Here is a 53,839-nt window from a genome sequence, read left to right as displayed (position 1 = left end):
GCTCGGGCCCTCGCTCTATTACGAGGACCAGAAGGCGCCGGCGAAGAAGCGCACGGACGAGTTCTGGGGCGAGCGGGTGCCGAAATATCTCGGCTATTTCGAGCAGCTTCTCGCCGCAAACGGCGGCGCCTATGTCACCGGTCGCCGCCCGACCTATGTCGACCTCTCGCTGTTCCAGATCGTCGAGGGGCTGCGCTATGCCTTCCCCAAACGCATGAAGACGTTCGAGAAGGGCGTCCCGGGCCTCGTCGGCCTGCACGAGCGCGTCGCCGCGCGGCCCAACATCAAGGCCTATCTCGCCAGCGAGCGCCGCATTCCCTTCAACGAGCAGGGCATCTTCCGCCGCTATCGCGAGCTGGATCGATAGTCGATGCGGCTGGACACGCCAAAAGCCCGATCGACCGGATCGGGCGCTTCGGCCTCGGGACGCATGATCAGGCGAGCTGGTCGATCCGCGTGCCCTGACCCGGCGGCAGCGGCGCCGGCGGCTGCGGCTTGAAGGTCGGGTCCTCGTCCTTGACCTTGGTCTGATCGTCCTGCGACTTGGTCGTGTCGTAGTTCGGAACCACGATCGCGATCGGCGGGGGCGCAACGGTGGAAACCTTCATCCGCAAATCCTCACATATGGAAACAATCAAGCCTGCCCTGCGAGGAGCGAAATTTCCTTCAAGCCAACCGTTAAAATGCGAGGGAATTGGTGGGGTGGAGGCGGTGTATTTGTCTCATCCGCGCGGTGCAAACGGGCCGACCAGGCCTCTCCCCGTCATTGCGAGGAGCCCTTGCGGCGAAGCAATCCAGACTGTCTCCGCGGAGAGATTTCTGGATTGCTTCGCTTCGCTCGCAATGACGGAGTACGTGGCCAGCTGCGTCGCGCTATATCTGCACCAATATTCGCAGCGAGCGCGGAGCAGAGTCTCCGCCCTATTCGTCCTTGCCGCGCGTGATCGCGATGGACGCTTCCGTCTTGGTGCGGGTGCATTCCATGTTGAGCCGGCGGTAGCGCATGGTGACCTTGTCGCCGCGCAATAGGCCCATCCGCTTCAGGCAGCGCGTCGCGCCCGTCGTGGTGTCGTCCTTGGTCACGGTGAAGACGATCGCCGCCATCGATCCGACCAGCGTGTAGAACTCCGGCTTCGGCTTGCGATCGCCCTTGGCGTAGAGCTCGATCGAATATTTGTCGCCGCGGCAGCCGACCGACAGCTCCTTGGCCGCCGGGTGCGTGAGATAGACGACGTTGGCGGCGCGGAAATTCACCTTGAGACGGTCAACCTGGTTCGCCAGCTCCTTGGTGCTGTCGTCGCAGCGATCGGCACGGGCAGGCGAGGTGAGAGCCACAAGGCCGATGATGGCGGCGGCGACCAGGATCGCGCCGCGGACGTTCAAGTTCAATGTCATGATGAAAAGCCCCTTAGGGCGCGCATTCAAGCGTCGGCCGACGCAAATCGCAAGGGCGAAGCGCGGCAAATACAGCTCGAAGACGTGGGGCGCGGCTTCTCGATCCGGATGCGTGCCGGACGACGCAGGAGGCGTCCGTTGTCAGCCTCCGGCGTCATGCGCCGAGCTCAGTAGCATTTCCCCTGGCTTCGCAGCGAGACACCGGCGGCTCGGCGCTCGCAATCGTTGCCATACGTCTTGCCGTCGCAGCCGCAGACAGGGCGGAACTCCCTGGTGCAGAACCTCGGCTTCTTGGTGCAAACGCCTTCGAGATCGAAGGCACCACAGGTCCCGGGCTTGAACTGGCAGAACAGACCGGCATCACATTGAATGCCGGCAATGGTGCCGCATTGCTTGCCGGGGCCGACCGCGTGCGCGCCCGTGGGTATCGCGATCATCAACGCCGTCATCGCCGAAGCGAGTAGCCGCATGCTCATGATTGCCTCCCATTGTTCGTTCGTCAGAAATGTCGCCGATGAAACAACTTAAGATTACATCTAAAATACATGCGCCGCAATGATTGCCGATATTCGGGTCTCCGTGGGTGAGTTGCTTCCCTTTCCTTTGTGCCAAAAATGCTTAGAAGGACTCTAGATGTCGGGCTGGACCCGACCCCCATACCCTGAGACACGCCCCATGAACGCTCCGACCGCCTTTCCCGACCAGTCCAAGCCCGTTCCGCCCTACAAGCACACCCCGCTGTTCCCGCTGGGCAAGGACGAGACGCCCTACAAGAAGATTTCGTCCGAGGGCGTCAGGGTCGAGAAGGTGCTCGGCAAGGACATGCTGGTGGTGTCGCGCGAGGCGCTGCGGGCGCTGTCGGAGGCGGCCTTCGGCGACATCAACCATTATCTGCGCCCCGGCCATCTGAAGCAGCTCCGCTCGATCCTGGAGGACGGCGAGGCCAGCCCGAACGACAAGTTCGTCGCGCTGGACTTCTTGAAAAACGCCAACATCGCCGCCGGCGGCGTGCTGCCGATGTGCCAGGACACCGGCACCGCGATCATCATGGGCAAGAAGGGCTGCAATGTCATCACCGACGGCGACGACGAGGCCGCGCTGTCCGAAGGCGCGCGCGATGCGTATCTCCGCCGCAATCTGCGCTACTCGCAGGTCGCGCCGCTCTCGATGTACGAGGAGAAGAACACCGCCAACAACATGCCGGCGCAGTGCGAGATCTACGCCGAGGGCCAAGGGGACTTAGCAACCGCCTACAAGTTCATGTTCATGGCGAAGGGCGGCGGCTCTGCCAACAAGAGCTTCCTGTTCCAGGCGACGCCCTCGGTGCTGACCAAGGACCGGCTGCTCGCCTTTCTCAAAGAGAAAATTCTGACGCTCGGCACCGCCGCGTGCCCGCCTTATCACCTCGCCATCGTGATCGGCGGCACCTCGGCCGAGCTGTGCATGAAGACGGTGAAGCTCGCCTCCGCCCGCTATCTCGACGCGTTGCCGACGCACGGCTCGCCCGACGGCAACGCCTTCCGCGACGTCGAGATGGAGAAGGAAATCCACAAGATGACGCAGTCGCTCGGCGTCGGTGCGCAGTTCGGCGGCAAATATTTCTGCCACGACGTGCGCGTGATCCGCATGCCGCGCCACGGCGCTTCGCTCCCCATTGGCCTCGGCGTGTCCTGCTCGGCCGACCGCCAGGTGCTCGGCAAGATCACCAAAGACGGCGTCTATCTCGAGGAGCTCGAGCACAATCCGGCACAATATCTGCCTGAGGTCGAAGAGGCGCTCGGCGGCGAGGTCGTCAAGATCGACCTCAACCAGCCGATGAAGGAGATCCTCGCGACGTTCTCGAAGCACCCGATCAAGACCCGGGTCTCGATGACCGGCACCATGATCGTCGCGCGCGACAGCGCCCATGCCAAGCTGCGCGAGCGGCTGGAGAAGGGCGAGCCGCTGCCGGACTATTTCAAGAACCATCCGGTCTACTACGCCGGTCCGGCCAAGACGCCCGAGGGCTATGCATCAGGCGCGTTCGGCCCGACCACCGCGGGCCGCATGGATTCCTTCGTCGACCAGTTCCAGGCCGCCGGCGGCTCGATGGTGATGGTGGCCAAGGGCAACCGCGCGCCGGCCGTGCGCGAGGCCTGCAAGAAGTATGGCGGCTTCTATCTCGGCTCGATCGGCGGCGCGGCGGCGAACCTCGCCGAGCACTGCATCAAGAAGGTCGAGGTGCTCGAATATCCCGAGCTCGGCATGGAAGCGATCTGGCGCATCGAGGTCGTCGACTTCCCCGCGTTCATCATCATCGACGACAAGGGCAACGACTTCTTCAAGGAGTTGAATCTGGGCTAGTTGCTTCACCCGCACTCGCGCGCGGGGGAAGTGCTCGTGCCGTAACAATGATCGTCATGCCCGGGCTCGTCCCACGGCTGTCCGGTTTAAACTTGGCATAGTCTTAGGCTCATCTGGCGGTCATTTTTGATAATTGGGGGCGGTGGGTCGAGAAGGTGATCGATCCGCCGCCGCTGCATGAGATTTTGAGCGACCAGGCGGGTGAAGATCAGAAGGTTCTCGACGCTTTGTTGTGCTTTGTGGGCCGAACGCAAGAGCAGGAAGGCGATCAGCGCGATGGCGATCTGGATGCGCACGGCATTCTCGGACGTGCCGAAGAAGTGACGGATTTTGAGAGTGTGCTTGACCCAGCGGAAGAACAGCTCGATCTGCCAGCGCCTCTTGTAGAGTTCAGCAATCTCGTCGGCCGGGGCATCGAGATCATTGGTCACGATGCGCAGGATCTTGCCGGTCTCGGTGCGAACCGTGATCTCGCGCACCGGATCCCTGAAGGGGTTTTTGCGGGACTTTGCTTGCCGTGCAGGCAACAGACCTATGCGGTCGGAGAGCGCGCAGGAGCCTTCAGGCAGCTTGTTCTCGATCGTGTCGCTCAGGGGCGTGTTGACCTTGAGCCGTGTCACCAGGCGGCATCCCGCAGCGTCGAGCTCAGCCCACCAGCCATAATCGTAGTAGCCGAGGTCGAAGATATAGGTGGCCCCGGGGCGGATCGGCATGGCCTTGGCGACGGTGATGTCGTTGACGTTGGCGGGCGTCAGTTCGGCGAAGCTCGGAAGCTCACTGTCGGGATTGTAGACGATATGCAGCTTGACCCCATGCACGCCGGAGCAAAACCGCGCCCAATCGGAACTCAGAGAGTTCAGCCGAAAGCCGGTCGAATCGACCAGATACACCGCTTCGGCCAGTTTATCGGCAAGATCACGTTCGCAGCGGCCCATCAGCACCGCCAACAGTTCGGCAAAGACCGCGCTGGACCGCCTGGCGTTGGCGTCAGCCAAGGTCGAGCGCGACAGCTCTTTGGTTCCGAGATGGTAGAGCCGTGCGGCATGGCTCTCGAAGGATGCTTCGATCGATCGGAGGCTCTGGGCGTCCGAAAGCTGCGCGTACAGCATCGCAACAAACTGATCCTGTGTGCTGAGCCGCCGCACCCGCTTATTGGCCTGGTACCTGTCCACAAGCCGGTCCAGAACACCCCACGGCACCAAGTTCAGAATGCCGTGAAATACTGTATTGTGGTGGCGCATGGCGGGACTCTCCTGGCGTGTCTCGAACATTTGGCGATGCTCAAGACCGTAGAAGAATCCACGCCATGCGCCCTGTCCACGAAAATTAAACCGGACAGCCGTGGGCTCGTCCCAGGCATCCGCGTTCTTGGTGCCGCGAAGAAGCCGTGGATGGCCGGACAAGCCCGGCCATGACGAAGCCAATGCTTCAGCGCCTTAACTGCAATTCGTGACCTGGTTGGAGCACAGCGCGCGCCACCAGCCGCGGACGCCGTCGTGGCTCTCGACCAGGCCCCAGAGCCCGCTGCAGGCGAAGATGCGCTTCGGCCCGCCGTCGGTGTCGATCTCGCCGCCGAGCTCGCGCTTGGCCGGCACCCATTCGGCATCGACGAAGGGCGCCTGGAACAGCCCGCCCATGCGTGTGGCGCCATTGGCATAGGCCGCGCCGACCTTGTTCGAGGCGACCCAGCCACGGCCGGCATAGGGCTTTGGCGCGTTGCGCGGATATCGCTTCTCGTCCTCGTAGTCCTTGCCCGGCGGCTTCGCGCCTTCGATCAGGAACCAGCCGTCCCTGAAGCCGATGATGCGGAATTCGGTCAGCCAGCCGCCCTCGGGCGTGTTCTCGGCGCCGCCGAGCTTCAGCCGGTAGGGCGGCGGCAAGGTGCCGAGCACGCGCGCCTTGACCGACGGCTCGGCGCGCACGTTGAGTCCGCCCGGGTCCTTGTCGATGGACCAGGCGCCGAGATCGCAGGGCTCGGTGCCGACAGGCAGCGTCGCGCGCTTGGCGGCGAGCTCGGCGTGCAGCCTGGCGAAATCGTTGTCGTCGTTGTCAGGATCCGGCTCGGCGCGCGGTTTCAGCTCGGCTGACATTGCCCGCGTCGCATTCGCCGTCAGCGTGACGACCAGAGCCTGGCGCGGCGCAAAGGCGCTTGCCGGTCTCTTCGGATCGTTCGATGTCGCAGGGTAGACCGCAAGATAGCCGGTCGAACCTTCGGTTCGATAAGCGGTGCCGGCAACATAGCCTGCCGGCACCAAAGCGAGCGCGCTTGCGCGCCACGCCGGTTCGGTGTCATCCGCGCGCGCGGCCTGTGCTGCGACAGCCAGGACCGCCGCCGCAATGAGTGAGAGCGCACGCATCGATGCCGCGCGCGGCTTACGCCCGCGTGCCCGTGAACGGGAAGCTGCCCATCGGGCCGATTCCCATCTCGCCGCTGATGCTGTCGCCGGAGACCGTGCCGGTGAATTCGAGCGTGAGCGGCATCGGCTTGTCGATCGAGGCCTTCCAGGAGACGTTGTCGCCGGAGGCGGTGCCGTCGAAGATCTCGGTGGTATTACCTTGCGCGCCGAGCGTGCCCGTGAGCGTGGCGCCCGCAGCCTTCAGGCTCAGCGTCGCCTGCTGTTCGCCCATCGGCGTCGTCATGGTCAGATTCCAGTTGCCGTCCACGGCCATTCCCGTCTCCCGAACAATTTGCGGCGGTCCACGACGATCCGCGGGCCGTCCTCGAGCGAGCCTATAGCCCAACTCCCAGGTCCTGACTAACCCTGCGATCGTCCAATCAGGCGCGGGCGGCGGCGCGCCGGCGGCTGGTGACGATGAGCCTGAGGACGACATACTGCACGGCAAAGGCCAGGATCTTGGCGCCGCCGGCGACCACCGTGAGATAGAACGCCCACAGCTTCAGATCGCCCGTGGAGGCGACCACGATCATGCCGCCCCCGATCACGAACATCAGCACCGCCCAGGCATAGCCCGCGGCCGTCACATATTCGGGAACGGTTTCCACGACGAGTGGCGGCATGTAGCGCATCATCCAGCCGCGCTTGAGCATGATGAGGCCGATCGCGAAATGCGCGATCGAAGGCTTCGCCATCATGAAGCGGGGATCATGGGTCAGCAGCGTGATCCCGCCCAGCCCGACGACGAGGGCGAGGCTCGCATAGGTCATGTAGTTGAGTTGCTGTCCCTTGATGCGGGCATGGATCACCTGCGCAACCGCGCCGGCGATCGCCACCGACGTTGCAAGGATGACGTTGTCGGTGACGAGGTAGACGACCAGGAAGAGGATGGCAGAGAAGAGATCGGAGCCGAGACGGGCGAATACGTCCTTCATCGTCAATCCTGTTCAGGGTGCGTCGGCAAATGCGCGGGCGGGCCTACCGTACTTGATCTGGCGATACTCCGGATACCATTTTGTGAAGTTACAGTGTCAAAACGACGTAAGCCACTTCCAGGAGGTGAAGGGCCGCAACGACATGGCCCAATGCCGTATCGGCCAATTCGGCCCAGGGCACGAGCGGCAGTGTGGCGGCGGCCAGCAGACCGAGACAGAGCAGGATGCCGCCGTCGAAGACGGTATGGCAACTTTGCCGCAGCCGGATCACCTGGAACGCGAGCGCCGCGCCGGTCAGGACGAGGAGGACAAGCGCGCCTGCGGTGATCGAGGGCATGTGCATGGAAAACTCCTTGTTCGTCATCCGGGTTCGCGCGAAGCGGCGCGCCCCGGCATGATCAGGGCTACGCCGCGCCGACCCAATTGCCGTGGAAGCCGTCGGGCACGCGATGGCCGAGCTGCACCAAGGCCGCCGGGCCGGCCTCGATGTCGGTGGCATTGAACACGGCGAGGTCGCTGCGGTTCTCGCGGGCGCGCCAGACCACCGCGAGCAGCCAGCCGTCGCCTTCGGCGGCATCCTTGGATCGTTCGACGAAAACGGGCTCGGAGATGGTGTCGCCGGCCGGCAGCAAATATTGGCCGAGCCGCCTGCCGTTGCCGTCGACATGGACGATGCCGGAAAGCGCGCCGAACATCGGTAGCTTCGGATTGGCGCAGGCGTACCAGCCGTGACGGCTCTTCAGCCCGGCGCGGCGGTCGTCGATGCGCGGGAATTCGCCGGTGAGATCGTCGAGATACGTCTGCTGGAAGCGGTCGGTATTGCCCGAGAGATCGAAGGTCCAGCGGCAATGGCGGGCGCGCGACTTCTCGGGATCGGTGGGCCGGCCGTCCGGATGCGGAAACAGCGGCGCCTCCTCGAACTGCATGACGTCGGCGACGATGCGGCCCTCGTCCTCCCACGCATTCATGACGTGGAAGACGTAGCAGGCCTCACTGCGGAACCAGACGATGTCCTTGGCCGTGCCGCTGCGCTTCATCACGCCGACATAGGCGCCCTTGTCCGGCTCCCAGGCATAGGGCGGCTTTCCGCTCATCGCGCGCTCCATGCTGCCGGTGATGGGGAGGATCGGAAACAGCACATGGTTCGCGGTGACGATGAAGTCGTGCACCATGCTGGCATAGGGCGCCTCGAACCGTTCGAAGCGCGTCGCCTGGCCTGTTGCGTCGATCGATCCGTAGGAGAGGGCAGGCGTCAAGGGACCTGCGGCATTGTAGCCGAAGAACACCAGCTCACCGGTGACGGGATCGATCTTCGGATGCGCGGTGAAGCTGCCGGCGATGCGGCCCTGGTAATTGTGATAGCCGCGCGTCGCCAGAGTGCCCGGCTCGATCTCCGTCGGCAGATGCGCTTCTTCCAGCGCCAGCAGCTTGCCGGCGTGGAAGATGATGTTGGTGTTGGCGACGCCGCCGTCGGTCAGGTTTGCCGGCGCATCCGGCAGCTTGCGGCCGAAGCCGCCGAACAGCGCGCGGCCGGCGTCGTGCTCGGCCAGCCATTTCGGCGTGCGGACCCAGCGGTTGCGGTAGCTGGCGCGGCCGTTCTCGAGATGAAAGGCGTGCAGCATGCCGTCTCCGACGAACCAGTGCGCGCCGGGCGAATCGAACTGCGGATTGGGGCCATTGCGATAGAGCACCCCGTTCAGTTCGCGCGGCAGTTCGCCGACGATCTTCAGGAAGGGCGCGTCGGCCTCGAACGGGATCGGCGCGATATTGTTGCGGCGCTCGGCCATGGCATCATTCTGCACGGCGAATCCTCCCCCAATCTTTACATCGTAAAGATTGGATAGACCCGATCGCAGCTTTCGTCAAGTGAAATCTTTACACTGTCAATATTGCGTCATATAGCTTGCAAATGGCCAAGACAGACACCAAGGGCGACGCGGCGCGAAGCCCGCGGACCCCGAAAAAAACCACCTCGACCGCGGCACCGCGCACTTCGCGGCGCGCGAGAAGCGCCAAGACCGAGACGCCGTATCATCACGGCGCGCTCCGCGAAGCGCTGCTCCAGGCCGCCGAACGGGTGCTGGAGCGCGACGGGCTTGCCGGCCTGACCTTGCGCGCGGTGGCGCGCGAGGCCGGCGTCTCGCATGCTGCACCGACCCATCATTTCGGCGACCTGACGGGCCTGCTCAGCGAGCTCGCGGCCGTCGGCTTCCGCCAGTTCAACGTGGTCATGGCCACTTCGTGCGATGCCGCCACCACGCCGCTCGAAGCCGCGCTGGCGCGGCCGAAAGCCTACATCGCCTATGCGCAGGCCCATCCCGGCATGTACGGCATCATGTTCCGCACCGAGCGGCTGGATTATTCCCGGCCGTCGCTGCACGAGGCGGCCGAGGCGTCTTTCGCCGGACTTGCCAATGCGATCGGGATGATGCGGCAGGAGCAGATCAGCGGCGATGCGTTGACGCTGAACCAGGGCGCCGCGATCGCGCGCGCCTGGTCGCTGGTGCACGGCTTCACCATGCTGCTGCTCGACGGACGGCTGAAGGACATTCTCGCGCGGCTGCCGGAGGGAACGACCGCCGAGCGGCTGCTCGAGGCGATGCTGACTTTGCCTGTGACGCCGAGGCTTCCCATCTAGCTGATTATCGCATCGTGGCGAGCTCGACGGCGCGGCCGCGCGCGCCGATGATCTTGACCGCGTCCTTGCCGCAAGCAAAGCCGCGGGCGAGATCGTCGGCGGCCTTGCGCGCGAGCTCGTTGGCGTTCGGGTTGGCGATCCCATCGACATAGGCGACATGGCAGACCGGGCCCGGCGGCAGCCGGGTCACGACCAGCATGGCCTTGGTGTTCGGCCGCCCCTGCTTGTCGGGATCGGCATTGTCGGCGATGTGCCAGCGCTGGATGACCGCAAACGGCTTTGTGCCGGCGGCGCGCCATTCGATGGTGGCCTCGGACGAATTGAACGGCGCGAACCAGACTTTTGCCGCCGGTTCCTCAGCTGCCGCCTTGCGGCTGCGCCCGACCGAGACGATCTCGCGGAGGTCGTCCTCGGCGATCAGCACGATCAGGCCGTCCTTGCCCGGACAAACCCGCGTGCTGCTGCCGTCGAGCGTGCTGGGCTTGCCGATCTGCCGGCAATCTCTTGGTGCCGTCGAGGTGTAGCTGCTGCCCACGGATTGGGCGTCGGCGCGGCTCAGGCCGATGCAGGCCATCAGGACAGCCAGGCCGATGCTGGTCATGCGGTTCATAGGCGGCTTCGATGCAGTGGGAACTCCGTACCATCAGACGTCTTGATTGTGGGCAAGGTTCAAACAGGGACGCGACAGACCTGACAGCGGCGCGGAATCGTTCTAGAAGAGCGGCTTCGCCTCAAGCCGTGCAGCCTCGTTCGCGTTCTCATTCTCCAGATCATGCCAGCCACCTCGAACAAACCTTATCGCGTCGGCCGCTCCAAGACCGGGCTCGGCCTCTTCGCCACCAAGCCGATCAAGAAGGGGACCCGGATCATCCGTTATTACGGACCGATCCTGGACTCGCGGATCCCCGAGCAGGACGAGATCGAGAACAAATATCTGTTCGAGCTCAACGGGCGCTGGACCATCGACGGCTCGGTGCGCAAGAACCTCGCGCGCTACATCAACCATTCCTGCCGCCCCAACGCGGAATCGGACGTCCGGCCGCGCGAGCGCAAGGTCTATATCCGCGCCATCAGGAACATCGAGCCGGGCGACGAGATCAACTACGATTACGGCACCGACTATTTCAAAGCCTATCTGAAGCCGATCGGCTGCAAATGCGATTCCTGCGAGAAGAAGCGCAAGAAGCTGCGTGCCGAGGCGAGGGCCGAACGCGCCAAGGTGAAGGCGCGCGCCGAGCGCAAGGCCCAGAAGGCGGGCGCGAAGACCGCCGCCGCGAGAAAGAAGAAGCTGAACGGCAAGCACTTCCCCGGCAAGGTCGGCCGCGCGAAGGCGTAAGCGCAAAAGACCCTTACGGGCTGCTAGGCCCAGGGATTGATTATCTTCAGACCGGCAGCCTTGAATGCGCTCGCGTCGCGCGATGCCACGGCGAATCCCTGCACCGCGGCGATCGCGGCGATGTAGCCGTCTGGCGTGGGGAAGCCTCTTCCCGCCGCACGCGCCTTCACGGCGAGATCGCCATATCGCCGCGCAGCTGTCGTATCGAAGGGCAGGATGCGGGCCGAGAACAGCTCCAACACGCCGTCGAGCGCAGCTGCCAACCTATCCTTGCGCCTGCCGCGCGGCAGCGCGCCGATGCCGAACGACAGTTCGGCAATCGTGACGCTGGAGAGAAACACGGTCTCGGCCGCCTGGGCGTCGAGCCAGCCGCGAACTGATGGATGCGGTTCGGGCTTCATTGCCTCCGACACCACATTGATATCGAGTAGGATCATTCGAAGCGCATGGGCTGGGCGGGACGCGCGCCGCGGCCATGCTCGAGCGCTTCGACGTCGGCATTGGTAAGGCCGATTTTCCGGCTCATCTCCGAAAGGGTGGTGCCGAGCCTCAGCCGACCCTCCGGACGCACGGCGGCCTCCAGAATGGCGCGCATTTCCGCTTCCGCGCTGCGATTGTGCTGCGCCGCGCGAACTTTCAGCGCGCGATGCGTTTCCTCGGAAAGGTTTCGGATGGTGACCGCGGCCATGATGGCATCCTCCAGAGATCGATGGCGATGATATCAAATACACATTTTGATAGCATTTTTCAAGAGGCCGCGACTTAATGGTCGCTCCCGCTTTTCCTGGAAACGAAAAGCTTGCTCAAATCGCGGCCTACTAGATCGTGAGCCGACAATGAGTGCATGCGCCATGAATCCAAATTTATCTTCCTGCATGCTGTTGATGTTTCTCTATGTCACTGCCGTCCATGCAGGCGAGCAAAAATGCAACGGGTCTCGCCTCCGTGAGGATCTGGCGAAATCTGACGGCAAGTGGTGGTTGGTTGAGGACGATCCTCTGCCGCCCCGCTTGGGGTGTGGTCGGACCAGGTCATACATTATCACCGATGAAGCGCTTGCAAACCCTTGGATGACTTGAAGCGCCACGGCGCGAGGCGTTGGGCAAAACACCCAAAACCCGTCAATCCCTCCGCGCAAAAATAGTATCACTTTCCCGAATTTCGGATTTATGGCATATATCCGCCATCCCGGCCCTGCCAGAGGGGCGCTTCGCGATCGTCACGAGATGCGGGCCGGGGTGCGGTGGACGCGGTAGCGCCGGCGCGATTTGCTTGAAGACAGGGCGGGCAACCGTGAGTCTCAGGCGATGCGCATACGACACGGCGCGGTCACAGCGGTTTGGTCGATGGTCGGGGGCGCGCACACCGGGCCCCGGATACTGAGGCCAGATCGTCCGCGGACGGAGAAGTCGTGTGGTCCTGACGCCCGGGGTCTGAGCTCGGGACAGTGCGCGAGGAGGTCGCTGCCGCGTTGTTGGGTGAGAACCGCCCGTTCGCGCATTCTGGCAGATTTTGCGGACACAAGAGCACGAAGGACACCGTTAAAACCATCCGCGCAGGGAAGGCCGGGCGACCGGCATCACCTGTGGTCCACCCCGTGTGCATGTCCTTGTACACGGACTCGGGTGCCAGCCGGCGCCCGGCCTTCCCTGCGCCCTCCGGCAATCGAAGGGCGCAAGCAACGAAGCAAAGCTCGGGCGAAATCCGCCGCGAGAACGCGAACCTTTGTCAGCATTTGGAAGTGCAAATGAATCGAGCGACGCTGCCACCACGCACTCCGTCATTGCGAGCGCAGCGAAGCAATCCAGAATCCCACCGCGGAACGACTCTGGATTGCTTCGCTGCGCTCGCAATGACGCTGTTGATACGGCGCGTTCAGACGTTGGACCGTCACCCTGAGGTGGCCGCCTCTTCGGCGGCCCTCGAAGGGCGACGGCCCGCTTGCAACGGGGGCGTTCATCCTTCGAGGCTCGCTTCGCGAGCGCCTCAGGATGACGGCACTAACACCTCACGCCGCCGCGACACCCGCACTCCTGCGCAACCCCACATATTGCAGCTCGGCGAACACGCCGGTGGCGATGGCTTGCGCGACGACCATGAGCTCGCCGGCGAGGTTCGGCGACACCGCGCCCGAGAGCAGCAGCGCAATGCTGCCGACGGTCCAGGCCGCATTGCCGATCACGACCAGCAGGACCAGCGATTTTGCCACCGTGGTCCGCGAGGCGAGCCAGCCGACCAGGGCGGTGTAGGCGATCAGGAACAGGCCACTCTCGCGCAGCAGCGCTTCGGGCAGGTTGAACAGGCCTGCGAACGCGCTCGCGCCAAAGGTGAAGCCGAGCGCGGCGACGCCGCTGAAGATGGCGTCGGCGAAGAGGGCGCGGCGCAGGAAGGTGGATGCATCGATCATCTCAGGTCTCCTTGGTTGGGCTGGGGTGGAACTCAATGCCGACCGCGCCACCAGGCGCGGAGCAGGCGGGCGAGACGGAACGGGCAGAGGCTCCTGCCGACGCCGTGCTCGAAGGCGATGACCTGGGCCACGACATAGTCGCCGGTCGAATGCACCAGCGGCTCCGGCACGTTGAGGCTGCGCGCCAGCATCCGCGTTGCGAACGCCATGGCCCAGGGCAAGACGTGGTCGGCGACGGTCCGGTAGAGCAGCAGCGCGATCATGGTCATCTCCTGTTGGGAGCGAAGATGCGCGCGGTCGCGGCTCAATTCGATTACCTCGCGGGTAATGGAAGGGCTGAAATCCCCATGTTAGGTTTCTGGCCATGAACGCACATGCATCCACCGCACGCACCGAACGCAGCCAGCCGGTCCATATCGGCGACCATTTGCGCGAATGGCGGCAACGCCGCCGCATGAGCCAGCTCGATCTTGCGGGCGAGGCCGAGATCTCGGCGCGGCATTTGAGCTTCGTCGAGACCGGCCGCGCCGCGCCCTCGCGCGACATGGTGCTCAGGCTCGCCGAGCGGCTCGACGTGCCCTTGCGCGAACGCAACGTGCTTTTGGTCGCGGCCGGCTTCGCGCCGGCCTTTCCGCAGCGCCCGCTGGAGGATCCCGCCTTGAAATCAGCCCGTCAGGCGATCGACCTCGTGCTCAAGGCGCATGAGCCCAATCCGGCGCTTGCGGTGGATCGGCACTGGAACCTGGTCTCCGCCAACCGCATGGTGGCGCCGCTGCTCGATGGCGTTCCGCAGCATCTGCTCGGCCAGCCCCTCAACGTGCTCAGGCTCGCCTTCCATCCCGAGGCGCTGGCGCCGCGCACGGTCAATCTCGCCGAATGGTGCGGGCATCTCCTGGAGCGGCTGCACCGGCAGTGCGAGGCGACGGCCGATCCGGAGCTGATCAAGCTCTACAACGATCTGAAGACCTATCCGATGCCGGCGCGCTCGGCGCCGCTGCCAGCCGACAACGTCGCGATCCCGTTCAAGCTGCGGCATGGCGGAGAGATCCTCAGCTTCTTCTCCACCACCATGGTGTTCGGCACGCCGGTCGACATCACCCTGTCGGAGCTGGCGCTGGAGACGTTCTTTCCGGCCGACGAGCGCACCGCCGAACGGTTGAAGCAGATGGCCGCGCGCCTGCGCTAGCGCCGTTTACAGGACCGAGCAGCGCTCGCATAATCGGCGGATGGATACACGCGCGTTCCGGCGATTGCGGCCGGCCAATCCCGTCGGTGATCTCCTGCGCGGCTGGCGCAGCCGCCGTGCATTGAGCCAGGCTGAGCTGGCGTTCGAGGCCGGCATTTCCGTCAAGCATCTGAGCTATGTCGAGACCGGGAAAGCTGCGGCCAGCCGGGACATCCTGCTGCAGCTTGCGTCCGCGCTCGATCTATCGTTGCGCGACCGGAACGCGCTGCTCGAGGCCGGCGGCTTCGCGCGGCAATATGGCGAGCGTGATCTGGCGGCGCCGGAGCTTGCCGAGGCGCGGCGTGCCATCGATCTTCTGCTCCTCCGTCACGAGCCGTTCCCGGCGATCGTCACCGACCGGCGCTGGAACGTGATGCAGGCCAATCGCGCCGCCTCGCGCCTGATGACCATGCTGCTTGGCCCACTCCGCATGCAGCGGCCGCTCAACCACATGCGCATGTTCCTCGCTCCCGACGAGCTCAAGCCGTTCGTCGAGAACTGGCCGGTTGTTGCGGCCGCGCTGCTGGCGCGGGCACGGCATGAGGCGATGGCCGCGCCGCTCGATGAGGCCCTGCGATCGACCTGGCGCGAATTGATGCGGCTGCCGCAGCTGCCGGTGGCAGCCGAGGACAATTCCGTGCCGGGGCCGCTCTGCGAGGTGCGCCTGCGCAAGGGCGATGTCGGCATCGGGTTGATCGGTGCGGTGCTGACGCTCGGCACCCCCCAGGACGTGACGCTGCAGGAGCTTCGCGTCGAGATGTTCATGCCTGTTGATGCCGCCTCCGAGGCCGCCCTGGTCGCGCTTGCCGCTCAGGACGCCTGAGCCTGCGCGGCCTCGCGCCGCTCGAAGCTCATGGCCTGCATCACTTGCGCGAACGGACCGTTGCGATCACTCAGTGTCGCCGTGGTGAGGCCCGCGCCATGGGCGCCAACGCGCGTCGCGGCACGGATCAGGATCCATTCGCCCTCGGGCGGACGGAAGAAATAAAGGCTGATCTCCGGGTTGATGAAGGTCCATTGGCGCATGTCGACGATCTGCGCGACGCCGCTGGAGAAGTCGGCAGCCTGCACCGCCTGAAGCAGCGGCGTGTTGGGCTCGCCCTCGACCAGCGGCGCATCGAGCCGCATCCAGGCGGCGGCGGGGCCCGGCTTCTCCAGGGCGCCCTCGATCAGGCGCACCGACACGTTCTGGAAATAGCGGCTCCATTTCTGTGCGAAGGTGGGCGGCGGGCTGCCGGCCTCGGGCCCCTTCTCGACGGCCTCGGGCCTCGCGAAGGGATCGATGGGCGACTCGCCGCTCGGCGCCGTTAGCAGCGCTGTGCAGCGGCCGATCTCGGTCTCGCCGTCCATCAGCTGCACCTGCAGGGTCTTGGCCTTGCGACCGTCGCGCAGCATCTCGCTGACGGTCCTGAACGGGCGCAGGCCCGCCGGGCGCCAGAGATCGAAGGTCAGGCGTCGCACCGCGAAACCGGATTTGGCGGCGAGGCGCTCGACCTCGCGGGTCATCAGCGCGGTGGTGGCGCTTCCCTGCAACATGTCCGGTGACCAGGGACCACCGGCATGCTCGGTGGGCCGGAACAGATCGTCTTCCGACTTGAAAATGGCGGTCATCGTGGTCTCTCCCGGGGCTTGAGTGTTGCCGCAAGTATCGGGGCGGGGACAACCGGTCACAATAACCGCAGAGGTGAAGTCGTGAGCCATGCAGGACAGGTGCCTTGCGCCGCCTCCGGTTCGGCCTATGTTCGGACGGACCCTCGAAGTGCCCGAAGGAGGCGCCTGCCATGAGCACCCTCAAACCGCTCCAGATCGACGTCGTCTCCGACGTGGTGTGCCCTTGGTGCTATATCGGCAAACACCGGATCGAGAGCGCGCTGGCGCTCGTTCCGGACGTTCCGGTCAAGCTCAATTTCCGGCCCTTCTTCCTCAATCCCTGGGTGCCGCGCGAGGGCATCAGCCGCGAGGCCTATCTCACCCAGAAGTTCGGCTCGGTCGAAGCCTATAAGGGCATTGCGGGACGCGTCGTCGCGGCCGCGAGCGAGGAAGGCCTCGTCTACAAGCCGGAGCTCGTCGCACGCCAGCCCAACACGACCGACTGCCACCGCTTGATCCTCTGGGCGGACGCGATCGGCAAGGCGCCCGAGATGAAGCAGCGCCTGATGGAGCTGTACTTCCGCGACGGCGGCGATCTGACCGATGTGAACGTGCTGGTGCAGGCGGCTGCCGACATCGGCCTCGATGCCGACGATGTGCGCAAGCGCCTCGCCACCGACGAGGACGTCGCGCGCGTCTCGGCGGATGCGCAGGAAGCCGCCGACAAGGGCATCTCCGGCGTGCCGACCTATGTCTTTGCGCAGAAATACGCCGTCTCCGGCGCGCAGGATCCGAACCTGCTCGCCCGCGCCATCCGCCAGGTCTCGGCGGAGATCAACGCGCAGGCAGCGGAGTAGCTTTTTATTTTCGAAGCAGGCGGACCACGCGTCGCGCGGCATCGTGCGCGACGTTGAGGCCGACCAGCGCCGCGTGAATCAAGGCCACCACCGGATCATTCCGCCGCAGCGGAATCAGCACGTCACCAATGGCAAAGCGTCTGCGCCAGATCGGGTTGATCATGGGATGGTCCGCGCTCGCCGTGGAATCCGCGCTGGCGATGGCTGGATCGGCGCAGAGGTGGCGGGTGAGATCGAGCGTGAGCTGCACGCCCGGCGAATATCTTGCGAAGCGTTCGTCGATGCCGAGCTTGAAGAAGAAGGCCCGGTCCTGGTGGCGCGGCACGATGCCGGCGGCAACCGGAATCATGCCGGCGCGAAGGGTGACGATCTCGCACTGCCCGCTCTCCGCCAGCGCGGGAACCGCGCGGCGGATGAAGGTCGCGTCGCCCGCGTGCTGAACCAGCGCGGTGCCGCGCTTGCCCTTCCAGCCGCTGGCTTCGAGCTGCAGGAATGTTTCGAGCGCCGGCGCGATCTCGTCGGGGCTGCGCGCAACATCGAACGCGACGGGGCCGTGCTCTTCCAGACGATGGCGCTGGCGGCGCAGCTCCTTGAGCTTCTTGGCGCCGAGCGCCTCGCGCAACAGCGTTTCGCCATCCGGCGTCGCATCGAGGCTGGCCCGGAGATAGGAGCTGAGGATTGTCGGCGTCAGACCGTCGCGCTTCAGCACCTGCTCGAGCGATGCCATGGCCGCGCCGTCGAGCGCGACGTCGGTCAGCACCAGCGCATGCGCGCCGGCCTCGCACGCCTGCTGCAGCAGACGCTTGGCGGCCTCGAGCGGAGCGTCGCGGTCGAGCAGCGGGCTGCACAGCGTGCCATAGGGATGCGCGCTCACCAGAGCGGGCAGCGGAATCTTCAGGGCGCGCCAGAGTGAAACCACCGGCATCAGGCCGATCAGCCGGGCCGAAGGATCGTGTGCAGCCAGTGCCGAGGCATCCGTGCGACTGCGCGCCGTTGCGCTGACGGCGAGCGCCCAGGCGGGCAGGTAATATCCGTTCGGCTCGATCGCCCGCTGCGCCAGCGCGCGCCATTGGCCGGCGTCGACGGCGGCAAGCGGGACAGGCGCGCGCGCCATCGCGACATCCCTCGCCGATGCCGGATTGATCGCAGCCTGATGCGCGATGTCGACCACGTCCCGTCGTCCCCGTTCACGCGGGCTGAGCCCGTGCTACCGGTATGCTTAGCGCAAAGAGTGGAAAATACCGTTGGCGCGCCGCTGCAATTCGAGCGGTAGCGTTAACGTTCCATTCAGTATCCGGCTGCGACTTGGGCTGGAAGAATCGTGGCTAGTCTCCCGGCACGAAATGATCGCGGGCGCTCGCGCGGTCGCCGCTGGCGATCTCGGTGATGGTGATGTCGACGTCGCGGGAGGTCTTCGGCAGGTCGCCCGGCCCGACCTGCACCGACAGCCTGACCTCGCGCGTCTGATCCTGTCCGACCTCGATGACGGGCCTGCCGCCCGCGCCGGCCGCGATTCCGGCGACGCGAATGGTCGCGCCCGGCAGACCGGAGACGTCGAGCGCAAACGATCGCTGTGCGCCCTTGTTGAGGATGCGCACGGTGTAATCGTTGCGCACGCCGCCGTCCGAAAGCTGGACGAAGAGGGGATTGCGCTCGTGCAGCACGTTGACGTCCATCGTCGCGCGGGTGGCGAGGGTGTAGAGCATGATGCTGCCCACGATGGCGATCGCCGCGGCATAGATCAGCGTGCGCGGACGGATGATGCGGTAGATCGGCGGCTTGCCCTCGCGCCGGCGCTGCATGTTGATGTCGGTATCGTAGCCGATCAGGCCCTGGGGCCGGCCGATCTCGCGCATGACGTTGTCGCAGGCGTCGATGCACAGGCCGCACTGGATGCAGCCGAGCTGGATGCCGTGACGGATGTCGACGCCGGTCGGGCAGACATTGATGCACTGATGGCAGTCGACGCAATCGCCGGCGGGCTCGCCGAGGGCGCGCGCGGCATCCGCCTTCTTCACCGACATGCGCGGCTCGCCGCGGTCACGCCGATAGGTGACGTTGAGCGCCCATTCGTCGGTCAGCGCCGCCTGGATCCGCGGCCAGGGGCACATGTAGATGCACATCTGCTCGCGGGCGTGACCGGCAAAGACATAGGTCGTGGCGGTGAGAATGCCGATCCAGAGATACGAGATGAACGGTGCCTGGAAGGTCGCGAGCTCCTTCACCAGCGTCGGCGCGTCGTCGAAATAGAGCACCCAGGCGCCGCCGGTCCACCACGCGATCATGATCCAGAGAAAGTGCTTGAGCGCGACCTTGCGAAGATGGTCGAACGTCCAGTAGCGCTTGTCGCCCTGCATGCGCTCGCGCCGGTCGCCCTCGACCCAACGCTCGACCGCATAGAACAGGTCGGTCCACACCGTCTGCGGGCACATGTAGCCGCACCACAGCCGCCCCGCGACCGCGTTCATCAGGAACAGCGTCATCGCTGCGATGATGAGGAGACCGGTGAAATAGTAGACCTCCTGCGGCCACAGCTCGATGAAGAAGAAGTAGAAGCGCCGATGCGGGAAGTCGATCAGCACCGCCTGGTCGGGCAGGCCAGGTCCACGATTCCAGCGCACGAACGGCAACAGATAATAGGTCCCGAGCGTGACGCAGAGAATCGCCCATTTGATGCGGCGGAAAGGGCCATGGACCGACTGCGGATAGACCTTCTTCCGCTTCTCGTAGAGCGGCCCCTCGATGAAGGTGTCGTCGGTCATGGCAAATTCCCCTTATAGGCTGCATCCATGCGCGTTCAGGAGAACGCGCAGCCGCTGCTCAGGCCGAGCTTCTTGAACACGATCGCTGCCGGGCAGAAGCCGGTGAGCGAAGCCTGCAGCATGTTCAGCCCGGCAAATGCCGTCAGCAGGTACCAATACGCATTCACATAGGTGCCCAGTGCGAGACCGAGCAGGACGACAAATCCCGCAAAGGCGAAAACGGCTCTATCGACATTCATGGCAGGCTCCTTCTTTCTGGCTTTCTGGTCAGGTTACGAACGGGTCAGGCCGGTCTCAGTCCAGGCCACGATGCTGCGTGCATCCATCGCGCCGGAATGGCGGGCGATCTCGCGGCCCCCGCGCATCAACAGCAAGGTCGGGATGCCGCTGATGTTGAGCCGCGACGACAGTGCGGGTGCGTTGTCCGAGTTGAGCTTCAACAGCCGGACGTTCGGCTCCAGCTGCTGCGCGGCGCGCTCGAACATCGGCGCCATGGCGCGGCACGGACCGCACCATGGTGCCCAGACATCGACCAACACGGGAATGTCGCTGTTGGCGACATGGCGGCCGAAGGCCTCCTCGCTCACCTCGATCGGATGACCGGTGAACATCGGCTGGTGACAGGCGCCGCAACGCGCATCCTGCGCGTCGCGTTCGGCAGGCAGGCGGTTGATGCGCCCGCAATTACCGCAGACGATCTGACGCGTCGTGCTCATGTGCCGGTTCGGACCTCCTTGAGCTTGGCGATGTTCAGCTTGTCGAGAACGAAGCGCTCGTAGAACGGCTCGCTCTCGCCGCGCCGCATCTTGCGCAGGAAGTATTTTTCGAAGGCGACCTTGGCGAGGTGCACCCATTCGCCCTTGGAGGACCAGTTGACGTTTCGCGGCGGGATCTGCGGCTGGGCGAGGAAGGCGACGCCGGAATCGCCGAAGTCGGCGAGGCAGATTGCATTCCAGGTCGGCTCTGCCGTCGGGGTCTTGCCGCGAAGCAGGGCACCGATGTTCATCGCAGTCGCCGTCACCATGGATTCGATCATGAAGCCGGTCTTGGGGACGCCCACCGGTACCGGTGTCGCGCCGACCGGCGCAATCGCAACGCAGACGCCGACGGCAAAGACATTGGGGAACGTGGGGTTCTGCTGATGCTTGTCGACGATGACGAAGCCGCGCGGATTGGTCAGCTTCTCGATGCCGCGCACCGCCTCGACGCCGCGAAAGGCGGGCAGCATCATCGAATAGACGAATGGCAGCTCATGAGCCTTGCGGGACGTGCCGTCGTCGGAAAACTCCTCGACCGTCATCATGCCGGGGGCGATCTTGTCGACGCGGGCGTTGGTGATCCACTTGATGTGCTTCTCCCGCATCTCGCTTTCCAGGAGACCCTTGGTGTCCCCGACGCCGTCGAGACCGAGATGGCCGATATAGGGCTCCGAGGTGACGAAGGTCATCGGCACGCGGTCGCGCAGCTTCCGCCGGCGCAGCTCCGTTTCCAGGATGAAGAGGAACTCGTAGGCGGGGCCGAAGCAGGAAGCGCCCTGAACGGCGCCGATGACGACCGGGCCCGGGTTGGCCGCGAGCTTTTCGAAGGCTTCGCGGGCATGCGCTGCGTGATCGACGTGGCAGATCGACTGGGTATGGAGCTGTGGCCCGAGGCCGGGGATTTCGTCGAAGGCAAGTTCGGGACCCGTCGCGACGACCAGGTAATCATAGTCGATCGACGTGCCGTCGCCGAGCTCGACGCGGTTCTCCTCGGGATGGACGCGCTTTGCGCCCTGCGTCAGCAGCCGCACGCCTTTGCGTTTCATCACGTCCGCGAGATCGATCTCGATCTCTTCGCGCTTGCGCCAGCCGACCGCGACCCAAGGGTTCGATGGGACGAAATGATAGACGGCGCCTTGCGAGATGACGCTGAGGCGATCGTCCTTTCTCAACTGGGGCAGCAATTCGTAGGCCATCAGCGTTCCGCTCAGACCGGCTCCGATTACGACAACTTCCGCCATGGGTACCTCCGTTGGATCAAGCCGCTCCGCCGGTTCAGTTCCGGCCGTCGTGCAGCGCTTGACGATATATTCGTAATCGCGTATATACGCAAGTATGAAAATAAATAGCGAGATCATGGAGCGGGCGGCGGATCAGGCGAGCGAGCTGCTCAAGGCACTCTCGAACCGTCACCGGCTTCTCATCATCTGTCAGTTGATCGACGGCGAGCGGTCGGTCGGAGAGCTGGCCGAGTTTCTCAGCCTGCGGGACTCCACAGTCTCTCAGCATCTTGCGCTCCTTCGCAAGGATGGCCTGGTCGCCGCCAGGCGTGATGCGCAGACGATCTTCTATTCGATCGCCAGCGAGCCGGCGCGCGAAATCCTGAAGACGCTTTACCAGGTGTTTTGCGCGCCGAAGTCCGCAAGGACGAAATGAAGCTTAGGCAAAGGCGGGCACGTGCGCCTTGCGCGAGATCAACGCGCCTCCGCCCGCTGCTGATGAAATGAAAGGAACGCCGCGGCGCGGTGTGATGAACCCGATGACGACACGGATGCGTCCCCTACAACATTTGGCACGCTTGGGGCTTCTGGCCACATGGGCGGCCATCGGAATGCCGGCGGGATCCGGTGCCGCCGCGGAAACAATCACCGTTGCGCAGCAGAAGGTTACCGACGAGAAACCCGTCTTTGCCACCGTCGAGAGCATCAGCGTGGTCCCCGCACGTGGCCGCATCGGCGGGACCGTCGTTCAGCTCAAGGTGCGGGAAGGCGATCGCGTCACCGCAGGCCAGGTCATCGCGGCCATCGGCGACGAGAAGCTCGTCCTGCAGATGAAATCGCTCGACGCGCAGATCGAAGCGCTGCTGGCCCAGGCCAAGCAGGCGCAACTCGACTTCACCCGGACCGAAGGGCTGGTCGAGCGCGGTATCCTGCCACGGGTCAAGCTCGACGAGCAGCGCACCGCGCTCAATGTCGCCGACAACGGCCTCCGCGCCAGGACCGCGGAGCGCGCCGTCATCAACGAGCAGCTTAACCAGGGGCAGGTGCTCGCCCCGACCGACGGGCGGGTGCTGAAACGGTTGATCACCGTGGGATCCGTCGTGCTCGCCGGCGACCCGATCGTGACGGTCGCCGAGCAGAACTTCAAGCTTCGGCTGCGCGTACCGGAGCGCCATGCCCGCGCTTTGAAAGCGGGCGACAAGGTTCGCGTCGATGGCGCGGAGCTGACGGGAGAGTCCTCGAAATGGGGCGTGATCGACCTCGTCTATCCCCAGATCGAGGAGGGGCGCGTCATTGCGGACGCGACCGTCGAGGGGCTCGGCGAATATTTCGTCGGCGATCGCTTGCGGGTCTGGATCGCCGGCGGCGCGCGGCCGGCCTTCGTCATTCCCTCCAGCTATGTGGCGACCCGGTTCGGTATCGACTACGTCCAGCTCCGGAAGGGCGACGAGACGATCGACGTGCCGGTGCAGCGCGGCCGCGCCATGCCGACGCCTTCGCTTCCCGACGGGCTCGAAATCCTGTCGGGCCTCCGGACCGGTGACCAATTGGTGCGGCCGTGAATCTCGGTCTGTCAGGACGGTTGACCCGGTCGACCATCGCGTCGCCGCTCACGCCGCTGTTCCTGCTCGCGGCACTCGTCGTGGGGCTGATCGCCGTGATGGTGATCCCGCGCGAGGAGGAGCCGCAGATCAGCGTTCCCATGGTGGACATCCGTGTCAACGCTGAGGGCCTGCGCGGGCCGGACGCAGTGGAGCTGGTGAGCAAGCCGCTGGAATCGATCGTCAAGGGGATCGACGGCGTCGAGCACGTCTATAGCCAGACCGAGGACGACCGCGTCATGGTCACCGCGCGCTTCCTGGTCGGCACCAAGTTCGAGGATGCCATCCTGCGGGTGCACGAGAAAATCCGTGCCAATCTCGACCGCATCCCCGTCGGCATTCCCGAGCCGCTGATCGTCGGCCGGGGCATCAACGACGTCGCGGTGACGGTGTTGACGCTGTCGCCGAAGCCGGAGGCCGCCAGCCGCTGGACCGACAAGGACATCTACGAACTCGCCGACAAGCTGCGCGCGGAGCTGATGAAGGTCGACGACATCGGCCTGACCTACATCTCCGGCGGGGCGGCGCAGCAGATCCGGGTCGAGCCGGATCCGGAGAAGCTGTCGCTGTTCGGCGTCACGCTGCAGCAGCTCGTGGCCAAGGTGAAGGACGCCAATCGCTCGTTTCTGGCCGGGCAGGTCCGCGATGCCGGCATCGTGCGGAGCGTAGCCGCAGGGCAGACGCTGTCCGGCATTCCCGACATCGGACTCTTGCTGATCACGAGCCGTGACGGCCGGCCGGTCTACGTCAAGGACGTCGCATCCGTCGTCGTCGGCCCGAGCACCATCGAGCATCGCGTCTGGACGGAAACACGCGATGCCGGCGGCCAGTGGGCGCGGACGCCCGCCGTCAGCGTGGCGCTGGCCAAGCGCGCCGGCGCCAACGCGGTCGTCGTGTCCGGGAACATCGCCGAGCGCCTCGAAGGTTTGAAGTCGCGCCTGATCCCAGCGGATATTCAGGTGACGGTGACACGCGACTATGGCGAGACCGCCAACGAGAAGGCGAACGAGCTCTTGTTCCACCTCGGCCTCGCGACCGTCTCGATCGTCGTGCTGATCGCGATTGCCATCGGCTGGCGCGAGGCACTTGTGACCTTGGTCGTGATTCCCACGACCATCCTGCTCACGATGTTCGCCGCCAACCTGATGGGCTACACCATCAACCGCGTCAGCCTGTTCGCGCTGATCTTCTCGATTGGTATTCTCGTCGACGACGCCATCGTCGTGATCGAGAACATCGCCCGGCACTGGGCCATGCGCGACGGCCGGCCGCGACTGCAGGCGACCATCGAGGCGGTGGCGGAGGTCGGCAACCCCACCATCGTCGCGACGCTGACCGTGGTCGCCGCGCTGTTACCGATGCTGTTCGTGTCGGGCCTGATGGGCCCCTATATGGCGCCGATCCCGGCCAATGCGTCCGCCGCCATGCTGTTCTCGTTCTTCGTTGCGATGGTGGTGGCGCCCTGGTTGATGCTCAAGCTCGCGCCGACGGGTGAGGTTGCGCCGTTGCATGCGGAGCACGACGAAGGCCGGCTCGGCCGGCTCTACCGGCGCTTCGCCACGCCGATCGTGCGGAGCAAGCGGGCTGCCTGGATCTTCCTGCTCGGCGTCGGCATCGCGACGCTGCTGTCGATGACGCTGTTCGCGACCAAGTCGGTGACCGTCAAGCTGCTGCCGTTCGATAACAAGTCCGAGATCGCCGTTCTCGTCGACCTGCCGGAAGGGGCGAGCCTGGAGGCGACCGAGCGCACGCTGTTCGGCGCGGCCGAGATTGCGCGGCAATTGCCGGAAGTCACCTCGCTGCAATCCTATGCCGGCACCTGGGCTCCTTTCAATTTCAACGGCCTGGTGCGCCACTACTACCTGCGGGAGAGGCCCGAGTTCGGCGAAGTGCAGATTAACCTGACCGCGCGCGGCGAGCGCAAGCGCGCGAGCCATGAGATCGCGCTCGAGCTGCGCGAGAAGCTGAAGGCGCTCGGTCCGCCCGCGGGCACCAGCATCAAGGTCGTCGAGGTGCCGCCCGGTCCGCCGGTGCTTTCGACGCTGCTTGCGGAGGTCTACGGTCCGGATGCGGCCACGCGCCGGGCGGTCACGGCCGAGCTCAAAAAAATCTTTGCGGACGTGCCGTTCATCGTCGACATCGACGATTCGGTTGGCGAGAAGCGGCCGCGGCTGCGACTCTCGATCGATCAGGACCGTCTAGAATTCTTCGGCGTCGAGCAGCGCGACGTCTACGATACGATCCAGACGCTGTTCGGCGGCACGTCGATCGGCTATTCGCATCGCGGCGAGGACCGCAACCCGATCGAGATCGCGGTACATCTCGGAAAGCGCGATCTGGTCTGGGACGAGGCTCTCGCATCGACGCCGGTGCCCGCCAACACGTTGCCCGGCAGCAAGACGGTGGTCGAGCTCGGCCAGGTCGTGAAGGCGACCATGGAGGAGGGCTCGGCGACGATCTTCCGCCGCGACGGCCGCTTCGCCGACATGGTGATGGCCGAGCTTGCCGGACGCTTCGAGGCGCCGCTCTACGGCATGCTCGCGGTCGCCGATCGCGTTGATGCGCATGATTGGGGCAAGCTGCCGAAGCCCGCGATCAGCCTGCACGGCCAACCATCGGACGAGTCGCGTCCGACACTGCTGTGGGACGGCGAATGGGAGATCACCTGGGTGACCTTCCGCGATATGGGCGCGGCCTTCGGCGCGGCGATCCTCGGCATCTACGTGCTGGTCGTGGCCCAGTTCGGGAGCTTCCGTCTGCCGCTCGTGATCCTGACGCCGATCCCGCTGACGCTGATCGGCATCCTGGTCGGGCACTGGCTCCTGGGTGCGCCGTTCACCGCAACCTCCATGATCGGCTTCATCGCGCTGGCCGGCATCATCGTGCGCAATTCGATCCTGCTGGTCGATTTCATCAGGCATAGCGGCGCCGAGGGCAAGTCCCTTCGCGACGTGGTGCTGGAAGCGGGCGCCGTCCGCTTCAAGCCGATCCTGCTGACCGCGCTTGCGGCGATGATCGGGGCGGCAACTATCCTGCTCGACCCGATTTTCCAGGGACTGGCGATCTCGCTCCTGTTCGGGCTCGCCTCGTCAACGCTGCTCACGGTGCTGGTGATTCCCGCAATCTACATCGCCTTGCGCGCGCCGCGCGAGGCTCCCACCACAGCCAATTCCAGCTAGCGAGGATCCGATGGACAAGAACTACGTGGATATCACCAGAAACATCTCCGTCAACCTGAAGAAGCTGAGGAGCGACATTCCCGATACGATGAAGGGGTTTGCGGCGCTCGCCCAGGCCGCCGCCCGTGACGGCGCGCTGGACAAGAAGACGAAGGAGCTGATCGCGCTGGCGCTTGGGGTCGCAGCGCATTGCGACGGCTGCATCGGCTTTCACACCGAGGCGCTGGTCAGGCTCGGTGCGACGCGACAGGAGATCGAGGAGACGCTCGGCATGGCCGTGTATATGGGCGGTGGGCCGTCGCTGATGTATGCCGCGGACGCGATCGCGGCCTACGAGCAGTTTCAGCAGCAAACCGTCGTCACCTGACGGCGGTTGCTCCCATAGAAATGGGACCGGACGAGTAAGTTCGTCCGGTCCATCTATCATAGCTTCATCGCTCGCTCACCAGCGGTCGTCGACGCCGACGCCCACGCTGACGCCGGGCGCGCGAATGCCGACCCCGGCGCGCGGGCCGTCATCGTAGTGGCGATGATAGGTCCGACGCTCATAGTAGCGGTCGCGCGGCATGTAATTGTAGGAATCGCGCACGATCACGCGCGACCCGCCGCGCGTGCGATAGCAGCGGCCATCCTCGTCGCAGACCAGTCGCACCTGCTGCACGAGATCCGGATTGGTGTACTCGCTGCTCGTATAGATATCGGAAGCCTTCGCCCCCGAGGCGGCGGCCAAAGCACCCACGCCAGCCAACAGCGCAATAGTCAACGTCCTCATCATGTCCTCCTCGAAACTGCCCTCGGCGGTAACAAGAAGGGGAGGCGGTGATCGTTCCCGGTCGCGGTACTGGTTTTTCCCGGAACCTTGTCGTCAAGGCGGGTTCCTAGATCGGCTCGTAAGTCTCCGTCCCGCAGATGTCGTCGGCGTCGGCGCGCCTGCGGTCGACGACCTTGCCGCCGTTGATCGTCACGATATAGGTCTGGGCGCCGAGCGACGTGCCGGTCGCCGAGGTGAGCTGCGCGCGGACGCACGCGGTCCAGCCCGGTCCTCGCAGCTCACGATGCGGCGGGGCGACCTGCACCCCGCGCGGATAGGACGTTGCGAGAAAGACGAATTCGATCTGCTCCCGCACCACGCGTTTGACGTCGGGGGGCGCTTCCGGCGGCGGCTGCTCGGCCTCCTTCATCCGCATGAACTCCGGCACGGGTGCACGGCTGTCGGCAAAGCCGCAGCCACCGAGCGCAAGCGCGCCGATGAGCAGCGCCGCATGAGCAATGATCCGCAACATCCGTGAAGGTCCCCTGCGGGCCAAGAGATAGGCACGAATGCGATCCGACGAAGTCCCGGTCGATCAAGATTTGCTGAAGTCCTGGAGCCCGCGACATTGCTATTGCGCGATTGCGGGCTAGTTTGTACCCCACACGAGGGGGATTGCGGCAATGAGGATTCTGGTCATCGCGGCCGCGGTCTTGGCACTGACGGTCGCCGCGGCGCAGGCGCAGGGCCGGCGCCAGCCCAATGACGGCGCCAAGCCGGTCGACAACACTCCCAAGATCGACGAGAAGGCCTACAAGGCCGCGCTCGAGCGCATTCCCGAGCCCAAGGACAAGTACGATCCCTGGGGCGGCGCCCGTCCGGGCGAACCTGCCAAGAAGCCGAAATGACCTGAGGCGAATCTGCGGACCTGCCCTTTCGCTTCGAGGCGCCGTCGCTCCTGTCGCGAACGATCGATCGTCCCGGAACGATTTGTTGCGGGGTCTTCGTCGATCACGCGCGCGGTCGTCACGCGCGCGATTGCGGACCGCGCTGGCGCGGCTGTCGTATCGAATCGATCATGATCGTATTGGGCGGTGATGCGAACGTTCGTTCACATCGCGAGCCTGCTGGTGCACGAAAGCGAGGCCGACGCGCTTGTCGCTGCGCCAAACTGTGCGACAATGCCGCACGAAATCGTCGCACGCGATCGAGAGCGTGACCGATTGCGGCAACATGACGGGAGTGTCGAGGTCGATCGCCGCGCCGCCCGCCGACATGTTTCGCACCGTGCAAGCAATGCCGCTGTTTTCAAAGGTGATCTTTCCGCCCTTGAAAACACGGTGACGTTGCGATGTGCGCTTTTCAATCATCCGCGTCAGTCCTGCCGAGGATCATGAATTAGTGCATAGAAATTACGCTGAACTAAACTCAATACTGGCGCTCCTTGCGCGGCGTTTCAGACTTCGTTTACGACGTTGGAGCGGCGAGCCGCTCCAGCGGACCTGGCCAAAGAGCCTACCTTTATGGCGTGACGCGCCGATGGAGATCTTGATGAAGACTTCGCTTTCGCTTCTGTTCGCCGCAGCGCTCTCGCTGGCCGCGATGCCCGCCCAGGCCGCCAAGTGGGACCTCTCGACCATGTCCTGCAAGCAGTTCCTGGAGAGCGGCGAGGACAACATCGCGGTCGTGCTGACCTGGATGGACGGCTGGTACAAGGGCGACGAGGACAACGCGATCATCGATACCGACGTCTTCATCGCGAACGCCAAGAAGTTCGGCGCCTATTGCGGAAAGAATCCGACCGTCAGCGTCGTCACCGCCGCCGACGAGATCCTCGGCAAGTGACCTCGCCGGCGCAATGACGGCAAGCGCGAGCGCGCTTGCTGTCCCGACACGATTTCATCGAGAGCCGCGTCGAGCTTTGCGCTTTCCGCGGCTCTGTTGTTTTCAGGGCGCATTCACCCCGGCAGCATCGCGAACGCGCTCGACACCATCGCGGCCGGCTTGCCGTCGGCGGCCGAGAGCAGCGTGACGCGGCCAAAGCTCATGGTGCGCCCGAGCCGCACCACGCGCGCGTCCGCCAGCACGTCGGACGCGGCGATCGCGCGCATGAAATGCGTGGTCTGGTCGACCGTGGTCATGGGGCGGTAGCCGCGATTGGCGGCGAGGATCGCGATCACCATCGCGGTGTCGGCGAGCGCCATCAGGGCCTGGCCGCAGACGACGCCGCCATTGCGGCACAGCCGCTCCGAGAACGGCATGCGCAGCAGCGCGCCGGGCTGCCAGTCCGGCACGTCCGCAGGCGGCGCATGCTCGATGCGCTCGACGGCGAGGTTGAGATCCTGGACCCAGGGCGCAAAGACCTCGCCGAGGATGCGCCTGGCCTCGGCGAGGCCGAACTCGGCTTCTGGCTGCGTTTGCATTGCTGTCGCGCTCTCCTGTGTTGCCGGATGTTTCATCGCATTGTGCGCGCATCGGCGAGGCAAAGTCATCACCCGGTCTCGCGCCGGCCGCCTCGGCTTGAAAATGCCTGACTTGGCCCGATATGATGCCTCGCTTGGGTAAGGGTGGATGATGTTGCGTCGCTGTGTCCTCGTCTTTTGCATGGCCGTGCTCGGTCTTGGGCTGAGCGGGTGCACCAAATGCGGTCCGATCTGGGACGACTGGCTGCAAGCGCCCAAATCGTGCAGATCGGACCGGCTGTAGCGGCCACCGGCTCGTGACCGGGCTGACGAGGATGACAGGGCGCGGGCGATCCGCGCCTCACGGATGACTTAAGGAGTGAATGATGAAGCTTTTCCGTTTGGCCGCGGTGCTGGCCGTGCTGGCGGGACCTGCCTACGCGCAAATGCCCAACATCAATTTGATGCAGGATGCCCCGGCCAAGTCCCCGGAGGAGAAGGCCGCCGAGGCCGAGCGCGAGAAGGCCTACAAGGAAACGCTGAAGAAGATTCCGGATTCCAAGGCGTCCAGCGATCCCTGGGGCGGCATGCGCGCCGATCCGCCGAAGCAGCAAGCGGCGCCGAAGGCGTCGGCCGCGACCAGTGCGCCGAAGAAGACCAAGAGCGGGACGGCCGCCAACTGATCCGTTCCGGGGACCACAATGCTCCCCGGAAAGACTCCTCTTGATCCGGCCTGCGCCCTACATTGTCCGTAGCGTCGAGCGTTGAGGAAGGCAGGACATGGCCGATCGTCCGCGGGATCTCGCCGAGCGGATGGCGCGCCGGCGCAAGGCGGCCGGCAAGCCGGGCGGCGACGGCTATCTGCGCGAGACCTTCACGCTGCCGCGCGCGGCGGCGCGGGAGCGGGCGCAGGCCTTCTTCGCCCGCTACCCCAAGGCCGGCTATATGAGCGAGGTCGAGACCTGGCGCGAATTGCCCGGCGGCGAGATCGAATTCACCATGCGGCGGCTGCCCAGCGCGGACTGACGCGGTCTCCGGCGCATGAGGCCAAACGGTTCAGGCCGTCTTTCGCTTGATCGCCTTCAACTCCCGGTCGATGCGCAGCTGCACGCGCCGGATCGCCAGCAGGTCGATCCTGGTCTCGGTCTTGCCGGTCTTGATCTGGTCGCCGATGCGGAACTGCCATTGCCAGATGCCGGGAATCGCCGTCTTGGCGATGGTGAACTCGACGCCCCTGTGATTCATGGTCCGCTCCCACGATCCACCCTCATGCCTGCAGACATGGTGGTCGTCGCAATATTCCGCCACAAGTAAAATGTCGCCCGCGGCCTCCGTGGTTCTCCGACCATGAACAGAGTTCCTGGGGCCAGCAGCGCTCCAATCCGGGGAGGCGGATCCGCTCGACGGCATGTGCCTTGCTTGCCTGATCGCGGGCCAGCAACGATGGGCGTCTCATGCTCGGCATTCCCCGCCGCTACTCTCACTTCGTCTTCGGCATCATCCAGTCCGGGCTGACCTCGCTGATCGCGGCGGGAGTAGCCAGCTTTCCCGCAGGAAGCCCGGTGCTGTTCGTGCGGCACTGGATGGTGTCCTGGCTGATCGCATGGGCCGCGATGCTGCCGGTCGTGCTGTTGGCAGCGCCCGCGATCCGCGCCTTCTCGCTGCGCCTGACCCGGGAGGAGCGGGAGCCCAGTGCCGGCCGGCGGGCATGAAAAGACCCCGCCTGGGGGAGCCAGGCGGGGCTGAGAGTTGTTGGAGGCTGGGTGCTGGGCTGCAACACCATAGCCGGGCGATCCTAGCCGGCTCCGCTGACGGCAGCCTGACAGGAGATTGCGCGATCGAAAGGCCGCAGACTGGCCCCGCACCGGTCCCAATTTCGACATCCGTCCGCACCACTGCGGACACACAGGTCGGCAAGATTTTGTCCGTTCGGCGCAGCCATGGGGGAAACGTGGCGCGCCGGAAACGGGGTGGCATCATATGGATAACGTAGAGCGGTCATTCGCCGCCGCGACGGCGGCTGGCTTCGTCGTGCTGGTGATAGGCCTGGTCCTGCTGGCGGTGCTGTAGCAGGCGCTGCTGCAGACGGAACTGAGGTGCCGGGGCCGTCCCATCGACGGCGCCGGCGCGCCCTGCCTTTCAAAAACGCGAAAACAACCCCATGCACAGTAGGAGGCTTGGCGATTTCATCGCTTCGCCAATGGGTTATGGATAGTATTTAGATACCTTGAACACCCGCGGTCGCGCCGGCCCGACCGGATGCCGATCGGGGTTCCGGCCAGGGATCGGAGCGCAGTGCCGCCCCGCTTCGCCCGCCGGTCCCGGCAGTGCCTAATGTACCTTGAGCTCGTTCAGCGGCAGATGGAGCTCGGCGGCGCGCTCTTCGCGGTCCTTCTTGCGGAACTCGCTTTCCTTGCGCTCGAACTTCACCATCTCCTCGTGCGCGGCGTCCAGCAGCGGCTTTCGCCTCATCGTATCGTGCTGCGTGTCGTTGCTCGTCATGACCAGAGATCCCCAGAAGTTGCGGTCCCATCTCCACAGAAGGCCCGAGACCGCGAAAAGGTTCGGTGCCGCAGGATTACGGAAACATGACGGCGCCCCGGTCGCGCGTCGTTGATATCGGTCATGGTCGCTTCGAGGAAGCCGGCGGAGGCGCAGCTATTTCGGCGGCTGCAGCCCCGGCGACTTGACCCAATCGCTGAGATGATTGGCAACGTCGGCCTGGCGGGCCTTCTTCAGCAGTGCGTCGCGCTCCGGCCCGGGGGGTAGCTTGGAGGCCTGCTCGCGAACCTGCTTCACCCATGCGGTCAGCCGGTCTTGCAGGGTCAGCTGCTGCTTGAAACGTCGCCGCTTGAACATGGCGCGCTCTTTCCGTGCGAGGAGGGCGGGAGCGCAAGGTGAGCGTGCGTTCTCATCACCGATAGTGGCCGGGATCCGCGCGGTGATGAGGCATTAGGATCCGGAAATGGATCCCGCGTCTGTTCAGTTGTGCACACAGTGCGAAGCGGGCGGCGCGACGATCCGGCATGGCTGGTTTGTCAGCCCCCAGATCGCTGTCGTTCGCCAAAGAGGCCGCCAATGGAGGCGGCCTTACTCTTTCCAGTACAGCCGCTTGCAAGTCGGGCAATCAAAGACCCGTACATGACCGTTCTTGCGAGGGTCAAAGATGCTAGCGCGGAATCTCGTCGGCAGCCGGCAATCGTCGCACCGGGGACCCTGTTCCGGCCTTGTGTCTTCTGCCACTTCCATTGCCCCGTGTCCTCGTTGACAGGCGGGAGCGCGCGTCTCTCTCGGCCACCGACGCCAGGAATCGTCGTCAGTGGGGGGCAGGGTGCCTGTAGATTACGCAACCAACAATAACATGTGACGGCTCGCAAGGGTTGAGTTCCGGGTTGGCTGGAACGAATTAGGCCTGGGGGCAAAATCCGCAAAAGAACAGATTGCGAACTGAGAACAAATAGGGTACATTGCTTTTATCGCCGAGCTGCCTCGCAACCGTTTGTCCCTCACGCGAATCCTCGCCATAAGGAGCACGACCCAATGTCCGCAACTGCCCTGCGTATCGTCGAAGGATCCTCCATGGACAAGAGTAAAGCTCTGGCCGCCGCGCTCTCCCAGATCGAGCGCCAGTTCGGCAAGGGCTCGGTGATGAAGCTCGGCAAGAACGACCGCTCCATGGACATCGAGGCGGTGTCCTCCGGCTCGCTCGGGCTCGATATCGCGCTCGGCATCGGCGGCCTGCCCAAGGGACGCATCGTCGAGATTTACGGGCCGGAATCCTCCGGCAAGACCACGCTGGCGCTGCATACGGTGGCGGAAGCGCAGAAGAAGGGCGGCATCTGCGCCTTCATCGACGCCGAGCACGCGCTCGATCCGGTCTATGCCCGCAAGCTCGGCGTCAACATCGACGAGCTGCTGATCTCGCAGCCCGACACCGGCGAGCAGGCGCTGGAGATCTGCGACACCCTGGTGCGCTCGGGCGCGGTCGACGTTCTCGTGGTCGATTCGGTGGCGGCGCTGGTGCCGAAGGCCGAGCTCGAGGGCGAGATGGGCGATGCGCTGCCGGGCCTGCAGGCCCGTCTGATGAGCCAGGCGCTGCGCAAGCTGACGGCCTCCATCAACAAGTCCAACACCATGGTGATCTTCATCAACCAGATCCGCATGAAGATCGGCGTGATGTACGGCTCGCCGGAAACCACCACCGGCGGCAATGCGCTGAAATTCTACGCCTCCGTCCGCCTCGACATCCGCCGCATCGGCGCGATCAAGGAGCGCGACGAGGTGGTCGGCAACACCACCCGCGTCAAGGTGGTCAAGAACAAGCTGGCCCCGCCCTTCAAGCAGGTCGAGTTCGACATCATGTACGGCGAGGGCGTCTCCAAGATGGGCGAGATCCTCGATCTCGGCGTCAAGGCCGGCATCGTCGAGAAGTCCGGCGCCTGGTTCTCCTATGACAGCCAGCGCCTCGGCCAGGGCCGCGAGAACTCGAAAGCGTTCCTGAAGGCCAACCCCGACATCACCGCCAAGATCGAGACCGCGATCCGCCAGAATTCCGGTCTGATCGCCGAACAGATTCTCGCCGGCACGCCCGAGCGCGACGCCGACGGCGAGGAGCCGGCGGACGAGTAAGACCTAACGCGACAAGTTTTTCGCGAGGAGCGGGCACTGAGGACGTTGAGTTGCCGACGTCTTCGGTGCCCGTTTCGTGTTGCGTGAGGGCGTCTCGACGATGAAACGTGTGATTCTGACTAGTTCGTCCGGCGTTGGTCTCACCTATGCCGGTCGTGCTGACATGGTCGTCCCGTTGATCTTTCGGTTCGTTTGGGGGCCGTTGCCTACGTCGCACCACCTCGAGGCCTATCTTACGGGAGGCTATTACAGGGGCGATCCGGAGGTGCGGTGGTCCGATCTTGTTGGCCGGTTGCCTCAGACCGGTCTCGCGCACAAGGAGACTGGCCTGGTTTGGTTTTGCGAGACCTATGGCGTCGAGTTCATCGAGCTGTGGTTCGACCCTGAGCCTAACAGTCAATTGCAATTGATCTGGATCCTGGACTATTTGCGGTCCCATCCATCGATCACCCATTGTCTGAGACTGCGACGGGTCAATTTCGATCTGCGCGAAGCGGACGGCCCGCAACTTCGCGATCGTACGGTGCGGGAATCGGAGATCGCAGAATGCGACTTCGAGATAGCCAACATGGCCTGGGAGGCGTATCGGGCGCCGACGCCTGAACTTTGCTTCGGGTTGCTGACAAGGGATTTACCCAGGCTACCTTTCCTGAAGCCGGCTCTGGAAGCGTTGCTAGCTGAACTGCCGTCACCAATCACCGGATTGGGCGCGACGGAGGCGCGGCTTGTCGAGCTGATTGCAAGGGGGCACAACCGTACAAAAGAACTGTTTCAACCGGGCGGGCTGCTCGAAACGCGCGTGTTCGACCAGTGGGAGCTGGGTCCGTTGCTCGAAGGGCTTGCGTCGGGCCCGACGCCGGCGATCGCAGGTCTCGATCCGAAACTCGCGACGCTCGCCCGGCACGATGCGCGAGGTCGCAACGCCGCCTATCGTCGGAGCCGGTTGTCGCTGACCGAATTTGGCAAAGCGGTTCTGGAAGGCCGCGAAGATTTCCGTCGCCACAATCCGATTCGACGTTGGTGGGGCGGCACGCTTCTCACCAATGAACGGTTGTGGCGGTGGGATCGCGAAAGCCGGCTGTTGATTGCGCCCTAGAGGCGCATTCGGTGTTGTAGGGTGGGCAAAGGCGCGTAAGCGCCGTGCCCACCATGTTTCAACGTGCACGAAAGGTGGTGGGCACGCTTACGCTTTGCCCACCCTACGAGACCTCCGTCGCGTCTTACTCCGCGGCTTCTGCGTAATCGCTCACCGGCGGGCAGGAGCACACCAGGTTGCGGTCGCCATAGACGTTGTCGACGCGGCCCACCGGGCACCAATATTTGTCGGTGCGCGAGACGCCGTCGGGGAAGCAGCCTTCGCTGCGGGTGTAGGCGCGCTTCCAATCGTCGTCGGCGATGTCGTGCACGGTGTGCGGGGCGTGGCGCAGCGGCGAGGCTGCGATCTCAAAGCGGCCGGCCTCGACCTCGGCGATCTCTTTCCGGATCGCGATCATGGCGTCGCAGAAGCGATCGAGCTCGGCCTTGGATTCCGACTCGGTCGGCTCGATCATCAGCGTGCCCGGCACCGGGAAGCTCATGGTCGGGGCGTGGAAGCCGTAATCGATCAGGCGCTTTGCGATGTCGTCCACCGTAACACCAGATGTCGTCTTCAGCGGCCGCGGATCGACGATGCACTCATGCGCGACGCGGCCCTTCTCGTTCTTGTAGAGCACCGGGAAATGCGGATCGAGCCTTGCCGCGATGTAGTTGGCGTTGAGGATCGCGATCTCGGTGGCGCGCTTCAGGCCTTCGCCGCCCATCATCAGGATGTAGATGTAGGAGATGGTGAGGATCGAGGCCGATCCGAACGGCGCGGCCGAGACCGGTCCGACCGGCGCATCTGCCTGCGTCGCCGGATGACCCGGCAGGAACGGGGCGAGATGCGCCTTGACGCCGATCGGGCCCATGCCTGGGCCGCCGCCGCCATGAGGGATGCAGAAGGTCTTGTGCAGGTTGAGATGGCTGACGTCGGCGCCGTAATCGCCGGGCCTCGAAAGGCCGACCTGCGCGTTGAGGTTGGCGCCGTCCAGATAGACCTGGCCGCCATGGCCGTGCACGATGTCGCAGATCTCGCGGATGTGCTCCTCGAACACGCCGTGGGTCGAGGGATAGGTGATCATCACAGCGGCGAGATTGGCCGAATGCTTCTCGGCCTTGGCGCGGAGATCGTTGACGTCGACGTCGCCGTTCTTCTCGCAAGCCACCACCACCACGTCCATGCCGACCATCGCGGCCGAGGCCGGGTTGGTGCCGTGGGCGGAGGAGGGGATCAGGCAGATCTTGCGATGGCTTTGCCCACGCGCGGCATGATAGCCGCGGATCGCGAGCAGCCCGGCATATTCGCCCTGCGCGCCCGAGTTCGGCTGCAGCGAGATCGCGTCATAACCGGTGATGTCGCACAGCCACTTCTCCAGCCGCGCGAACAGTGCGTGATAGCCGCGTGCCTGCTCGCGCGGGACGAAGGGATGCAGCGAGCCGAATTCCGGCCAGGTCAGCGGCATCATCTCGGTGGTCGCGTTCAGCTTCATGGTGCAGGATCCCAGCGGGATCATGGCGCGGTCGAGCGCGAGGTCACGGTCACTGAGCTTGCGCATGTAGCGCAGAATCTCGGTCTCCGAGCGATGCGCGTGGAAGACGGGGTGGGTCAGGAAAGCCGTACCGCGCTTCAATTCGTCCGGCAGCGTCTCGCGCGTCTCGGCGTCGATCTCGGCATAGGCAAGCTTGCCGCCGAAGGCGCGCCAGACCGCTTCCACCGTCGCAGGCGTCGTGGTCTCGTCGAGCGCGATGCGAAGCGCGGTCTCGCCCACGCCGAGATTGATCTTCTCGGCCAGGGCGCGCGCGACGATCTCGTTGCGCTTGCCGCCAGCGTCGACGCTAAGCGTGTCGAAGAAGCTCTCGGACTGCGGCGCGAAGCCGAGCTTGCGCAGGCCGCTGGCGAGCACGGCGGTGCGGCGATGCACGTTGCGGGCGATCTGGGAGAGGCCCTCGGGACCGTGATAGACCGCATACATCGAGGCGATCACGGCGAGCAGCACCTGCGCGGTGCAGATGTTGGAGGTCGCCTTCTCGCGGCGGATGTGCTGCTCGCGGGTCTGCAGCGCAAGCCGGTAGGCCGGCGCTCCACGGGAATCGACGGAGAGGCCGACGATGCGACCCGGCAGCGAACGCTTCAGCGCATCGCGCACCGCCATATAGGCCGCGTGCGGGCCGCCATAGCCCATCGGCACGCCGAAGCGCTGGGCCGAGCCGATCGCGATGTCGGCGCCCAACTCGCCGGGCGAGGCCAGCAGCGTCAGCGCGAGGAGATCGGCGGCCAGAATTGCGAGCGCGCCCTTGGCCTTCAGCGCCGCGATCGCGGGCCGGAGGTCGCGCACCGCGCCGGAGGTTCCAGGATATTGCAGCAGCGCACCGAGCACGTCCGATGTGTCGAGATCGGTGAGGGGATCGCCGACGACCAGCGTCCAGCCCAGCGGCTCGGCGCGGGTGCGCATCACCGCCAGCATCTGCGGATGCACGTCCTTGTCGACGAAGAAGGCTTTTGCTTTCACCTGCGAGTGCCGCTCGGCGAGCGCCATGGCCTCGGCCGCCGCAGTGGCTTCATCGAGCAGCGAGGCGTTGGCGACGTCGAGCCCGGTGAGGTCGCAGATCATGGTCTGGAAGTTGAACAGCGCTTCCAGCCGGCCCTGGCTGATCTCGGGCTGGTAGGGCGTATAGGCCGTGTACCAGGCCGGGTTCTCCAGGATGTTGCGCTGGATCACCGCAGGCAGGATGGTGCCTGAATAGCCCTGGCCGATCAGCGAGGTGAAGACCTGGTTCTGGCCGGCGAGCTCGGCCATGTGCGCAATCGCCTCGGTTTCGCTGAGCGGCTTGCCGAGATCGAGCGGGGTGGCCTGCCGGATCGAAGCCGGCAGCGTCTCCGCCATCAGCGCGTCCAGGCTCTTGGCACTGACTGTCTCAAGCATGGCGGTGACATCGCGCGCCGACGGGCCGATGTGGCGGCGTACGAAACTGGCGGCGGTGTCGCCGTTGGTCTTGCGGTGCGCGGTCATCGCTTGCTCCATCGTGCTTAAGCCGTATGTGCCTTGTACGCAGCCTCATCCATGAGGCCGCCGAGCTCGCTTTTGTCGGCGATCTTGATCTTGAAGAACCAGGCCTTGCCTTGCGCGTCCGAGTTCACCAGCGCCGGCTCGGCGGCCAGCGCCTCGTTGGTCTCGAGCACTTCGCCCGAGATCGGGGCGTAGACGTCGGAGGCCGCCTTCACGGACTCGACCACCGCTGCGGCTTCGGCCTTCTTCAGCGCGCGGCCGACCTTGGGCAGCTCGACGAACACGACGTCGCCGAGCTGCTGCTGGGCGTAATCGGTGATGCCGACCGTGGCGACATCGCCGTCGATGGAAAGCCATTCGTGGTCGGAAGTGTACAGCGTCGTGGTCATTGTCTCGTCCTCAGCGTTTGTAGGTGTTTTTCACGAAGGGCATGGCGGCGACCGCGAGCGGCAGTCGCTGGCCGCGCACCTCGGCGAAGAGCTTTGTGCCAAGCGCGGCGAGGCTCACGGGCACGTAGCCCATCGCCACCGGCGCGCTCAGGCTCGGGCCGAAACCGCCCGAGGTGACTTTTCCGATCGCCTCGCCGCCCGCAGCGTCGGCAAACAGCACCGCGCCCTCGCGCACGGGCGCGCGACCTTCGGCGCGTAGTCCGACGCGGCGGCGGGATGCGCCGCCATCGAAATGGGCGAGGATCTTCGCAGCGCCCGGAAAGCCGCCGGCGCGCGCACCACCCGTGCGGCGGCTTTTCTGCACCGACCATTCCAGCGCGGCCTCGACCGGCGTGGTCGTGGTGTCGATGTCGTGGCCGTACAAGCAGAGCCCGGCTTCCAGCCGCAGGCTGTCGCGGGCCCCGAGGCCGATCGGGAGCACGTCGGGATTTTCCAGCAGCAGCTTTGCGAGGCGCTCGGCATCGCCTGATGGAACCGAGATCTCGAAGCCGTCCTCGCCGGTGTAGCCGGAGCGCGAGACGAAGCATTTGATGCTGGCGACCTCATGCGGGCCGGCGTCCATGAATGTCATGGCCGGCGCCTCTGCACAGAATTTCGCCAGCGCGGCTTCGGCCTTCGGGCCCTGCAACGCGATCAGCGCGCGGTCGGCGAGCGCGTCGATGATGCAGGCGTCGGATAGATTCGCGCGCAGATGCGCCTCGTCCGCGGCCTTGCAGGCGGCGTTGACGACCAGGAACAGGTGATCGCCGAAATTGGCGACCATGAGGTCGTCGAGAATGCCGCCGTCTTCGTTGGTGAACTGGGCGTAGCGCTGCCGCCCCGCGGCGATCGCGACGATATCTTGCGGCACCAGCCGCTCCAGCGCGCGGGCGGCGTCCTCGACCTTGCCCGACTTCGGCCGCAGCGCGAGCTGGCCCATGTGGGAGACGTCGAACAGGCCCGCTTTGGTGCGGGTATGGAGATGCTCCTTCAAGACGCCCGCGGGGTACTGCACGGGCATGTCATAGCCCGCGAACGGCACCATCTTGCCCCCGAGGGACACATGGAGGTCGTAGAGGGGGGTACGTTTCAGGGAGTCTTGGTCGTGCGCTAGCATCTTGAGGGCCCTCGGCGGTTCCCCGGGGAGGATTCCCCGATGGACACCAGTCGAAGCCCCATCTGTCGCTGTGCCTGAGAGTATTATCCCGTCGGCGGACGCGGTCCGGGCTACACCCGTCGGCGCCTCTTTCCAGATGCTGTCAAAGCCACGCGGTCCTTTTGCCTGAGAGTTTCCGGGGCGGTTGCTCCTTCGGCGCCGGCACCCAATGCCGGTCTCTCCCGACGTGGCCGTACGATATAGATGGGTAGAGACCACAGCACGGCCAAGCCTGTCAACGCGACACTCGCGCCTTTCAACCGGATTGCGCGGCTGCGGCAACCCTCTGATCTCCCTGCACAGTTTCTGGACAGCGAAGCTGGCCTTGTCTAAAAGCGCTTTGGCCCGCAGATATCAGCCTCAACGGTCCGGTTTGGACGGCGAAAAGCGGGCCCTAAAGCGCGATGAGAGCATCGCGCTTTGGCTCTTTGTTTGAGCATGATCTTTTCGGAAAACCGCTTCGCACTTTTCCGGATCATGCTCTAGCACACCCGATTGGATGAACATGAGCGGCGTCAACGAGATCAGGTCGACCTTTCTGAACTTCTTTGCCGAGAACGGCCACGAGATCGTGCCGTCCTCGCCCCTCGTGCCGCGCAACGACCCGACCTTGATGTTCACCAATGCCGGCATGGTGCAGTTCAAGAACGTCTTCACCGGCGTCGAGAAGCGGCCCTATCAGCGCGCCACGACGTCGCAGAAATGCGTGCGCGCCGGCGGCAAGCACAACGACCTCGACAATGTCGGCTACACCGCGCGCCATCTCACCTTCTTCGAGATGCTCGGCAATTTCTCGTTCGGCGATTACTTCAAGGAGCGCGCGATCGAGCTCGCCTGGAAGCTGATCACGACCGAGTTCGGGCTGAAGAAGGACAAGCTGCTAGTCACGGTCTACCACACCGACGACGAGGCGGCGGGGCTGTGGAAGAAGATCGCCGGCTTCTCCGAGGACCGCATCATCCGCATCCCGACTGCCGACAATTTCTGGGCGATGGGCGACACCGGGCCGTGCGGCCCGTGCTCGGAGATCTTCATCGATCGCGGCGAGCACATCTGGGGCGGCCCTCCCGGCTCGCCGGAAGAGGACGGCGACCGCTTCCTCGAATTCTGGAATCTCGTGTTCATGCAATACGAGCAGGTGACGAAGGAGGAGCGCGTCGGCCTGCCGCGTCCCTCGATCGACACCGGCATGGGCCTGGAGCGCATGGCCTGCATCCTCCAGGGCGTCGAGAGCGTGTTCGAGACCGACCTGTTCAAGAACCTGATCGATGCGACATCATCCGCGCTCGGCAGCGGGCCGAACGAGCAGAACGTCGCCTCGTTCCGCGTCATCGCCGACCATTTGCGCTCCTCCGCCTTCCTGGTCTCCGACGGCGTGCTGCCCTCGAACGAGGGCCGCGGCTATGTGCTGCGCCGGATCATGCGCCGTGCGATGCGCCATGCGCAGCTGTTGGGTGCCAAGGAGCCGTTGATGCATCGGCTGGTCTGGGCGCTGGTGCGCGAGATGGGCCAGGCCTATCCGGAATTGATGCGCGCGGAAAAGCTGATCGAGGAAACGCTGCGGCTGGAGGAGACCCGCTTCCGCAAGACGCTGTCGCGGGGCCTTGCCATCCTCGACGAGAAGAGCGCGTCCCTGAAGAAGGGCGACATGTTCGACGGCGACGTCGCCTTCACGCTGTACGACACCTATGGTTTTCCATTGGACCTGACGCAGGACGCGCTGAAGTCGCGCGGCATCGGCGTCGACCAGGCCGCGTTCACCGACGCGATGGAGCGCCAGAAGGCCAAGGCGCGCGAGTCCTGGAAGGGTTCGGGCGAGGCGGCTTCCGAGGCGATCTGGTTCCCGCTGCGCGAGAAGCTCGGGGCGACCGAATTCCTGGGCTACGAGACCGAGAGCGCCGAAGGCGTGGTCTCGGCGCTGGTCAAGGACGGCACTGAAGTGACGAGCCTCAAGGCCGGCGAGACCGGCGCGCTGTTGCTGAACCAGACCCCGTTTTATGCGGAGTCCGGCGGCCAGGTCGGCGACACCGGCGTGCTCTCGGGCGAGGGCGGCATCAAGGTCCGCGTCACCGATACGCAGAAGAAGCTCGGCGATCTCTTCGTCCATATCGGCACGGTCGAGAGTGGCGAAGTGAAGCTCGGCACCGCGCTGCAGCTCGAGGTGGATCATGGAAGGCGCTCGACCATTCGCGCCCATCACTCGGCGACCCATATCATCCACGAGGCGCTGCGCCAGGTGCTCGGCGATCACATCGCCCAGCGCGGCTCGATGGTCGCGCCTGATCGGCTGCGCTTCGATTTCGTGCATCCGAAGCCGATCACTCCGGAAGAGCTCGCCCGGGTCGAGGACATCGCCAACGACGTGGTGCTGGAGAACGACGAGGTCACCACGCGCGTGATGGGCGTCGACGAGGCCCGCGAGGCCGGCGCGCGCGCGCTGTTCGGCGAGAAATACGGCGACGAGGTTCGCGTCGTCTCGATGGGCCGGACCGCGCGCGAGCGCGGCGACAACGCGCTCGGCTGGTCGGTCGAGCTCTGCGGCGGCACCCATGTCAAGCGCACCGGCGATATCGGCCTAATCACGGTCACGAGCGAGAGCGCGGTCGCCTCCGGCGTCCGCCGCATCGAGGCGCTGACGGGCAACTACGCGCGCAAGCACGCCAACGACACCATGGCGCTGGCGAAGGTTGCGGCGAACGAGCTGCGCACCTCGCTCGACGACGTGCCGGCGCGCATCGCAGCGCTGATGGAGGAGCGCAAGAAGCTCGAGCGCGAGCTCTCCGATACGCGCAAGAAGCTGGCGATGGGCGGCGGCGCTTCCGCCGGCAACGGCGCAGCGTCCGCCGTGCGCGAGGCCGGCGGCGTCAAGCTGATGGCGCGCGCGGTCGAAGGTATCGAGATGAAGGATCTCAAGAGCCTCGCCGACGACGGCAAGAAGCAGATCGGCTCGGGCGTCGTCGCCATCGTCGGCGTCACCGAGGACGGCAAGGCCGGAATCGTGGTCGGCGTCACGCAGGACCTCACCGCGCGGTTCAATGCCGTCAACCTGGTGCGCATCGCCTCCGAGGCGCTCGGCGGCAAGGGCGGCGGCGGCCGGCCCGACATGGCCCAGGCCGGCGGCCCCGATGGCGCCAAGGCGTCCGAAGCCCTAAGCGCGATCGAAAAAGCGATGGCAGGCGCTTAAGGCCCATGCGCCTCGTTCCGCGAGGACGTGGGCTTCGCGATCCGGACTTGAGGGATCGCCTCTACGATTTGCTGGAGCACGACCCCTTGGCCTATTCGGTCGGGTCGCGCTTCATCCAGCTCATCATCGGCGTCATCGTGCTCAACGTCGCCGCGATGGTCCTCGCCTCGGTGCCGGAGCTGGATGCGCGGTTCGGCGCGCTGTTCGCAGGCATCACCATCCTGTCGGTGATCGTGTTCGCGCTGGAATATGCGGCGCGGCTGTGGACCGTGGCGGGGCATACCCAGCGCAAGGGATCTGCGCTGTCCGACCGGATGGGCTATGCCTTCTCGGCGCTCGGCATCATCGATCTCATGGCCTTCCTGCCGGCCGCGATCGTGCTCGCCACCGGCGAGCATGCGACGCTGGCCGCGCTCGGCGTGCTGCCGTTCTTCAAGCTGATCCGCTATTCGCCGGCGATGCGCTCGCTGCTCGCCGCCGTGCACGCCGAGCGGCGCGCGCTGATCGGCTGCATCGTCATCCTGATCGGCGCGGTCCTGACCTTCGCCTCGCTGCTCTACGCCATCGAGCGCGACGTGCAGCCGGACAAGCTCGGCACCATCCCGCAGGCGATGTGGTGGGCGATCGTGACGCTCGGCACCGTCGGCTATGGCGACGTCGTGCCGGTGACGCCGCTCGGCAAGTTCGTCTCGACCTTCGCCATCATCGCCGGCTTTGCCATGATCGCGCTGCCGGTCGCGATCATCTCCTCGGCGTTCGCCGAAGAGGTGAAGCGGCGCGATTTCGTCGTGACCTGGGGCATGCTGGCGCGGGTGCCGCTGTTCTCGCATCTGTCGGCCGCGGAGATCGCCGACATCATGCGGCTGCTCCGCGCGCGCACCATCGAGCAGGGCGAGGTCCTCGTGCGGCGGGGCGATGTCGCCTCGTCGATGTATTTCATCACCGCCGGCGAGGTCGAGATCGCGCTGCCGAACCAGCACGTGCGCCTCGCCGACGGCACTTTCTTCGGCGAGATCGCGCTCTTGCACAAGACCAAGCGCAGCGGCACGGTGACGGCGACGCGCAAGACGCGGCTGCTGGTGCTCGATGCCCAGGATTTTCATGCCCTGATCGCGCGCATGCCGACGCTCGCGGATCACGTCCACGAGACCGCCAAGGCGCGGCTCGCCGACACCGGCGATCTCGCGCTCGCCGAGCTCGCGCAGGCGGAGAAGGAAGGCGAGGGCCGCTGAGCGGTCGCAAAAGCAAACGGGCCGCGCATGCAGCGCGGCCCGTTGTGGTGTTTCGGCCCGGTCGGCCAATTACGCCGCCAGCTCCTTGGTCAGGTTCTCCGCGACCTTGTCGAGGAAGCCGGTGGTCGAGAGCCAGCGCTGGTCGGCGCCGACCAGGAGCGCAAGGTCCTTGGTCATATAGCCGGCCTCGACGGTGTCGACGCAGACCTTCTCCAGCGTGGCCGCGAACTTGGCGAGCTCGGCATTGTTGTCGAGCTTGGCGCGGTGGGCGAGGCCGCGCGTCCAGGCGAAGATCGACGCGATCGAGTTGGTCGAGGTCTCCTTGCCCTTCTGGTGCTCGCGGTAGTGACGGGTCACCGTGCCGTGGGCAGCTTCCGCCTCGACGGTCTTGCCGTCGGGGGTCAGCAGCACCGAGGTCATCAGGCCGAGCGAGCCGTAGCCCTGCGCGACCGTGTCGGACTGCACGTCGCCATCGTAGTTCTTGCAGGCCCAGACGTAGCCGCCGGACCATTTCAGCGCCGAGGCCACCATGTCGTCGATCAGGCGGTGCTCGTAGGTCAGGCCCTTGGCGTCGAACTCCTTCTTGAACTCCTTGTCGAAGATCTCCTGGAAGATGTCCTTGAAGCGCCCGTCATAGACCTTGAGGATCGTGTTCTTGGTCGACAGGTACACCGGGTAATTGCGGAGCAGGCCGTAATTGAACGAGGCGCGGGCGAAGTCGATGATGGAATCGTCGAGATTGTACATCTCCATCGCGACGCCGGCGCCGGGCGCCTTGAACACTTCCTTCTCGATCACGGTGCCGTCCTCGCCGACGAACTTCAGCGAGAGGGTGCCCTTGCCGGGGAACTTGATGTCGGTGGCGCGGTACTGGTCGCCATAGGCGTGGCGGCCGATGATGATCGGCTTGGTCCAGCCGGGAACCAGGCGCGGCACGTTCTTGCAGATGATCGGCTCGCGGAAGATCACGCCGCCGAGGATGTTGCGGATGGTGCCGTTCGGCGACTTCCACATCTGCTTGAGGTTGAACTCCTTCACCCGGGCTTCATCCGGGGTGATGGTGGCGCATTTGACGCCGACGCCGACCTTCTTGATGGCCTCGGCGGCATCGATCGTGACCTGATCGTTGGTGTGGTCGCGGTATTCCATGCCCAGGTCGAAATAGAGCAGCTCGACATCCAGGAACGGGTTGATCAGCTTGTCCTTGATGTACTGCCAGATGATCCGGGTCATCTCGTCGCCATCGAGCTCGACGACGGGATTGGATACCTTGATTTTTGCCATGATCGGGGAAGCCTCTTGGGAACGGCGCTCGTCGCGCGCCAGCTGGAATATCCGCCGCCTCTTAGCACCGCCGCGCGGCGGACGAAAGCCAAGGGATTATGCACTTTTAGCTCATCCAGCTTCCGCTGGCGGGGGGCGGGGAGCCGCCCCGCTGCAGGACCGGATCGGCGGATTCGGAAGAGAGTTAAAAGTCGAATCCAAGCCGTTATTTCCCTTGAGAATTTCGTCAGGACAGGCAAACGACAGACCGCGAGGGGCAGGCCCGGTCCTGGGGCCGCTTGAATCAATTCCTGAGTCGGCCTCGCCAAGGCCTTGAGACGAAGAGTGAAAGCAAAGCGAGATGTCGGGGACTGACAAGAGCAAGGCCGGCCTTTCCCTCGACGGTCCCATCGTGGTCCTGGTCGAGCCGCAGCTCGGCGAGAACATCGGCATGGCCGCGCGCGCCATGGGCAATTTTGCCCTCGGGCGCTTACGCATCGTCAATCCCCGCGACGGCTGGCCCAACATCGCCGCCCAGCGGGCCGCGGCCGGCGCCGACCACATCCTGGAAAAGGTCGAATTGTTCGGCACGGTCGCAGAGGCGGTCGCCGACCTCGACCTCCTGTTCGCCACCACCGCACGGCCCCACGACCAGGCCAAGCCGGTGGTCGGGCCGGAGGCGGCTGCCGCCGAGATCGCCGGGCAACTCGCGACCGGCGGCAGGGCCGGCATCCTGTTCGGCCGCGAGCGCTGGGGGCTGACCAACGAGGAGGTCGGGCTTTCCAACCGCATCATCACCTTCCCGGTCAATCCGGGCTTTGCCTCGCTCAACCTCGCCCAGGCCGTGCTGCTGGTCGGCTACGAATGGTTCAAGCGGGCGACCGCGGGCGCGCTGCCGCACGCCATGCCTGAACGATCCGAGCGCGCCTCGCAGCACCAGATGCAGGCCTTCTTCGACAATCTCGTGCGCGAGCTCGACAAGGTCGAGTTCCTGCGCCCCGCGGAGAAGCGCGACACCATGCTGGTCAACCTGCGCAACATCTTCACCCGGATGGAGCCGACCAAGCAGGACATGCACACGCTGCATGGTGTGATCATGGCGATCGCGGAAGGACGCAAGGGTCCGGCCAAGGGCGGCGTGCTCGACGGCGAGCAGGCGACGCGCCTGCGCGCGCTCTTGGCCGAGCACGGCCAGGGCGGCGGCGTGCCCGACAGCGGCTCGACCGTGCGCGGCCTTGCCCGCCTGCTCCGCCGCAACCCGACCGACGCCGAGCGCCTGCTCTGGCAGGCGCTGACGCGTGACCGCCGCTTTGCCGGCCAGTTCAAGAGACAAACGCCCGTGGGGCGCCACATCCCGGACTTCGTCTCCTTCCCGCACCGGATCGCGATCGAGCTGGTCAACCCGGGCGAGGGGGAAGCGATCGCCGCCGACCGCGCGGGACGGCGGACCTGGCTGGAGGCGCGGGACTATCGCGTGCTCGACATTCGGGCAGCGGATGTGGAGCGCGATCTGGAGGCGGAGCTGGTGCGGCTGCAGGGGATGATGGAGCAGTAGGTTCTCAGCGGGTGGTGGTGTCATCGAAGCGCGCGGATGCGGCGACGACGGCGGCAAGCGCTGCGGCGATCAGCATGATGGCCAGTGCGGCCGTCCACCCATAGGCCTCAACCGCACTTCCGACCGCAACAGGTCCGGCCACCTGGCCGAGATTGCTGCCCTGCATGACCAGACCGGTGACCACAGGAATGAGTGCCGCGGATGGCGCGAGCAAGGGGATCGATGAGATCAGGACGGCCGGCATCAGGCCGCCGACCGCCGCGAACAGGATGCACAGCAGAAGCGTGGGCGTATCGCCGAACATCTGCAGGAAGATCCCAGGAGCGGAAAACCCCATCGCCAGACAGGCCGCGACGAGCAGCATCGAATGCCTGGCGCCACGCGCAAGCAGGTAGCCGGCCGCGACATTGCCGATGATGTTGCTCGCGGTGGCAAGAGCACTGAGCATGCCGGCGGTGCCATGGGGGATGTTCATCCGCTCCATCAGCAGCACCGGGAGGAAGCTGAACAGCGCGAAGAACATCAGGCTGTAGAGGGCAAAGCATCCGGCCAGCAGAAGCGGGCCCTTGCTTGCCGCTACGCGCATGGCGTCCAACATCGTGCGCCGCCACGATGCCGAGATCCGCTTCGGGGCAGCCGGAATATTCATCCAAGCCGCCGCGATGGCGATCGCCGCAGCACCGGCGCTGCCCCACCACAGAGCGCGCCAGTCGCTGAAGAACGTCCCGACGAGCATCGCGAGCGCAATGCCGGCCGGCATGAAACAGCTCCACAGGGCAAGCGGAACGTCTTGTTGCCCGGACGGGACTACTCTGTTCAGGATCGCCGGTCCCGCAACAATGATCAGAAGGAAACCTGAACCTTCCAGGATGCGCGATGCGAGAAGGACCGCATAGCCGGTTGCGATCGCGCCGATGACGGCGCCAAGGATGAGCAGCCCAAGGCCGAGAATGAGACTTTGCCGATCTCCAGCGCGGGCGACGAGGGAGCCGGCAGGGATACCGCCCAACAGGCCGAGAACAGCGATTATCCCGGTCAGCCACCCGGCAGCGGCGAGGTCAAGGCCCAGGTCCTTTTGCAGCATGGGCGTGGCGATGGCAGCCTTGCCCACCTGGATCGCGGCGACGATGCCGGAGCCCACGACGATGCTCACCACATGCCAATGTCGATCTCGCAAGGACGGGGCAGGTGCGGCCGCCGCCATCAGGCCGCCTCCTTGAGCCGCCCAGCGGCCAAGGCGCGAGCAATCTCGGCGACATGGCGTCCCTGAAAGCGTGCCCCGGCCAGTTCGTTGGCGCTGGGGCGACGATCCCCGCCGCTGCCGTCGTCGGCGAGCGTCGATGCGCCGTAGGGCGAGCATCCGGTGACCTCGTCCATGCGCATCTGCCCCTTGAATGTGTAGGGCAGCCCGACCACGACCATGCCGAGGTGCAGCAGCACGGTGTGCACGGAGAGGATGGTGCTTTCCTGACCGCCATGCTGGCTGCCCGTGGATGTGAAGACGCTGCCGACCTTGCCCACGAGCTTGTTCTCGAACCACAGGCCGCCGCACTGGTCCAGGAAGTTCTTCATCTGCGCGGCCATGTTCCCGAAACGCGTCGGCGTGCCAAAGATGATCGCGTCGTAGTCCGGCAATTCGGCCACGGCAGCGGTCTCGGCGCGCTGATCGAGCTTGTATCCGGCCTTTTGCGCGACGTGGTCGGGAACAATTTCCGGTACGCGCTTGATGGCAACTTCGGCTTCGGCTTCCCGTGCACCCCGGGCAATCTCTTCAGCCATCGTCTCGATGTGGCCGTAGGACGAGTAGTACAGCACCAGGACTTTCGTCATTTTCCTTCCTCGCTCTCGCAGGTGGGCTGGGAGCCAAAATAGGTCTGTGCATGATCGGCGGTAGCGCGATAAGATCGATGAGTTTGATCGACTGGATAGATCATGCTGGATGTGCTGACGCTTGATCAGTTGCGAACATTCGTGACGGTGGCGGAATGCGGGAGCTTCCGGTCGGCCGCCGCTCGGCTGTCCCGTGTCCAGTCCGCCATCAGCCATGCCATCGCCAATCTGGAGGCCGAGCTGGGTCTTGCGCTGTTCGATCGCACGGGTCATCGGCCCGTATTGACGCCTGAGGGGCAGTCACTGCTCGCCAACGCACGTGACATTCTCCTCAGAGTGGACGCGATGCGGGCGAGAGCCCGGGGCCTTGGCGAGGGAGTCGAACTCGAGCTTTCCTTGACGGTCGACACCTTGTTTCCGATCGGCAAGGTTGGCGCGGCATTGACGAAGATGCGCGCCGCCTATCCCTCGGTCTCGATCAGGCTTGCGGTCGAGCCGCTGGGTGGACCGATCGCCTCGCTGATCGACAAACGCAGTTCGCTGGCGATCGTGGTGGGAGAGGATTTCCGCGACGCGCGGATCGCGCTCGAGGCGATCTCGTCGGTGGAGCAGGTTGCCGTCGTTTCCGCTAAGCACCCATTGGCGAGGCGGCAATCGCACAGCACGATCAGCCTTCAGGATCTGGCGGATCATCTGCAGATCGTTCTGTCCGACCCGACGCCGTTGACCGAAGGACGCATGTTCGGTGTTCTGTCGCCGCAGACCTGCCGGGTCACCAATCAGGACACCAAGCACGCGATGATCCTCGCTGGCCTCGGCTGGGGCCGCCTGCCGTTCTGGCAGGTGGAGCGCGATCTGAAGGAAAGGCGCCTTATGCGGCTTGCCACCACCGCTCTCGGACGGCGCAGCCAGGTTGCCGCAGAAGCCTATCTCGCGCACCGGCTGGACGAGCCGTTCGGACCAGCCGCGCTGGCGTTTCGCCAGGCCTTGATGCAGCTGGCCGAGACCTAGCCTGACATGGCCGCAGGCGCGGGATGACCGCGTGCCGGCCACCCAGCTTCATTGATACATGTCAAAGAACGGGGACCTCCTCCCGGTAGGTTCGAGGCAAAAGGGGGGCCGATATGTCAATTGACCGTCGCCAGGCGCTGGCCGTGTTCAGCGCCGCCGTATCGTCGCTTGTGATGTCCCGCACGGCACGCGCCGAGTTTGACGGTCCTGTCGTCAGGGCCCTGGAGGGTGGCGAAGATTTCTGGCTCGCCCAGGACGCCTATATCTACGGCTATCCGCTTGTGACGATGGAAATGACCCGCCGCGTGATGACCAACGTCGCGGCGCCAGAGGGCACGCGTGGGCCGATGGGGCAGTTCGTCAAGCTGCGCAAATACCCTGATGCCAGCTTCAAGGACGTCACCGCACCCAACGCAGATACCCTCTACACGACCGCCTGGATCGACGTGGGAGACGAACCCTGGGTCCTGACCATGCCTGACATGAAGGACCGTTACTTCCTGTTTCCGATGCTGGACGGCTGGACCAACGTCTTCCAGGTCCCTGGCAAGCGCACCACCGGCACCAGGGCGCAGACCTACGCGATCACCGGCCCGGGCTGGAAGGGAACGCTTCCCGCCGGCATCAAGGAATACAAATCACCCACGAGCATGGTGTGGATTCTGGGCCGCATCTACTGCACCGGCACGCCGGAAGATTATGCAACCGTGCATGCCGCGCAGGACGAGTTCAAGCTCGTGCCGCTCAGCGCCTACGGCAAGTCCTATACGCCTCCGGCAGGCAAGGCCGATGCGTCGATCGACATGAAGACGGCAGTTCGCGACCAGGTCAACCGCATGGATGCCGCCGCCTATTTCACGCTTCTGGCGCAATTGATGAAGCGCAATCCGCCGGCCGCCGCGGATGCGCCTGAGGTCGCCAAATTCGCGAAGATCGGTCTTGTCCCCGGCAAGGATTTCGACGCGAGCAAGTTCGATGCTGCCTTCGCCAAGCGGGTCCCGCAGGTGGCATTCGACCGCATCATGCTGCAGTTCAAGGTCAACAAGGCGATCAGGAATGTCAACGGCTGGGCCTTCGACGCCGAAGCCGGCGTCTACGGTACCAATTATTTCAACCGCGCCCTGGTCACGGCCATCGGCCTCGGCGCCAACCGAATTCAGGATGCGTGCTATCCGACATCGCAGAAGGACGCCGACGGGAAAGACTATGTCGGCAGCAACAAGTACGTCATGCGCTTTCCGAAGGGGCAGCTTCCTCCGGTCGGCGGTTTCTGGTCGCTGACGATGTATGACGAGAACTATTTCTTCGTCGCCAATCCGATCAACCGCCAGTCGATCAGCGCCCGTCAGAACCTCAAAGCCAATCCGGACGGTTCGGTCGACCTCTACATCCAGAAGGACAATCCAGGCTCCGACAAGGAGAGCAACTGGCTTCCTGCGCCCGCCGGCAAGTTCGTGCTGATGTTGCGCATGTACTGGCCCAACGAGAAGTCGCCTTCGATCATCAACGGGACCTGGAAGCCGCCTCCGGTCCGGCAGGTGACGAGCAGCTAAAGCACGATCCAGAGGGCTACAGCCGCTACGCCCGGGCGGTTATCGGGCCATGGGCGATTACACCGTCTCCAATTGCTCCGCCGCGCGCTTCCTCTTCGCCTTGGCCTGTCCGAGCAGGGGGCCGGCGGTGAGAGCTGCGGTGTCCGCGACGCCGGGGTCGCGCGAGATCATCGCGGCGACGATGGCGCCGTCGATGATGAGGCCGAGCTGGTGCGCCAGCACGGCGGGCTCGGCCGAGCCGAGCTCACCGGCGAGCTTCTCGATATGGCCGAGCACGATCTTCTTGTGCTTCAGCGCGATGTTGCGGAACTGCTTGGCGTCCTTGTCGTGCTCGCCGACGGCGTTGATGAAGGGGCAGCCGTAGAAGCGCTCTTCGGCGAACCAGCTCTTCAGTGCGGGGAAGATGCGCGTGAGTTTCGCCTGCGCATCGCCGCCGCCTTGCTCCATGGCGCCAATGAACCATTCGCGCCATTGCTTGCCTTCGCTCTCCAGCACCGCGTTGACGAGGTTGGTCTTGGAGCCGAACAATTTGTAGAGCGTGGTCTTGGCGGTGCCGGCCTCTTCGATGATCGCATCGATGCCGGTGGCGTTGATGCCGTTCTTGCAGAACAGATGCGTCGCCGCGTTGAGCAGGCGGCCTCGTGCGGATTCGTCGTCGCCGGCAGCGGCGTGGGGCGAATTCTTTTTCGATGACGTCTTTGCCATGGACTCAAACTTACCCGCAGCCGTGCCGCATCAGCAAGCCGCATCTGTTTAGCGCTGAAAAGATTCGCAAGAGCGGGCCGGTCTGCATCGCGTTTGAGCAAAGGCCGGCTGATCAATCCGCAGGCAGGGAGGCTTAAGCGGCTCCAAAGCTTCGCCTTTTGTTTTTCGTCGGCTCTGGCACGCTCCATGCAAGGAAACAGACCGTTCGGTATCCTACCGATTTCCACTTCTGCCAGGGAGAAGACTGATGACTGCCGTCGTCCAGAAGACAGTGCTGACGGGGTGCCTCGCGCCCATCGACAAGAACGGGCTCGAGCAACTGATTGCCAACGGCAAGGCAAATCCGAAGGTCATCAAGACCTTGAAGTGCAAGACGGTCGCGGAAGGCAAATTCCGCCACGCCAACTACATCCGCAACCTGCAGCCCTACATCGTCGACGAGCCGCCGGGTCTCTTGGGCGACGACACCGCGCCCAATCCGTCGGAGGCCTCGCTCGCCGCGCTCGGCTCGTGCCTTGCGGTCGGCCTGCATGCCAACGCCGTGCACCGCGGCTGGATCGTCAACAAGCTCGAGCTGGAGCTCGAAGGCGACCTCAACATCACCGCGGTCTGGGGCACCGGCGATGTCTCCGACAAGCCGGTCGGATTCACCGACGTCCGCGTCAAGGTCGACATGGAGTGCGAGGGCATCTCGCCGGACGAGATCAACGCGCTGGTCGCCCATGTGAAGAAGTGGTCGCCGGTCGCCAACACCTTCACCCGGCCGGTCAATCTCGAGGTCGGCATCTAGCAGACGGCAATCAGGACAGGGTGCGGGAGACGATCATGGGTTCACTGGCTTTATCGATGGCCGACGTTCTGGATCAGCCCGCACCGTCCATTGCGGGCGAGGTGGCGCGGATCGCGCGCGAAGAGCTCGCGCCGCTGGCCGCTGCAATCGACGACGGATCGGTCTATCCGGCCGAGGTGCTGCGCAAGTTCGGTGCGGTCGGGGCGTGGGGCAGCCACGTGCCGCATGAAGGACCGGCGGACCTGCGCTGTGCCGTTCAGGCAATGGCCGAAATTGGCCAGGTCTGCGGTGCCACGGCCTTCATGGCGTGGTGTCAGAACACGCTGGTCTGGTACGCGGCGAATTCCACCAATGTGAAGCTCGCCAAGCGCTTCGGCGATGCCTTCTCGACCGGCCGCGTGCTCGGCGGCACCGGGCTCTCCAATCCCATGAAGAGCTTCTTCGGCATCGAGAAGCTCAAGCTGAAGGGCCGCAAGGTCGAGGGCGGCTACATCGTGCGCGGCGCGCTGCCCTGGGTCTCCAATCTCGGTCCCGACCATTATTTCGGCACCATCTTCGAGCGCGAGGATGATGCGGGCACTGTCATGTTCCTGGCGGATTGCTCCGACCCCGCGATCACGCTG

General features: G+C 64.9%; 59 protein-coding genes and 1 riboswitch (2 of these 60 running past the window's edge). Of the genes, 25 read left to right on the top strand and 34 right to left on the bottom strand.

All coding sequences use genetic code 11. From position 1 onward, the window contains the following. Positions 1 to 367: the 3' portion of a glutathione S-transferase gene (locus tag BDOA9_RS28575; protein ID WP_025037366.1), read on the top strand. The gene continues 341 nt to the left of window position 1, outside the view; the window shows 367 of its 708 coding nt (coding positions 342-708); the start codon falls outside the window, past its left edge; it ends in the stop codon at positions 365 to 367. A 67-nt stretch (positions 368 to 434) separates the two neighbouring features. Here the strand turns inward: BDOA9_RS28575 and BDOA9_RS38260 are convergent, their stop codons facing one another. From BDOA9_RS38260 to BDOA9_RS28565, 3 genes are all read right to left on the bottom strand, one after another. Then, positions 435 to 608 (bottom strand): hypothetical protein, encoded by a 174-nt coding sequence (locus tag BDOA9_RS38260; RefSeq protein WP_192859624.1) that lies wholly within the window; start codon positions 606 to 608, stop codon positions 435 to 437. Positions 609 to 921: 313 nt separating this feature from the next. Continuing rightward, a complete protein-coding gene (locus BDOA9_RS28570) occupies positions 922 to 1,395 on the bottom strand; it encodes a hypothetical protein (RefSeq protein WP_025037365.1) in 474 nt (157 codons plus the stop codon). Positions 1,396 to 1,562: 167 nt separating this feature from the next. Beyond that, positions 1,563 to 1,871 carry a Kazal-type serine protease inhibitor family protein gene (locus BDOA9_RS28565; RefSeq protein ID WP_025037364.1) on the bottom strand — a complete coding sequence of 103 codons (309 nt, stop codon included), beginning with the start codon at positions 1,869 to 1,871 and terminating at the stop codon, positions 1,563 to 1,565. 199 nt (positions 1,872 to 2,070) lie between these two features. Here BDOA9_RS28565 and BDOA9_RS28560 point away from each other — a divergent pair, with 199 nt between their 5' ends. Beyond that, a complete protein-coding gene (locus BDOA9_RS28560) occupies positions 2,071 to 3,738 on the top strand; it encodes a fumarate hydratase (protein ID WP_025037363.1) in 1,668 nt (555 codons plus the stop codon). Positions 3,739 to 3,824: 86 nt separating this feature from the next. On the opposite strand, the gene BDOA9_RS28555 is transcribed toward BDOA9_RS28560, so the two are convergent. The 6 genes from BDOA9_RS28555 to BDOA9_RS28530 all read right to left on the bottom strand — a co-directional run bounded on the left by BDOA9_RS28555 (position 3,825) and on the right by BDOA9_RS28530 (position 8,871). Beyond that, positions 3,825 to 4,979, bottom strand: coding sequence for an IS4 family transposase (locus BDOA9_RS28555; protein WP_025035894.1), 1,155 nt, complete (start codon positions 4,977 to 4,979; stop codon positions 3,825 to 3,827). A 195-nt stretch (positions 4,980 to 5,174) separates the two neighbouring features. Beyond that, positions 5,175 to 6,095: a hypothetical protein gene (locus BDOA9_RS28550; protein ID WP_025037362.1), complete on the bottom strand. Its 921-nt coding sequence runs from the start codon at positions 6,093 to 6,095 to the stop codon at positions 5,175 to 5,177. A 16-nt stretch (positions 6,096 to 6,111) separates the two neighbouring features. Further along, a complete protein-coding gene (locus tag BDOA9_RS28545; protein ID WP_025037361.1) occupies positions 6,112 to 6,408 on the bottom strand; it encodes a hypothetical protein in 297 nt (98 codons plus the stop codon). Positions 6,409 to 6,514: 106 nt separating this feature from the next. Next, the gene (locus BDOA9_RS28540) at positions 6,515 to 7,069 is read right to left on the bottom strand and encodes an inner membrane-spanning protein YciB (RefSeq protein WP_025037360.1); all 555 of its coding nucleotides are present in this window, start codon (positions 7,067 to 7,069) and stop codon (positions 6,515 to 6,517) included. 88 nt (positions 7,070 to 7,157) lie between these two features. After that, on the bottom strand, positions 7,158 to 7,433 hold the full coding sequence (locus BDOA9_RS28535; protein ID WP_340162399.1) for a hypothetical protein: 276 nt from the start codon (positions 7,431 to 7,433) through the stop codon (positions 7,158 to 7,160). A gap of 40 nt (positions 7,434 to 7,473) precedes the next feature. After that, positions 7,474 to 8,871 carry a carotenoid oxygenase family protein gene (locus BDOA9_RS28530; protein ID WP_025037358.1) on the bottom strand — a complete coding sequence of 466 codons (1,398 nt, stop codon included), beginning with the start codon at positions 8,869 to 8,871 and terminating at the stop codon, positions 7,474 to 7,476. Between the two features lie 107 nt (positions 8,872 to 8,978). Here BDOA9_RS28530 and BDOA9_RS28525 point away from each other — a divergent pair, with 107 nt between their 5' ends. Beyond that, entirely contained in the window at positions 8,979 to 9,707 is a 729-nt protein-coding gene (locus BDOA9_RS28525; RefSeq protein ID WP_025037357.1) for a TetR/AcrR family transcriptional regulator, read from the top strand. A gap of 4 nt (positions 9,708 to 9,711) precedes the next feature. On the opposite strand, the gene BDOA9_RS28520 is transcribed toward BDOA9_RS28525, so the two are convergent. Beyond that, positions 9,712 to 10,317: a hypothetical protein gene (locus tag BDOA9_RS28520; RefSeq protein ID WP_025037356.1), complete on the bottom strand. Its 606-nt coding sequence runs from the start codon at positions 10,315 to 10,317 to the stop codon at positions 9,712 to 9,714. A gap of 162 nt (positions 10,318 to 10,479) precedes the next feature. Here BDOA9_RS28520 and BDOA9_RS28515 point away from each other — a divergent pair, with 162 nt between their 5' ends. Beyond that, complete coding sequence (locus BDOA9_RS28515) at positions 10,480 to 11,043, top strand: SET domain-containing protein (protein ID WP_025037355.1); 564 nt, start codon at positions 10,480 to 10,482, stop codon at positions 11,041 to 11,043. A 23-nt stretch (positions 11,044 to 11,066) separates the two neighbouring features. On the opposite strand, the gene BDOA9_RS28510 is transcribed toward BDOA9_RS28515, so the two are convergent. The 4 genes from BDOA9_RS28510 to BDOA9_RS28495 all read right to left on the bottom strand — a co-directional run bounded on the left by BDOA9_RS28510 (position 11,067) and on the right by BDOA9_RS28495 (position 13,713). Beyond that, entirely contained in the window at positions 11,067 to 11,480 is a 414-nt protein-coding gene (locus BDOA9_RS28510) for a type II toxin-antitoxin system VapC family toxin (RefSeq protein ID WP_025037354.1), read from the bottom strand. Then, positions 11,477 to 11,731: a FitA-like ribbon-helix-helix domain-containing protein gene (locus BDOA9_RS28505; RefSeq protein WP_025037353.1), complete on the bottom strand. Its 255-nt coding sequence runs from the start codon at positions 11,729 to 11,731 to the stop codon at positions 11,477 to 11,479. Before BDOA9_RS28505 ends, BDOA9_RS28510 begins: the two co-directional genes overlap by 4 nt. Positions 11,732 to 13,051: 1,320 nt before the next feature. Beyond that, a complete protein-coding gene (locus tag BDOA9_RS28500; protein ID WP_025037351.1) occupies positions 13,052 to 13,450 on the bottom strand; it encodes a hypothetical protein in 399 nt (132 codons plus the stop codon). Between the two features lie 32 nt (positions 13,451 to 13,482). Next, positions 13,483 to 13,713 (bottom strand): hypothetical protein, encoded by a 231-nt coding sequence (locus tag BDOA9_RS28495; RefSeq protein ID WP_025037350.1) that lies wholly within the window; start codon positions 13,711 to 13,713, stop codon positions 13,483 to 13,485. Positions 13,714 to 13,814: 101 nt separating this feature from the next. Here BDOA9_RS28495 and BDOA9_RS28490 point away from each other — a divergent pair, with 101 nt between their 5' ends. Both BDOA9_RS28490 and BDOA9_RS28485 read left to right on the top strand, forming a co-directional pair. Continuing rightward, on the top strand, positions 13,815 to 14,636 hold the full coding sequence (locus BDOA9_RS28490; RefSeq protein WP_025037349.1) for a helix-turn-helix domain-containing protein: 822 nt from the start codon (positions 13,815 to 13,817) through the stop codon (positions 14,634 to 14,636). 40 nt (positions 14,637 to 14,676) lie between these two features. Further along, a complete protein-coding gene (locus BDOA9_RS28485) occupies positions 14,677 to 15,498 on the top strand; it encodes a helix-turn-helix domain-containing protein (RefSeq protein WP_025037348.1) in 822 nt (273 codons plus the stop codon). Here BDOA9_RS28485 and BDOA9_RS28480 read toward each other — a convergent pair. Beyond that, entirely contained in the window at positions 15,486 to 16,286 is an 801-nt protein-coding gene (locus BDOA9_RS28480; protein ID WP_025037347.1) for a thioesterase family protein, read from the bottom strand. The two genes, BDOA9_RS28485 and BDOA9_RS28480, sit on opposite strands and share 13 nt — an antisense overlap. 170 nt (positions 16,287 to 16,456) lie before the next feature. Between BDOA9_RS28480 and BDOA9_RS28475 the strand changes: the two genes are divergently transcribed. Then, complete coding sequence (locus tag BDOA9_RS28475; protein ID WP_025037346.1) at positions 16,457 to 17,122, top strand: DsbA family oxidoreductase; 666 nt, start codon at positions 16,457 to 16,459, stop codon at positions 17,120 to 17,122. Positions 17,123 to 17,126: 4 nt separating this feature from the next. Here BDOA9_RS28475 and BDOA9_RS28470 read toward each other — a convergent pair whose 3' ends face one another. From BDOA9_RS28470 to BDOA9_RS28450, 5 genes are all read right to left on the bottom strand, one after another. Further along, positions 17,127 to 18,293: a GNAT family N-acetyltransferase gene (locus tag BDOA9_RS28470; RefSeq protein ID WP_025037345.1), complete on the bottom strand. Its 1,167-nt coding sequence runs from the start codon at positions 18,291 to 18,293 to the stop codon at positions 17,127 to 17,129. 154 nt (positions 18,294 to 18,447) lie between these two features. Then, positions 18,448 to 19,884, bottom strand: a complete 1,437-nt coding sequence (gene ccoG, locus BDOA9_RS28465) for a cytochrome c oxidase accessory protein CcoG (protein ID WP_025037344.1) — start codon at positions 19,882 to 19,884, stop codon at positions 18,448 to 18,450. A 35-nt stretch (positions 19,885 to 19,919) separates the two neighbouring features. Beyond that, positions 19,920 to 20,123, bottom strand: a complete 204-nt coding sequence (locus tag BDOA9_RS28460; RefSeq protein WP_025037343.1) for a YgaP family membrane protein — start codon at positions 20,121 to 20,123, stop codon at positions 19,920 to 19,922. Between the two features lie 33 nt (positions 20,124 to 20,156). Further along, a complete protein-coding gene (gene trxC, locus BDOA9_RS28455) occupies positions 20,157 to 20,600 on the bottom strand; it encodes a thioredoxin TrxC (RefSeq protein ID WP_025037342.1) in 444 nt (147 codons plus the stop codon). After that, positions 20,597 to 21,883 carry an NAD(P)/FAD-dependent oxidoreductase gene (locus BDOA9_RS28450; protein WP_025037341.1) on the bottom strand — a complete coding sequence of 429 codons (1,287 nt, stop codon included), beginning with the start codon at positions 21,881 to 21,883 and terminating at the stop codon, positions 20,597 to 20,599. Before BDOA9_RS28450 ends, trxC begins: the two co-directional genes overlap by 4 nt. 115 nt (positions 21,884 to 21,998) lie before the next feature. Between BDOA9_RS28450 and BDOA9_RS28445 the strand changes: the two genes are divergently transcribed. The 4 genes from BDOA9_RS28445 (at position 21,999) to BDOA9_RS28430 (ending at position 27,009) form a co-directional block, all read left to right on the top strand. Beyond that, positions 21,999 to 22,298: an ArsR/SmtB family transcription factor gene (locus BDOA9_RS28445; RefSeq protein WP_025037340.1), complete on the top strand. Its 300-nt coding sequence runs from the start codon at positions 21,999 to 22,001 to the stop codon at positions 22,296 to 22,298. A gap of 175 nt (positions 22,299 to 22,473) precedes the next feature. Further along, complete coding sequence (locus BDOA9_RS28440; protein WP_244521536.1) at positions 22,474 to 23,424, top strand: efflux RND transporter periplasmic adaptor subunit; 951 nt, start codon at positions 22,474 to 22,476, stop codon at positions 23,422 to 23,424. Then, positions 23,421 to 26,642, top strand: a complete 3,222-nt coding sequence (locus BDOA9_RS28435; protein WP_025037338.1) for an efflux RND transporter permease subunit — start codon at positions 23,421 to 23,423, stop codon at positions 26,640 to 26,642. Before BDOA9_RS28440 ends, BDOA9_RS28435 begins: the two co-directional genes overlap by 4 nt. A gap of 10 nt (positions 26,643 to 26,652) precedes the next feature. Further along, entirely contained in the window at positions 26,653 to 27,009 is a 357-nt protein-coding gene (locus tag BDOA9_RS28430) for a carboxymuconolactone decarboxylase family protein (protein WP_025037337.1), read from the top strand. A gap of 75 nt (positions 27,010 to 27,084) precedes the next feature. Here the strand turns inward: BDOA9_RS28430 and BDOA9_RS28425 are convergent, their stop codons facing one another. Both BDOA9_RS28425 and BDOA9_RS28420 read right to left on the bottom strand, forming a co-directional pair. Next, positions 27,085 to 27,417 carry a hypothetical protein gene (locus tag BDOA9_RS28425; protein ID WP_042336798.1) on the bottom strand — a complete coding sequence of 111 codons (333 nt, stop codon included), beginning with the start codon at positions 27,415 to 27,417 and terminating at the stop codon, positions 27,085 to 27,087. A 103-nt stretch (positions 27,418 to 27,520) separates the two neighbouring features. Then, positions 27,521 to 27,925, bottom strand: a complete 405-nt coding sequence (locus tag BDOA9_RS28420; RefSeq protein WP_025037335.1) for a hypothetical protein — start codon at positions 27,923 to 27,925, stop codon at positions 27,521 to 27,523. 151 nt (positions 27,926 to 28,076) lie between these two features. Here BDOA9_RS28420 and BDOA9_RS28415 point away from each other — a divergent pair, with 151 nt between their 5' ends. Beyond that, positions 28,077 to 28,301, top strand: coding sequence for a hypothetical protein (locus tag BDOA9_RS28415; protein WP_025037334.1), 225 nt, complete (start codon positions 28,077 to 28,079; stop codon positions 28,299 to 28,301). Between the two features lie 168 nt (positions 28,302 to 28,469). Here BDOA9_RS28415 and BDOA9_RS28410 read toward each other — a convergent pair whose 3' ends face one another. Next, entirely contained in the window at positions 28,470 to 28,763 is a 294-nt protein-coding gene (locus BDOA9_RS28410) for a PilZ domain-containing protein (protein WP_025037333.1), read from the bottom strand. A 181-nt stretch (positions 28,764 to 28,944) separates the two neighbouring features. On the opposite strand from BDOA9_RS28410, the gene BDOA9_RS28405 reads away from it, so the two are divergent. Then, positions 28,945 to 29,238: an HdeA/HdeB family chaperone gene (locus tag BDOA9_RS28405; RefSeq protein ID WP_025037332.1), complete on the top strand. Its 294-nt coding sequence runs from the start codon at positions 28,945 to 28,947 to the stop codon at positions 29,236 to 29,238. Positions 29,239 to 29,351: 113 nt separating this feature from the next. On the opposite strand, the gene BDOA9_RS28400 is transcribed toward BDOA9_RS28405, so the two are convergent. Next, entirely contained in the window at positions 29,352 to 29,816 is a 465-nt protein-coding gene (locus tag BDOA9_RS28400) for a PaaI family thioesterase (protein ID WP_025037331.1), read from the bottom strand. Positions 29,817 to 30,181: 365 nt separating this feature from the next. Between BDOA9_RS28400 and BDOA9_RS28395 the strand changes: the two genes are divergently transcribed. After that, complete coding sequence (locus BDOA9_RS28395) at positions 30,182 to 30,478, top strand: hypothetical protein (protein ID WP_025037330.1); 297 nt, start codon at positions 30,182 to 30,184, stop codon at positions 30,476 to 30,478. Positions 30,479 to 30,575: 97 nt separating this feature from the next. Beyond that, positions 30,576 to 30,821 (top strand): hypothetical protein, encoded by a 246-nt coding sequence (locus BDOA9_RS28390; RefSeq protein WP_025037329.1) that lies wholly within the window; start codon positions 30,576 to 30,578, stop codon positions 30,819 to 30,821. Positions 30,822 to 30,851: 30 nt separating this feature from the next. On the opposite strand, the gene BDOA9_RS28385 is transcribed toward BDOA9_RS28390, so the two are convergent. Continuing rightward, a complete protein-coding gene (locus BDOA9_RS28385; RefSeq protein WP_025037328.1) occupies positions 30,852 to 31,040 on the bottom strand; it encodes a hypothetical protein in 189 nt (62 codons plus the stop codon). 209 nt (positions 31,041 to 31,249) lie between these two features. On the opposite strand from BDOA9_RS28385, the gene BDOA9_RS28380 reads away from it, so the two are divergent. Then, positions 31,250 to 31,507: a DUF2798 domain-containing protein gene (locus BDOA9_RS28380; RefSeq protein WP_025037327.1), complete on the top strand. Its 258-nt coding sequence runs from the start codon at positions 31,250 to 31,252 to the stop codon at positions 31,505 to 31,507. A gap of 619 nt (positions 31,508 to 32,126) precedes the next feature. On the opposite strand, the gene BDOA9_RS39085 is transcribed toward BDOA9_RS28380, so the two are convergent. Beyond that, a complete protein-coding gene (locus BDOA9_RS39085) occupies positions 32,127 to 32,297 on the bottom strand; it encodes a hypothetical protein (protein WP_042336797.1) in 171 nt (56 codons plus the stop codon). Positions 32,298 to 32,453: 156 nt separating this feature from the next. Continuing rightward, positions 32,454 to 32,654 carry a hypothetical protein gene (locus tag BDOA9_RS28370; RefSeq protein WP_025037326.1) on the bottom strand — a complete coding sequence of 67 codons (201 nt, stop codon included), beginning with the start codon at positions 32,652 to 32,654 and terminating at the stop codon, positions 32,454 to 32,456. A 681-nt stretch (positions 32,655 to 33,335) separates the two neighbouring features. Between BDOA9_RS28370 and recA the strand changes: the two genes are divergently transcribed. Both recA and BDOA9_RS28360 read left to right on the top strand, forming a co-directional pair. After that, positions 33,336 to 34,424, top strand: coding sequence for a recombinase RecA (gene recA, locus BDOA9_RS28365; protein WP_025037325.1), 1,089 nt, complete (start codon positions 33,336 to 33,338; stop codon positions 34,422 to 34,424). Positions 34,425 to 34,524: 100 nt separating this feature from the next. Next, entirely contained in the window at positions 34,525 to 35,520 is a 996-nt protein-coding gene (locus BDOA9_RS28360; protein WP_025037324.1) for a hypothetical protein, read from the top strand. 124 nt (positions 35,521 to 35,644) lie between these two features. On the opposite strand, the gene gcvP is transcribed toward BDOA9_RS28360, so the two are convergent. From gcvP to gcvT, 3 genes are read right to left on the bottom strand one after another with little or no spacing between them, the layout of a single operon-like run. Then, positions 35,645 to 38,512 carry an aminomethyl-transferring glycine dehydrogenase gene (gene gcvP / locus BDOA9_RS28355; RefSeq protein WP_025037323.1) on the bottom strand — a complete coding sequence of 956 codons (2,868 nt, stop codon included), beginning with the start codon at positions 38,510 to 38,512 and terminating at the stop codon, positions 35,645 to 35,647. Positions 38,513 to 38,529: 17 nt separating this feature from the next. After that, positions 38,530 to 38,898, bottom strand: coding sequence for a glycine cleavage system protein GcvH (gene gcvH, locus BDOA9_RS28350; protein WP_025037322.1), 369 nt, complete (start codon positions 38,896 to 38,898; stop codon positions 38,530 to 38,532). Positions 38,899 to 38,908: 10 nt separating this feature from the next. Continuing rightward, the gene (gene gcvT, locus BDOA9_RS28345) at positions 38,909 to 40,054 is read right to left on the bottom strand and encodes a glycine cleavage system aminomethyltransferase GcvT (protein WP_025037321.1); all 1,146 of its coding nucleotides are present in this window, start codon (positions 40,052 to 40,054) and stop codon (positions 38,909 to 38,911) included. Between the two features lie 144 nt (positions 40,055 to 40,198). Further along, a riboswitch (glycine riboswitch) is annotated at positions 40,199 to 40,288 on the bottom strand. Between the two features lie 310 nt (positions 40,289 to 40,598). Between gcvT and alaS the strand changes: the two genes are divergently transcribed. Further along, positions 40,599 to 43,277, top strand: coding sequence for an alanine--tRNA ligase (gene alaS / locus BDOA9_RS28340; protein ID WP_025037320.1), 2,679 nt, complete (start codon positions 40,599 to 40,601; stop codon positions 43,275 to 43,277). A 5-nt stretch (positions 43,278 to 43,282) separates the two neighbouring features. After that, a complete protein-coding gene (locus tag BDOA9_RS28335; RefSeq protein WP_025037319.1) occupies positions 43,283 to 44,509 on the top strand; it encodes a cyclic nucleotide-gated ion channel in 1,227 nt (408 codons plus the stop codon). A 69-nt stretch (positions 44,510 to 44,578) separates the two neighbouring features. Here BDOA9_RS28335 and BDOA9_RS28330 read toward each other — a convergent pair whose 3' ends face one another. After that, entirely contained in the window at positions 44,579 to 45,793 is a 1,215-nt protein-coding gene (locus BDOA9_RS28330; protein WP_025037318.1) for an NADP-dependent isocitrate dehydrogenase, read from the bottom strand. A 340-nt stretch (positions 45,794 to 46,133) separates the two neighbouring features. On the opposite strand from BDOA9_RS28330, the gene BDOA9_RS28325 reads away from it, so the two are divergent. Further along, a complete protein-coding gene (locus BDOA9_RS28325; protein WP_025037317.1) occupies positions 46,134 to 47,327 on the top strand; it encodes a TrmJ/YjtD family RNA methyltransferase in 1,194 nt (397 codons plus the stop codon). Between the two features lie 4 nt (positions 47,328 to 47,331). On the opposite strand, the gene BDOA9_RS28320 is transcribed toward BDOA9_RS28325, so the two are convergent. Both BDOA9_RS28320 and wrbA read right to left on the bottom strand, forming a co-directional pair. Then, positions 47,332 to 48,531 carry an MFS transporter gene (locus BDOA9_RS28320; RefSeq protein ID WP_025037316.1) on the bottom strand — a complete coding sequence of 400 codons (1,200 nt, stop codon included), beginning with the start codon at positions 48,529 to 48,531 and terminating at the stop codon, positions 47,332 to 47,334. Beyond that, positions 48,531 to 49,157, bottom strand: a complete 627-nt coding sequence (wrbA, locus tag BDOA9_RS28315) for an NAD(P)H:quinone oxidoreductase (protein ID WP_025037315.1) — start codon at positions 49,155 to 49,157, stop codon at positions 48,531 to 48,533. The genes BDOA9_RS28320 and wrbA overlap by 1 nt, the downstream gene beginning before the upstream one ends. Before the next feature lie 102 nt (positions 49,158 to 49,259). Here wrbA and BDOA9_RS28310 point away from each other — a divergent pair, with 102 nt between their 5' ends. Together BDOA9_RS28310 and BDOA9_RS28305 are read left to right on the top strand one after the other, a co-directional pair. After that, on the top strand, positions 49,260 to 50,168 hold the full coding sequence (locus BDOA9_RS28310; protein WP_025037314.1) for a LysR family transcriptional regulator: 909 nt from the start codon (positions 49,260 to 49,262) through the stop codon (positions 50,166 to 50,168). Positions 50,169 to 50,281: 113 nt separating this feature from the next. After that, complete coding sequence (locus BDOA9_RS28305; RefSeq protein WP_025037313.1) at positions 50,282 to 51,721, top strand: DUF1254 domain-containing protein; 1,440 nt, start codon at positions 50,282 to 50,284, stop codon at positions 51,719 to 51,721. 57 nt (positions 51,722 to 51,778) lie between these two features. Here BDOA9_RS28305 and BDOA9_RS28300 read toward each other — a convergent pair whose 3' ends face one another. Beyond that, positions 51,779 to 52,426, bottom strand: a complete 648-nt coding sequence (locus tag BDOA9_RS28300) for a TetR/AcrR family transcriptional regulator (RefSeq protein ID WP_025037312.1) — start codon at positions 52,424 to 52,426, stop codon at positions 51,779 to 51,781. A 247-nt stretch (positions 52,427 to 52,673) separates the two neighbouring features. On the opposite strand from BDOA9_RS28300, the gene BDOA9_RS28295 reads away from it, so the two are divergent. Together BDOA9_RS28295 and BDOA9_RS28290 are read left to right on the top strand one after the other, a co-directional pair. Beyond that, on the top strand, positions 52,674 to 53,216 hold the full coding sequence (locus BDOA9_RS28295; RefSeq protein ID WP_025037311.1) for an OsmC family protein: 543 nt from the start codon (positions 52,674 to 52,676) through the stop codon (positions 53,214 to 53,216). A 35-nt stretch (positions 53,217 to 53,251) separates the two neighbouring features. Then, positions 53,252 to 53,839: the 5' portion of an acyl-CoA dehydrogenase family protein gene (locus BDOA9_RS28290; protein ID WP_025037310.1), read on the top strand. 525 nt of this gene lie beyond the right edge of the window; only the first 588 of its 1,113 coding nucleotides appear in the window; the start codon lies at positions 53,252 to 53,254; the stop codon falls past the right edge of the window.

The sequence above is a fragment of the Bradyrhizobium sp. DOA9 genome (assembly GCF_000617845.2).
In the GTDB taxonomy this organism is placed as follows: Bacteria; Pseudomonadota; Alphaproteobacteria; order Rhizobiales; family Xanthobacteraceae; genus Bradyrhizobium.
The sequence above is the reverse complement of the archived record's forward strand: the minus strand, read 5'-3'. Positions and strand labels throughout refer to the sequence as shown.

Coding starts and splice junctions, on each gene's coding strand:
- BDOA9_RS28485 (WP_025037348.1), top strand. CDS start 14,677: ATGGATACACGCGCGTTCCGGCGATTGCGGCCGGCCAATCCCGTCGGT.
- BDOA9_RS28410 (WP_025037333.1), bottom strand. CDS start 28,763: ATGATTGAAAAGCGCACATCGCAACGTCACCGTGTTTTCAAGGGCGGA.
- gcvH (WP_025037322.1), bottom strand. CDS start 38,898: ATGACCACGACGCTGTACACTTCCGACCACGAATGGCTTTCCATCGAC.
- alaS (WP_025037320.1), top strand. CDS start 40,599: ATGAGCGGCGTCAACGAGATCAGGTCGACCTTTCTGAACTTCTTTGCC.
- BDOA9_RS28430 (WP_025037337.1), top strand. CDS start 26,653: ATGGACAAGAACTACGTGGATATCACCAGAAACATCTCCGTCAACCTG.
- BDOA9_RS28360 (WP_025037324.1), top strand. CDS start 34,525: ATGAAACGTGTGATTCTGACTAGTTCGTCCGGCGTTGGTCTCACCTAT.
- BDOA9_RS28555 (WP_025035894.1), bottom strand. CDS start 4,979: ATGCGCCACCACAATACAGTATTTCACGGCATTCTGAACTTGGTGCCG.
- BDOA9_RS28370 (WP_025037326.1), bottom strand. CDS start 32,654: ATGTTCAAGCGGCGACGTTTCAAGCAGCAGCTGACCCTGCAAGACCGG.
- BDOA9_RS28305 (WP_025037313.1), top strand. CDS start 50,282: ATGTCAATTGACCGTCGCCAGGCGCTGGCCGTGTTCAGCGCCGCCGTA.
- gcvT (WP_025037321.1), bottom strand. CDS start 40,054: ATGCTAGCGCACGACCAAGACTCCCTGAAACGTACCCCCCTCTACGAC.
- ccoG (WP_025037344.1), bottom strand. CDS start 19,884: ATGACCGACGACACCTTCATCGAGGGGCCGCTCTACGAGAAGCGGAAG.
- BDOA9_RS28495 (WP_025037350.1), bottom strand. CDS start 13,713: ATGATCGCGCTGCTGCTCTACCGGACCGTCGCCGACCACGTCTTGCCC.
- BDOA9_RS28475 (WP_025037346.1), top strand. CDS start 16,457: ATGAGCACCCTCAAACCGCTCCAGATCGACGTCGTCTCCGACGTGGTG.
- BDOA9_RS28520 (WP_025037356.1), bottom strand. CDS start 10,317: ATGAACCGCATGACCAGCATCGGCCTGGCTGTCCTGATGGCCTGCATC.
- BDOA9_RS28505 (WP_025037353.1), bottom strand. CDS start 11,731: ATGGCCGCGGTCACCATCCGAAACCTTTCCGAGGAAACGCATCGCGCG.
- BDOA9_RS28440 (WP_244521536.1), top strand. CDS start 22,474: ATGCCGGCGGGATCCGGTGCCGCCGCGGAAACAATCACCGTTGCGCAG.
- BDOA9_RS28400 (WP_025037331.1), bottom strand. CDS start 29,816: ATGCAAACGCAGCCAGAAGCCGAGTTCGGCCTCGCCGAGGCCAGGCGC.
- BDOA9_RS28540 (WP_025037360.1), bottom strand. CDS start 7,069: ATGAAGGACGTATTCGCCCGTCTCGGCTCCGATCTCTTCTCTGCCATC.
- gcvP (WP_025037323.1), bottom strand. CDS start 38,512: ATGACCGCGCACCGCAAGACCAACGGCGACACCGCCGCCAGTTTCGTA.
- BDOA9_RS28560 (WP_025037363.1), top strand. CDS start 2,071: ATGAACGCTCCGACCGCCTTTCCCGACCAGTCCAAGCCCGTTCCGCCC.
- BDOA9_RS28325 (WP_025037317.1), top strand. CDS start 46,134: ATGTCGGGGACTGACAAGAGCAAGGCCGGCCTTTCCCTCGACGGTCCC.
- BDOA9_RS28490 (WP_025037349.1), top strand. CDS start 13,815: ATGAACGCACATGCATCCACCGCACGCACCGAACGCAGCCAGCCGGTC.
- BDOA9_RS28415 (WP_025037334.1), top strand. CDS start 28,077: ATGAGGATTCTGGTCATCGCGGCCGCGGTCTTGGCACTGACGGTCGCC.
- BDOA9_RS28335 (WP_025037319.1), top strand. CDS start 43,283: ATGCGCCTCGTTCCGCGAGGACGTGGGCTTCGCGATCCGGACTTGAGG.
- BDOA9_RS28405 (WP_025037332.1), top strand. CDS start 28,945: ATGAAGACTTCGCTTTCGCTTCTGTTCGCCGCAGCGCTCTCGCTGGCC.
- BDOA9_RS28390 (WP_025037329.1), top strand. CDS start 30,576: ATGGCCGATCGTCCGCGGGATCTCGCCGAGCGGATGGCGCGCCGGCGC.
- recA (WP_025037325.1), top strand. CDS start 33,336: ATGTCCGCAACTGCCCTGCGTATCGTCGAAGGATCCTCCATGGACAAG.
- BDOA9_RS28420 (WP_025037335.1), bottom strand. CDS start 27,925: ATGTTGCGGATCATTGCTCATGCGGCGCTGCTCATCGGCGCGCTTGCG.
- BDOA9_RS28310 (WP_025037314.1), top strand. CDS start 49,260: ATGCTGGATGTGCTGACGCTTGATCAGTTGCGAACATTCGTGACGGTG.
- BDOA9_RS28550 (WP_025037362.1), bottom strand. CDS start 6,095: ATGCGTGCGCTCTCACTCATTGCGGCGGCGGTCCTGGCTGTCGCAGCA.
- BDOA9_RS28300 (WP_025037312.1), bottom strand. CDS start 52,426: ATGGCAAAGACGTCATCGAAAAAGAATTCGCCCCACGCCGCTGCCGGC.
- wrbA (WP_025037315.1), bottom strand. CDS start 49,157: ATGACGAAAGTCCTGGTGCTGTACTACTCGTCCTACGGCCACATCGAG.
- BDOA9_RS28460 (WP_025037343.1), bottom strand. CDS start 20,123: ATGAATGTCGATAGAGCCGTTTTCGCCTTTGCGGGATTTGTCGTCCTG.
- BDOA9_RS28535 (WP_340162399.1), bottom strand. CDS start 7,433: ATGACGAACAAGGAGTTTTCCATGCACATGCCCTCGATCACCGCAGGC.
- BDOA9_RS28510 (WP_025037354.1), bottom strand. CDS start 11,480: ATGATCCTACTCGATATCAATGTGGTGTCGGAGGCAATGAAGCCCGAA.
- BDOA9_RS28320 (WP_025037316.1), bottom strand. CDS start 48,531: ATGGCGGCGGCCGCACCTGCCCCGTCCTTGCGAGATCGACATTGGCAT.
- BDOA9_RS28525 (WP_025037357.1), top strand. CDS start 8,979: ATGGCCAAGACAGACACCAAGGGCGACGCGGCGCGAAGCCCGCGGACC.
- BDOA9_RS28570 (WP_025037365.1), bottom strand. CDS start 1,395: ATGACATTGAACTTGAACGTCCGCGGCGCGATCCTGGTCGCCGCCGCC.
- BDOA9_RS28395 (WP_025037330.1), top strand. CDS start 30,182: ATGAAGCTTTTCCGTTTGGCCGCGGTGCTGGCCGTGCTGGCGGGACCT.
- BDOA9_RS28425 (WP_042336798.1), bottom strand. CDS start 27,417: ATGATGAGGACGTTGACTATTGCGCTGTTGGCTGGCGTGGGTGCTTTG.
- BDOA9_RS28545 (WP_025037361.1), bottom strand. CDS start 6,408: ATGGCCGTGGACGGCAACTGGAATCTGACCATGACGACGCCGATGGGC.
- BDOA9_RS28480 (WP_025037347.1), bottom strand. CDS start 16,286: ATGACCGCCATTTTCAAGTCGGAAGACGATCTGTTCCGGCCCACCGAG.
- BDOA9_RS28500 (WP_025037351.1), bottom strand. CDS start 13,450: ATGATCGATGCATCCACCTTCCTGCGCCGCGCCCTCTTCGCCGACGCC.
- BDOA9_RS39085 (WP_042336797.1), bottom strand. CDS start 32,297: ATGACGAGCAACGACACGCAGCACGATACGATGAGGCGAAAGCCGCTG.
- BDOA9_RS28445 (WP_025037340.1), top strand. CDS start 21,999: ATGGAGCGGGCGGCGGATCAGGCGAGCGAGCTGCTCAAGGCACTCTCG.
- BDOA9_RS28515 (WP_025037355.1), top strand. CDS start 10,480: ATGCCAGCCACCTCGAACAAACCTTATCGCGTCGGCCGCTCCAAGACC.
- BDOA9_RS28380 (WP_025037327.1), top strand. CDS start 31,250: ATGCTCGGCATTCCCCGCCGCTACTCTCACTTCGTCTTCGGCATCATC.
- BDOA9_RS28295 (WP_025037311.1), top strand. CDS start 52,674: ATGACTGCCGTCGTCCAGAAGACAGTGCTGACGGGGTGCCTCGCGCCC.
- BDOA9_RS28385 (WP_025037328.1), bottom strand. CDS start 31,040: ATGAATCACAGGGGCGTCGAGTTCACCATCGCCAAGACGGCGATTCCC.
- BDOA9_RS28450 (WP_025037341.1), bottom strand. CDS start 21,883: ATGGCGGAAGTTGTCGTAATCGGAGCCGGTCTGAGCGGAACGCTGATG.
- BDOA9_RS28330 (WP_025037318.1), bottom strand. CDS start 45,793: ATGGCAAAAATCAAGGTATCCAATCCCGTCGTCGAGCTCGATGGCGAC.
- trxC (WP_025037342.1), bottom strand. CDS start 20,600: ATGAGCACGACGCGTCAGATCGTCTGCGGTAATTGCGGGCGCATCAAC.
- BDOA9_RS28565 (WP_025037364.1), bottom strand. CDS start 1,871: ATGAGCATGCGGCTACTCGCTTCGGCGATGACGGCGTTGATGATCGCG.
- BDOA9_RS38260 (WP_192859624.1), bottom strand. CDS start 608: ATGAAGGTTTCCACCGTTGCGCCCCCGCCGATCGCGATCGTGGTTCCG.